This window comes from Nostoc sp. UHCC 0870, from assembly GCF_022063185.1.
Lineage (GTDB): Bacteria > Cyanobacteriota > Cyanobacteriia > Cyanobacteriales > Nostocaceae > Trichormus.
Map to the genome: position 1 here is coordinate 4,650,415 of NZ_CP091913.1, position 57,671 is coordinate 4,708,085.

Consider the following 57,671-nt stretch of genomic DNA (forward strand, 5'->3'; position numbering starts at 1 on the left):
CGTGGGCGCAAAGTCGCGGTGAGATTGGTATCGAGTGGGCGGTCACTCTCAAACGCAAAGGAAAAGACTGGATTCCTGTTCCTGACTTACTTTATGTTTCCTTCTCACGTCTCCCAAATGATGTCATTGAGGATGCACCCTGTCCCATACCACCAGACTTAGTGATTGAAATTATCTCTCCCGGTCAAAGTTTTGGAGAAATGAGTGCCAAAGCCACAGACTACCTAGATGCAGGCGTGATGAGAGTTTGGGTGTTAGATACCAAAGCCAAAACTGTAACCGTGTTCTATCCCGATGCCAGACCACAAACAAAAATCGGTGAAGATAGTCTAGCAGATGAACTATTAACAGACTTACAACTCACACCCCAACAAATTTTTCAACAAGCAGGAATACCTTAAATATTTGGTGCGATGGCGTAACTGCCCAGCGTAGCTGATCGCCTATCAAAAACCACAAAATCTAGAAAATACTTCGCGTTACTCCGCGATAACTTAGCGTACCTCTGCGTTGCAAATTCTTCTTATCAAAATACTAAAAAATGTTACTAGAGCTTGCAATTACACAGTGTGTATTAATTTTTGAGCGATAATAGAAGTATAAACCAGTCAAAAAACCAATACCTCAATCAAACTCTAAAATCTAGAGCCACACCAGGAGGTTTATTATGACACACGATTTTCCTTTATTTGACCCTACCACTTATCTGATTGTCAAAATCAGCCTGTTAATTATCTTATTGCTAGTATTTTTAGCAATTTCTGCTGCTCCCGTTGTTTAGAGATTAGCTAATTCATATCTCACATTGCTTAATTGTGGCAGTCTCCTAGATATTTGGAGATGAGATGATGCTGAGTTTCAATAATCTCGCACAACCACTTGTGATGTTTGCAGCTTTGTTAATAAATTTCAATTTTAATCAGTCATTTCAAAAACAAAATACAAATTTGTGGGTTGCAGTTCCCAAAGTTAACATTGCCAATTTAGCAGATGGTAATTATCAATTTTGCAGTCAACCTGATCCACAAGACTGGCGGGTTGGTGTGGGTGTTTGTGCCAATTTTAAAAAAACTGTAAATCAATTTGATGGGTATTATGGCTATCCCCACTCCGATAACTTTATCTGTATTAGAGGTGATATGAAAAGCAATCTAATTACAGGTGAAGCTTTAGCTATATTGTGGAGTGGTCATCAACAGAATAATTTACCCAAATCTGCATTTAAATGGGATGTTGAAGGGCGATTGACACTAAGTCAAGGTAATTTGATGAGTAATGCTAATCATCATGAGGATGCTGTGCAGAGGATTATTTATCACCAAGCTTTGCTGAATCTTGAGGGGTTTTATCAATACAACCACCCTCGTATGACACCGCCATCTCAACTGTGTCAGTGGAATTGAAAACAATCAATTAACTAGCGTGTTCCCAATCGCTTAATAGTTCCGGTTCTTGTGTAATTTTTTTAGGTTTGCGTAATGGCACTTTAGGTGAACCAATATCCATACTAGGAAAAGACTGCTGTCGTTTTTTAGCAGATTTTTTATCGGGTTTAGTAGTAATTGTCTGTGTAAGTGTCATGATTAATAAAGTCTTAATGAAGAACTGCGCCTACAGTTTATAGCAACAATTTTCAAATGGCAAATTCCTGATGAAGGATATGAAAAATTTCCGCGATCGCACGGGTATAGAGCTAACATATCCTTCCTGTCTCTAAAAGTAGCTTTTCTCTATTATTCTCAGCTTTTGAAAGATTATCCGGTCAATGCAAATATTTACTATTGTAGGGAATTACACCTTAATATCTCACTATTGATAGAATTTGTTTTGTCGTTACTACTCATGCAACAGCAATCATAATTATCAATGTCATCCGTCCCTCAGACACTAGTGATTGATGGACTTGAGTAATTTCTGGCGTTGCTTCCATAGCGATCGCGCAACCCAATACATTCAATTAATTCGCAACTCGCGTTGTAACAGGGATTTAGACCCTCCAGCCTCCCTTGTATCGCCTCTTCCCCCAGCTTTTTCCAGTCAGGGTGTGCCAGGGTTTTATAGGACTTACGCAGTGATACGAAGAATCAAGGGTTTGGGCGAGGGTATAGGGGTATAGGGGTGTGGGGGTGTAGGTGTTCAAAACCCTTACACCCCTACACCCTCATACCCTTACACCCCTTCTTCACAAATAACCTCTGTGCGTAAGTCCTGTTTTAGTCTGACGCATTTCTGTTATCACTGCAATGGTAAAATTTTTCATATCAAACTGATAGGAAAATAGCGTGTCAATCACAGAGAATAAAATAACAGTAGATTCTTTAGAATGGTTTTATCGGGAAGCTGCACCAATTGGACAAACTGACTTATTACCTGTAGTGTTACTACATGGAATCCCATCACAAAGTTACAGTTGGCGTAATATTATGCCAGGTTTAGCCAGTCAAGGAACAAGAGCGATCGCACCAGATTGGATTGGTTCTGGCTTCTCGGCAAAACCCGAAAAATATGAGTTTCGTTACACTCATGATGCTTATATCAAAGCATTATCAGCTTTTATTGAAGCTTTAGAACTAGAACGATTTTCCTTAGTTGTGCAAGGCTTCTTAGGCTCTGTAGGTCTACAATATGCTTTAAGAAATCCCGAAAAAATTGCCAATATTGCTATTTTAAATACACCCATTTCTTTGGATGCTAAATTACCTTGGAAACTTCAACAAATGGGTTGGCCGTTTGTGGGTGATATGATGACTCAAGACCCTCTATTAGTTGACCGCACTTTAGAAGGTGGTAGTCGTTATCGCATCGAAGACAAAGATTTAGATGTATATCGTAAACCATATTTGAAAACTTCCGCCGTCGGACGTGCGCTGTTAACTACGATTCGTAATCTGGAACTACCAGCCGCTATGACAGAAATTACATCAGGCTTTCAACAATGGCAACAACCAATTTTAATTCAATGGGGAATGATTGACCCTTGGTTGCCTATAGATTTAGCAGAAAGTTTTGCCAAGTCCGTACCGGATGCGGAAGTGATCAAACTCAACAACGTCGGTCACTATCCCCAAGAACACTATCACACTACGATTCTAGAAGACCTATTACCCTTTGTGCGTCGGAGTAAGTAGTGAGTAGTGAGTAATGAGTAATGAGTAATGAGTAATGAGTAATGAGTAGTGAGTAGTGAGTAATGAGTAGTGAGTAATGAGTAGTGAGTAATGAGTAATGAGTAATGAGTAATGAGTGGGTATTGTATTTTTCTCCCCCTGCTCCCCCTGCTCCCCCTGCTTTCATTACCACTGTCCCCTGTCACCTATCCCCTGTCCCCTCCTTCTCCGGTACGGGATCATAACCACCGGGATGGAAGGGATGACAACGCAAAATCCGCCTGGTAGCCATCCAGCCACCGCGAAATATGCCAAATCTTTCTATGGCTTCGATAGCATACATGGAACAAGTCGGTTGAAAGCGACAGGTTGGTAGGAATAGGGGAGAGATAAATATTCTGTAGCCTTGAATTAACCAAATAAATAATTGCTTCATTACCGTGACCCAAATCTTATAAATTGGTAACAAGGATAAAACGTTTTCTATCTTGTAGCATCTTTGTTAACTCAATTTCCTGATTTCATCTTAACCCCACCTCTATGGCTGCAAATTACCATTGTTGCAGCTTGGGTATTTTTTATTCTAGCGATCGCGGGATTAGTAAGTCGTTTTGCTACTAGCGATCCAGAAATCATCCGTAAAATAGTTCATATTGGTGCTGGTCATGTTATTCTAATCGCTTGGTGGCTAAATATTCCTGCCAGCATAGGTATTGGGGCTTCAATTTTAGCTAGTATTGTCACTCTGCTATCTTACATTTTCCCTATTCTCCCCGGTATCAATAGTGTAGGAAGGCAAAGCCTAGGCACATTTTTTTACGCTGCTAGTGTGGGAATTTTAGTAGGTTGCTTCTGGTATGTACAACAACCCCAGTATGCCGCGATTGGGATGATGATTATGTGCTGGGGTGATGGACTCGCCGCTTTAGTTGGTCAACGCTTTGGTAAACACAAGTATAAACTTTTGGGAGCGCAAAAAAGCTGGGAAGGCTCTTTAACTATGGCTTTGCTTAGTTATTTGGTCTGTAGTTTAATTTTACTAGGCGTATTCGGCAATATTTGGCAAACTTGGGTAGTGTCACTGGTAGTTGCATTCGTCGCCACTAGTTTAGAAGCTTTTTCATTTTTAGGTATTGACAATTTGACCGTTCCTTTAGGTAGTGCAGCGTTGGCATTTATTTTAATGCAGCTATGGGTAGTTTAGAAGAGCAGGGGAAGCAGGGGGAGCAGGGGGAGAAAAATACAATCCCCAGTCCCCAGTCCCCAGTCCCCAATCCCCAATCCCCAGTCCCCAGTCCCCAATCCCCAATCCCCAGTCCCCAGTCCCCAGTCCCCAATCCCCAGTCCCCATGACGAAAATTTGCTTTAGAGGCTGAAGTGCTTGCGGCACAAAGATTAGCAGACTTTATTAATAAAGTAACTCTGTTGAGGCGTGTTTAGAATGAATATAGTTAGCAGCTGATTCTACACACAGAGCTACAGAGGAACGCAATGCTAATTTTTGAGGAACACTTTCAAGATAATCGTTGTAGTTGGGTGACACGAGATAGCTCAGAGTGCAGCCTTTACATGGAAGTGGGTCACTATGTATTTGACCACAAACGTGAAGGTGATGCTTATTGGCTATCGTGGAACTCGGCGGAGTTTTTTTATGACAGGACTGATTTTCATATTCATATGGTCTTAGAAAAAGCTGCTGGTGTAGATGATCATGGATATGGTTTCATTTGGGGACTGTTAGACGATCGCAATTTTTTTGAGTTTGTGATTTCTGGTAATGCTTGTTATCGCATTGCTGAGGTCAAAAATGGTAGTTTTGTCAATTATACAGATTGGAAACGGTGCGATCGCATTCAACGTGGTCATGCTGTAAATTTACTAGAGATTTGCCGTGTGGGGAACTTCGTTGAGTTCTACATCAACAGTACCCTTGTAGACAAATTCCCCGCCGAAAAGTTAATGGATGTCCCAGGGCGAAATTTTGGTTTTGTGATTCACGACAAAATTAAAATGAAAGTTCACAGCCTGATGGTGAGTGCGCCGGATACAGAAAAAGACCTTAGTGAAGTGAATCTAGAGGTTTATGATTCTAGATATGAAACCAAAGCTACTTTTGTGGAGCATGAACCACCTGATGATGATAGTTTAGAGCTAGTATTTGCAGACTTAAAAGCACTAGTTGGACATGAACGCACCAAGCATCAACTTTTCTCTCTAGCCAATTACCTCAAAGTCCAAACCGAACGACAAAAGCGAGGGCTGAAAACTGTAGATATTTCACTACACTTAATGTTATATGGCCCACCAGGGACAGGTAAAACCACTATTGCCCGTTTAGTAGGAAGATTATATAAACAATTGGGATTTCTGGAACGGGGACACGTTGTAGAAACCGATCGCGCCGGGATTGTCAGTGGGTATATTGGCCAAACTGCTCTCAGGGTGGAAAATGCTGTCCAGCAAGCCCTAGACGGTGTATTATTCATAGATGAAGCCCACGCCCTTGCACCTGAAGATAGCCCTAATGATTATGGCAAGGAAGCATTGCAGATATTAATTAAACGCATGGAAGATCACCGCGATCGCTTGGCGGTAGTTATCGCCGGCTACACTGAGGAAATGGATCGTTTACTAGAATCTAATCCAGGCTTTAAATCCCGTCTGCACCGTTTATTTTACCTCGATCACTACACTCCCCAAGAATTATTATTAATTTTCAAGAAATTCTGTCACGATAACGGCTACACCCTCGACCCCTCGGCAAATATTATCTTACAAGCTACTTTTGAATTAGCATATGTCAACCGAGACAAGAATTTTGGTAATGGACGTTTCGCCCGTGCTTTATTTGAAAGGAGTATTGAACAACAAGCTAATAGAATTGTCCATGATCTTCACAAGCTAGATAATTCTCAGCTAACTCTAATTACCGCAGAAGATTTATCCGTAAATCTCTAAATTCCAGATAAAAAATTAGAACTTCCGCAACGCCGCATATTTTTTATGTAGGGGAGGCAAAAAGCGGTGTGGATTTTCCTCCCGCTTTATTGCCGTTGTGTGACGCTGCAAAAGTATTTGAACGTAGTAATGAGACTTATAGCGTCACGCACCAATTAATTGTGACACTTGCGATAGTAATTCTAAAATTCCCGTCTATTGCGTTAAAATTGGTAAAGATGTTAAATTTCAAGATTTCTTTGTTTCCAGTAATTCAGTTTGCGCTTACCATGAGCTATTGCTATAACCCAAATCACTTCTTCAAGCTCCGTATAAAAAATTAGGTAGGGAAAACGTTGAATAGCATAGCGGCGTATTCCTGCAATTTTGTATGGAGTTCCTAAATTCGGGTTTTGCTGAATTTTGAGAATAACTTTTTCTACTTGAGATAGCAAATCTAGTCCCAAGCCTACTTTCTGCGTTTCATAGTAAGCTATTGCAGCATCAAGCTCTTTTCGAGCTTCGGTATGGATAACAATAAACTTCACGAATACTTTTCTCGTAACTCTTCAAAAACTTGATATATTGGCTCTCCAATAACTGTGTTGGAATTAATATCTTCCAACCTTTTGCTTAATTCCGTATCCCCAACAGTTTCTAGATCATCATCTAGATCATCATCTAGAGAATGAATTAAAAAGTAGGCAATTTCAGCACGTTCTTTTGCAGAAAGCTGAGAAAGTTCTAGTTTAAGTTTTTCGGCAGTTTCACTCATGCTTTGAAGTCTTCCCAACAATTCTCATTATAGGCTTAACTATCCGAGCATCACTGATTTAGGAAACTCTCAAAAATAAATTATTCCGTTTCAAGTTGTTGAGTGTTAACTGTAAAGAATGGTGACAGTGTTCCACCAACTTCCTCAACCTAAAAACAATTTATACGCCGGATTTTGGCTTTCATCCCAATAGCCGTAACCGAGGCTATCAAGAAATGCCTGCCATTCTGCCATTTCTTGGGGAGGTACTTGCATTCCTACAACAATCCGTCCGTAGTCTGAGCCATTATTGCGGTAGTGGAACATACTAATATTCCAGTTAGGACTCATGGAAGCGACAAATTTCATCAATGCGCCGGGACGTTCAGGAAACTCAAACCGATAGAGTAGTTCATTGTGGGCTAAGGGAGAATGTCCCCCAACCATGTGCCTTAAATGCAGTTTTGTCAGTTCATCATCAGTTAAATCGATAATGGGAAAACCACAATCTTCAAAGGTTTCTACCATCTTGATTCTATCGGCACGGTTTTGGATTTGCATCCCGACAAAAATATGGGCAATTTTCTCGTCAGCAATGCGATAGTTAAACTCTGTTAGGTTGCGTCTACCAATACATTCGCAAAACTTATGTAGACTTCCTGGTGCTTCGGGAATGGTAACTGCAAAGATGGCTTCGCGGCGTTCGCCAAATTCGGCGCGTTCGGCGACAAAACGCAACCGATCAAAGTTCATATTAGCACCGCAGGCGACGGCTATTAAAGTTTGTCCTTGAATTTGCTCCCGTTCGACATAGGCTTTTGCACCGGCGATCGCTAATGCCCCGGCAGGTTCTAAAATAGAGCGGGTATCTTCAAACACATCTTTAATTGCGGCACAGGTGGCATCTGTATCCACCAAAATGATTTCATCTACGTATTCTTGACACAGCCTAAAGGTTTCTTCCCCTACTTCCCGCACTGCTACCCCATCAGCAAATAAACCCACCTGAGACAACTGCACCCGTTTACCTGCTTTTAATGATTGGTGCATAGCATCAGCATCTACCGGTTCTACGCCAATAATTTTGATTTCGGGACGGAGACGTTTCACATAGGCTGCAATGCCAGAAATCAAGCCACCGCCACCAATCGCCACAAATATGGCATGAATGGGCTGTTGGTATTGCCTGAGAATTTCCATGCCAATAGTTCCCTGTCCAGCTATCACATGAGGATCATCAAAAGGATGAATAAAAGTTAAACCCTTTTCAGCCTCCAGTTGTCGAGCAAAGGCGTAAGCATCATCATAGGTATCCCCATACAATACCACCTCTCCACCCCGCGCCTTGACTGCATCAATCTTTACCTGGGGTGTAGTCACAGGCATGACGATAACAGCTTTCGTTCCTAAGCGACTTGCACCTAAAGCCACACCTTGGGCATGATTACCCGCAGAGGCAGCAATTACGCCCTGTGCTAGTAAATCCGGCGTGAGGTTAGCCATTTTGTTGTAAGCACCGCGTAGCTTAAAGGAAAATACAGACTGCATATCTTCCCGTTTCAACAAGAGTTGATTATTCAGTCTGGCAGAAAGATTCGGGGCATACTCCAGAGGAGATTCCTGAGCAACATCGTATACACGAGCAGTCAGAATTTGTACTAGGTAGTCGCAAAACATGGGGCAGATGGGATAAGCAAGAGGTAGATAAAGATTAATTCTACGGTAAGTTTGTCTCCATACTTTGGTAGTTATTAGCGATCGCTACTAATTCAATTATTTAGTCTGAAAAATATTTTGCACCATTTTTTTATCTGTACTGGCTGCTGCTTGATCTAACTCCGCAATTTCACCAGCATCTAATTGCCAACCCAAAGCCCCTATATTATTCTGCGCCTGGGTGACAGATTTTGCTCCAGGTATAGGCATAGTTCCCTTACAAATACACCAGTTAATAGCGACTTGGGACATGGTTTTATTTCTAGATTCTGCCACAGCTCGTAAACAGGCTAAGAGCGATCGCGCTCCGGGCAATAATTGTCTAAATAATAAACCTCTGATACCTTGAGGATAAGAGCTATTTTCAGAATATTTCCCTGTTAATATCCCCAAACCTAAAGGACTGTAAGCGATTAGTTGTATACCCAATTCATCACACACTTGTTTTAGTCCCAATTCGGTGACGGGATATGTAGATAACAGCGAGTATTGCACTTGCAGAGTTTTAATTGGTATTCCCCGCGCTGCAAACTTTTTATGTACACGTTGCAGGCGTTTAGTACCGTAATTAGATAATCCCACACCCTTGACTAAACCTTGCTCGTACAAATCAGCTAAACCATCCAAAAGTCCCTCCTCTTGCCAAGGCGCATAATTTGCTGTTGACCAGTGCATCTGAACTAAATCAACATTTCTACCCAAACGTTGTGCTGAAGCTTTACAAGCTTTAATCATTGACTGGCGTGTCCATCGCCAAGGGTATGCAGCCAACTTGGTAGCAATGCAGATATGGTCTTGGTTTATGCCTTGATATGAGCGAGAAAATTGTCCTAATAGTAATTCACTACGTCCTTGTAAGCGTCCAGTGCCGTAAGAATCGCCTGTATCAAATAGAGTTACACCATTACTTACACACAGGTTAAATACTGCTTGCAATTGGTCGTCCATACTTTCAGTGTATCCCCAAAGCAATTGGTTGCCCCATGCCCAAGTTCCGCAACCCATCTGTGGTAAAGATATTTCTTCTTGCATATATATTTATCCTAAAAATTCAGTGTTTATTTAATTACAATACTAGTAAGTTGGTAGTGAGGACTTTAGTCCTCAATCTAAGGACTAAAGTCCTCACTACCAACCTGAAAAATTTACTAAGCTAGGGTCATGTCATCTAAAAAAGTACAGCGTTAGTATGTCAGTAACCCAGCCCTAAAGGGACTGGGCTTGTAAGAGTAATCAAGCAAGCCGTACTGACCAGACCACTTGGTTAAACGAGTAGCCGTTATTTGAGTTACGACACCCTGGAATGCGTAGCTAGTTCCCTGCTCTGTCGCTTGTGATTAAACAGTTCTAAGGTCACTGGAACAGTATTGCAAGCCTAACAAGCTCTTATAACTGGTCGTTCGCGCAGCGTCTCCCCTTGGGAGAAGCTAACATTACCCCAGAAATGGGAGGCTCTTTAGAGCAAAACATTATGCGTACAGAGTTGGAAAATTTGAAACGGTAATTGTCCCGTTGAAAGTACATCACAAAAGTACACCTAATTTCCCAACTCCAAGGCGGTAATGAACAAAATATCCAATGCGGTTAAAACCGCTCGTACCGCTTCCCTCTCAGGGCTAAAGCCTCTGAGTTTCCCTCTTACCGCGTATTCTTATGACTACTGATATCAATTTGCCGGGAAATATCTTAAACAGCCTGAAAAACGAGCAACTACAAGCAGAAGAAGGGATATTCCAATGGACAAAGCAGTGGTATCCAATAGCGGTTGTGGAATTTTTAGATCCTTCTCGTCCCCATGCGATGCAGTTGTTAGGTAAGGATATTGTGTTATGGCGGGATGGTACGGGAAAATGGCGTTGCTTTGAAGATTTTTGTCCCCATCGACTCGCCCCGCTTTCCCAAGGACGGGTAGAATCTGATGGCACACTTTTATGTGCTTACCATGCTTGGCGGTTTGATGCTGAAGGTAAATGTGTCAACATTCCCCAGTCTGTAGATAAACAAACCGCCGCGAAAAACTGTGAAAACCCCAAATCCTGTGCTGTTGTCTATCCTACCCAAGAGAATCAAGGCTTATTGTGGGTGTGGGGGGAAACAGGGGAGGAAGCCCAAAAAGAAAGCCAATTGCGGACACCGCGCCTTGTTCCTGAATTAGAAGAGAACTCAGAACAAGTAGTGAAGTTTTTTTGGAACTTCCGGGATTTGCCCTATGGATGGGATTATTTCATGGAAAACGTTGCCGATCCTGCCCATGTACCAGTTTCTCATCATGGGATTGTAGGCGATCGCTACAAAGATGCTAAATATTATGACATGATTCCCACCCGCAAGATATCTACCCAGGATGGCTTTGCGTTTGAAATTCAACCCACAACGGGCAACATTGAGCAAGCAATTCACGACTTCCAGCCACCTTGTCACATGAGAATTTCCTCAACCCCGAAAGATGGCGGTAAATTCATTTTGGCGTTGTATGCTACTCCCACCCGTCCCGGATGGTGTCGCCACATTGGCTGTCAGGTGTTCGTTAAAAATTCCCAAGGTAAGACACCCCAAGGCTTATCAATTTTTGGTCTACCCTTACCCACTTGGTTAGGTCATGTGTTAGCGTCCTTGTTCCTGCACCAAGATATGGTATTTCTGCATTATCAAGAAAAAACTATTGCCCAGAGAAAACAGGGTAAATGGCTTGATGCTGTCTTTACACCTAATCCGCAAGACAAGATGGTGATTACATTTCGCCAATGGCTAGACCAACGTGCTGGCGGTGGTATCCCTTGGGCGGAAGGCTACAGCCATGATTTACCTTGGACAGAAACCGACCATCAAAAGCTATTTGATGTCTGGACAACCCACACTCAAAACTGTACAGTGTGCCAAAATGCCCTGGCTAATATCAATCGCCTCAAAGTTTCAGCCTATGTATTGGCGGCTGTATGTTTCTTGTTAGGAATTATTTTAGATGCACGCATGGTAGCGACACAAGCAGCATTAGAAAAATCTCTCACATTTCTGCCGCCGACACAATTTTGGTTAGCATTAGGAAGCGGAATTTTATTAGCAATAATTGGCTACTTGTTACAGAAATTCAGCCGACTATTTTATGTCTATGAATTTCAACACTTTCGCAATCCATAATTCAAAAAACCCCACTTGTAGAAAGGAGAGAGGCTTTAACTTTTCCCCCTTCCCTACTAGGGAAGGGGGTTAGGGGGTTAGGTTTCGCATTAGCTTTTCCACATAACGTAAAAAGTCAGAACTTGCTTCCGCGTAGCAGCATTACGAATTACGAATTAGCTAACTCTTTCATCACTTGCTCAACATTACGCCCATAAATTTGTTGACTATATTGCTGCCAATTATGTTCTGAAGAATGGGGATGACGGGTTAAAGTTGCTTCCTGAACATACGCCATCCACGGACGACGTAACTGTTCATATTTCTGGAAAGCTTCTGTTATAGCTTGTCTATTATTCCAGTTATTTTCTGCGGCAATTTGAGCAATTAATGCTACCACAGCTAAAGCATCTTCTAAACCTTGATTAGCACCTTGAGCCATAAATGGCGGCATCCCATGCGCCGCATCACCAACTAAAACCACCCTCCCTGCATTCCAAGTTGGTTGAATTGGTGTGGTGTCAGAATCAGCAATAATTGCCCGATGAATATAATAAGGACGCTGTTCTATATTTTCTGGAGGCGATAAACGGACTAATTGCTTGAGGACATCGGGAAATCCAGCTTGCTCAAAGACTTTTACAGCTAAATTAATTAAAGAACTGCCAGACTTACCTTGTAAAGCTGCCAAAGGTGAAGCGAAATGGATGAGATAGCCAAATTGATTAGTAATGCGACTGCGGAATAACATCATCCTTGTGTCTTCCATCTCACCAACCGCTTTTCTCGATACCTCATCATGACAAATAGTAGTAACCCGTGAATTTTGCAAAAATGTAGCTTCGATTTCTGCTTCCACTTCTGCGGGAATATCAGCAACTTCTCGACAAGATATAGCAGCAAACCCAGAATATTCTGGTTTGGCATAATCTTGATAAAAGCTATCTTTGTAAAGCACTCGGCGAATTGTAGAATTAATTCCGTCGGCGGCTACAATTAGCCTGGCTCGAAATGATTTATTAGTAACTGATGCGGGGGAATTAGTATCTAGATTTTCGGTTTTGTTGTCATTCCAATGAGCATAGGGATTGGCTTCTACTGTAGTATCAGAAACACAATCTATCCGCACACAATCATTTTCTGGTTCATCTACAACATTAATACAACGGTGATTCGCTCTGACAATTTCTTGGGGTAATTGTTGTCTTAAAGTTGTCTGCAAATCATACCAAGCAAGTGAAACTCGCCCTTCGCCATATTCTTGAAACCAATTATCAAAACTTACAGACATTGAGCGCATTATCTGCCCTTGCAAATTCCTGAAAGCCCATGTAGGTGAAGATTTGGGAGTATTTTGTTTTTGATTAGATGGTTGAGAATTAGATAAACCAAGGGCGGCGTTTTTAACTGCTTCGTAAGCATGAGGATCTAAATATCTCAGAGACTTTAAGCCATTGGGAAGCAGATCCAACACTTGACCAACTGGACGAAAAGCACGAGTTTGATCTAATACCAAAATATTTTCAATTCCCCGCTTGCGTAAACCGATCGCAGTTGCCAATCCAATCGGCCCAGCTCCAACTATCACAACATCGTAGATATCAGCTAACATAACTTCAAATTAAATATTCCACTCTGTCAGCATAGATTGAGATGTATGGAATTGATATCGGCCTTAATTAAGAATTTTGTTCGCGGTGTTATGAGCCGGTATAGCATGATAATTCAATGGTCTGAACCTATAACGCTTGACGTTGCTTGATATAGCGGTTCTCAGAAGAACCCCACCCCCCCTCCCCGCAAGCAAGGAGGGGGCTATTATACACATTATATAATTAGGAAACGCTATAGTTGGATCGCACTTTTTACTCAAACATCCATGTTCAGAGGTGGAATTATGGAGTTATGAGGGTGAGTGAGCGTGCTTTTTACTAAAATCTTGATATTGCAAAGTTTAAATGCGGCTCATGCAACTGTTTATACACGCTACATTATTATTTAAATTGATTTTACTGGTGCGATCGCTCCATTCCTATGACTAACGAAGAACTGCTGCGAATTATTGAACAAGCTGCTAAAGACCAAGCTACGGAACTAGACCTTTCTAGCAAAAAATTAACAAGCCTACCACCAGAAATTGGGAAACTTAGCAATCTGCGATCGCTCCACCTCAGCAGTAATCAACTGAGCAGTCTGCCACCGGAAATTGTCCAACTGGTCAACCTGCAAAAGCTCGACCTCTGGAGTAATCAACTGAGCAGTCTGCCACCGGAAATTGTCCAACTGGTCAACCTGCAAAAGCTCGACCTCTGGAGTAATCAACTGAGCAGTCTGCCACCGGAAATTGTCCAACTGATCAACCTGCAAAAGCTCTACCTCGGTAGTAATCAACTGAGTAGTCTGCCACCGGAAATTGGACAACTGGTCAACCTGCAATCGCTCAACCTCAACAGTAACCAACTGAGCAGTCTACCACCGGAAATTGGACAACTGGTCAACCTGCAATCGCTCGACCTCCACAGTAATCAACTGAGCAGTCTGCCACCGGAAATTGGACAACTGGTCAACCTGCAATCGCTCGACCTCCAAGATAATCCACTTGATTCACCTCCACCAGAAATAATCAAGGAGGGTCTAAGAGCAATTATGAACTTTTTCAGGCAACAGTTAGAACAAGAAACTGATCGCCTCTACGAAGCTAAATTACTTATAGTAGGAGAAGGTGGTGCAGGAAAAACTACCCTAGCTAGAAAAATTCAAGATAATAACTATGAACTAAAACAAGATGAAAAATCTACCGAGGGAATTGATATAGTTAAATGGAAATTTCTTCTAGAAAATGATAGAGAGTTCCAGATTAATATATGGGATTTTGGAGGGCAAGAAATTTACCATGCTACTCACCAATTTTTTCTCACTAAACGTTCACTTTATGTTTTAGTTGCAGATACTCGTAAAGAAGATACTGATTTTGACTATTGGTTGAATGTGGTAGAACTACTAAGCGATAACAGCCCTGTAATTGTGATAAAAAATGAAAAAGACGAGCGTAAGCCAGGAATAAACGAGCGAGGTTTACGGGCTAATTTTACCAATTTGAAAGAAACACTCTCTACTAACTTTGCTACAAATCGTGGTTTACCAGAAATCTTAAATAAAATCAAACACTATATTAGTAACCTGCCCCATATAGGCACAGAACTTCCTAAAAATTGGGTTGAAGTCCGAAAGGTTTTAGAAAGTGATAAACGTCAGTATATTACTTTAGAAGAATATTTGAATATTTGCCAAAAATATGGATTTACTGAACGAAAAGATAAACTACAACTAAGCGGTTATCTACATGATTTAGGTGTATATCTTCATTTTCAGGATGATGATTTACTAGTAAAAACCATAATTCTTAAACCTACTTGGGGTACAGATGCAGTCTACAAAGTATTAGATAACAGACAAGTTATTCAAAACTTAGGCAAATTTACCCGCAATGATTTAAACGATATTTGGAGTGAAAACAAATATGCTGATATGCGTCCAGAGCTATTACGTTTAATGATGAAGTTTAAGCTATGCTATGAAATTCCTAGTTGTCCTAATAATTATATTACTCCTCAATTACTCTCGGCAAATCAACCTGAATACAACTTGAATGAGTCTAATAATCATAATCTTATTCTGCGTTACAGGTATGACTTTATGCCCAAAGGTATGTTAAGTCGCTTTATTGTGGAAACACATAATTATATTGAACAGCAAACACTTGTTTGGAAAACTGGTGTTGTTCTCAATAAAGACAAAACACGCGCTGAAGTAATTGAACACTATCACCAACGTGAAATTAAAATTCGTGTCGTCGGAAGTCGGAAAAAAGAATTACTAGCGATAATTATCCATGAATTGGAAAAAATTCATAAATCTTATGAACGGCTAAAATATCGTCAACTTATTCCTTGTAATTGTGAAAAATGCCAAACTAGCCAAAATCCTTATGTGTATGAATATGAAAAACTTCAAAAATTTAAGGATAGAAAGCAATACAGTATTATGTGCTATGAAAGCGGAGTGAATGTAGATATTATAAGATTGATTGATGATGTTTTAATCGAAAATGTAAACCCGATTCTAGAACCAGTCATGAGAAATCAAGTTTTTATCAGCTATAGCCATTCAGATAAAGATTGGCTAACTCAACTGCAAACCCACCTAAAGCCAATGATTCGCAACCAAAAATTAGTCGTGTGGGATGATACGAAAATTGAACCTGGAACTGAGTGGTATAAAGAAATTGAAGATGCTTTGGCAGCAGCAAAAGTAGCAGTTTTAATGGTAAGTCCTAACTTTTTAGCATCAGATTTTATTGCTGATAATGAGTTACCCCCATTGTTAAATGCTGCCCAAGCTGAAGGATTGAAAATTATTTGGATACCTATAAGTTTTAGCGCATACGAAGAAACAGAAATTGCTAAATACCAAGCAGCACACGAACCCAAACATCCTTTAAAAAGCCTCACTGAAGCAGAACAGGATGCAGCATTAGTGCAAATCTGCAAAAAGATTAAAACGGCGTTTCAGTCTGCAAATAAATAGTTGCTTGGGTGTGGGGATGCTGAAAGCGGAGTTCTCTGGCGTGCAAGTGTAAACGAGTCGCCCCAGCATTGCAACCATACAGGCGATCGCCTAAAATCAAAAGCATGAACCCAATTGATATATTAAGTTTATAAGTAGGTAGAAGCAAAATAAATATATGCCAGTTGTTGCAGCTAAATCTTATGTAGAGTATCGAAACGATGCTTATTGGGTCGAAGGAACTCGAATTTCCCTGGATTCTGTTGTTTACGCCTTCCGGGGTGGATTATCACCTGAAAGCATTGTTCAATCTTTTCCATTACTAACATTAGAACAAGTTTATGGCGCGTAGGCGTAGCCCGTCGTAGACATCGCATTCTATCTAGCTAATAGACATCTCCAAAATAGTATTATTCTGTGATAAAAGAACATTAAAGCGTTATTTTGACACAGAAGCATGAGCAATATACTGAATTACATTGAAGAGAATCCTAAACAAACCCAAAGGTTAATAGGTCTGGAATATGAACAGTTACAACAATTAATCATAAATGGGGAAAGATTATATCATGAAAAAAAAGCTTTACTGGAATCTAAGAAAGTGAGAATTATTGCTGGTGGAGGAGGTCGGAAACCAAAATTATCTATTTCTGAACAAATCATTTTAACTTTAGTGTATCTCCGACATCTGACAACCTTTCAACTTCTAGGTATTCAGTTTGAAGTAAGTGAGTCTACAGCCAACGATACGTTTAACTATTGGTTGCCTAACTTGCGAGAATTACTGCCATCAAGTTTGCTTGAACAAGTAAAAAAAAACGCTTCTGACTATGAAGTAGTAAAAGAAATGCTCACAGAATATGAATTAATAGTAGATAGCTATGAACAAGTCAGAGAAAGACCTAGAGACAATGATGAACAAAAGAAATATTTTTCAGGTAAGAAGAGTAATCATACATTTAAAACTCAAATGATTATTTTACCTGATGCTAGTGATATCGTTGATGTTGTGGCAGGTGAACCTGGTCCAAAAAGCGATATAACTTTGTTCCGAGAATATCGTTCAGAGTTTGATGCCAAACAAAGATTTAAAGGAGATAAGGCATATCTTGGAGAAGATTTAATTACAACTCCAATTAAGAAACCAAGAAATCAAGAACTAACAACTGAACAGAAAGAACAGAACAAAATATTTTCATCTAAACGAATCTTTGTTGAACATCGAATACGGTCAGTCAAAATCTTTCGAGTTGTCCAAGAGAGATTTAGGTTAAATACCCGCAAATATAAGCAAGTAATTTTGACGATTTGTGGGCTAGTAAGGTTACGGATTCGAGGGCTAATATTACCATTAGAAATATCAGCTATATCATCAGGTTAAAATTATCGCATATAACTAGATATTTTTGCCTAATTATCAACAGCAAATATCTCAAAGTCTTATTTCATCGTACAGAATAGCTAATTTAAGATGATTGCATTTAGTGGCTACAGCCTAGCCAAACAAAGGCTTTGACTGTTTTCGGAGATGTCTAATCGTGTTGAGATAGATTCTTACCTAGCAGCAGAGGAAGCCGCTTTTGATGCTATGCCCCAACCCCTACAAACTACTGATCCTGCTTTGTACAATAAGCTGATGGCAGCTAAGTTAGCAAGTCAGAGAACTGTTGCTAATTTGGGCAGTATCGAGTGCAGAAGAGTGGGTTGATCGGATCGCAAAACTGCCCCTATGACGCTGCTTAAGAACTACAAAAAAATTAAAACGGCGTTTCAGTCTGCAAATGAATAGTTGCGTGCCTGTGGGGATGCTGAAAGCGGAGTTCTCTGGCGTGTAAGTGTAAGCGAGTGGCTTCAGCATTGCAACCATATAGGCGATCGCCTAAAATCACCACTCCCAATCCTACTAAAGCATGAACCCGCAACTGATGGGTGCGTCCTGTCAATGGTGCAAACTCAACGCGAGTATATTCTCTTTCCCTCGCCATCACCCGAAAGCGCGTGACGCTGGGTTTACCATGTTCCCAGTTAACTTGCTGATAAGGTCGATTTTGCGGATCTCCCCATAATGGTAATTCAATTAAACCTGTGTCTGTGGTGACAACACCCGCAAGTATGGCTTCATAAACCTTGTGGACTTGTCGCTGTTGGAATTGCTGGCTAAGTTGGCGATAGGTTTGGGAATCACGTGCTACTAAGAGAATCCCAGAGGTTTCTTGATCTAAGCGATGCACCGCCGCTAAATTATCGCCATCAGGTAACAAATTACGCAAGCGACTACTCACGCTGTCTTGAGTTTCCAGATAACGCCCTGGAACAGATAGCAGTCCCGCAGGTTTGTTGATAGCAATCAAATGTTCGTCTTCGTATACACAAGTTATCGAATCACTTTCTGTCCTCGAATTACCCCACCCTAACCCTCCCCTTGGAAAGGGGAGGGAACTAGATTTTCCGGTTTCCCCCCTTTCCAAGGGGGGATTAAGGGGGGTAAAACCTTGATCTAGAAAGAAAATCTGACTTGTGTATACACCGTAGCCCCTCCCCTTGTAGGGGCTTAAAACTCCCCCTTCCCTTGTAGGGAAGGGGGTAGGGGGGTTAGGTCTTAAACCTGCCAACAAAAACCCCATCAACGGCTGACAGCGTTCTGCACAAGCACCATAAAATTCCCCCTGGACTTTATCTTGATTAGATGTCCCATACCAAAATTCCGCCATTGCTAGGGGTTTGAGTCCGTGGGTGGCGGCGTAGTGGAGTAGCTTGGGGGCGCAACAGTCCCCTGTACCTGTGGGTAAACCATCGGGCATTAATTGCTGTAATGATAAAGATTGCCCTAAAAAATTCATCAGGGAGTAAGCGGCGTGCATTTGTGCTTGGAGTTGTCGAGATAGGGCTTTACGCTGTTGTTTGAGTGATTGAATGCGTGTATCTGCGATCGCGATCGCCTGTTTTAACGTTGCTAAAGTTACATCTCGTTGGTGTTTGAGTCGGCGGCGTTCAATTCCCTGCTGGCGGCTTTCTTCGTCTAATTCTTCCAACGCCAAACTTAAGACTTCACCTGTGGATGTGTCACCAAGTTGCTGGCGTTTTTGCTGTCGTTGCTGTTTGGAATTAGAATGGCGATCGCTCATTGCTTGCAACTGTTGGGCAAATTCCCGCGATAAGGTTTCATACTCTTGTCTGGCTGGTAATTGCTTCAGGGTAATGAGTTCTTGCTTAATTGCTTCTAACTCAGCCAAAGTTTTCGCTTCTTGTAAAGCTACTTGTTCTCTCCCAGGAATCGGTGCAACCCAGCCATTAACAACACTTTCACCATTCAATAAACCAGAAAAAGCTTTTAATATTCGTTGTTCACCGGTCGGTAATTCCACCAGTAATACACCATACATTTTACCCTCATGAGAATAACACTCATCTTTGGCTAATTGCTGCATTAAACCGCAGGCGATCGCTTCTACTAAAGGTGTGCGGGGTAGCCTGATTAAATCACCAGTTTGCAGACAACGCCCCTCGTACCAATAGCTAGGAGATTGGTTAACGTCAGTCCAATCATAGTCAAGAAAATCTGCAATCTGATGTAATATCATGCCAGCATCAAAATGTCGTCAACAATATGTCTGGAGAACGTTTCTATCACATTGGCTTTGGACAAAATGATTTAGGTTCTACACCTCCCACGATGACCCTATTATCTGGCGATCCTGAACGTGCGCGTTTGATTGCTTACACTTATTTACAGGATATACGGTTACTCTCAGAAAATCGGGGACTCAATAGCTATTTAGGATACTTACCCAATGGTCGCCCCATTTTATCTGCTACAAGTGGTATGGGTGCGCCTTCCTTAAGTATTGTTGTTAATGAGTTGGTGCAGGTAGGGATTAAACAAATTATTCGCATTGGGACTTGTGGCTCAATTCAACCCCATATCCCCGTCGGTAGTATTGTAATTAGTAGTGCAGCGTTGTGTCGTCAAGGTGCAGCTAATGATATTGCGCCTGTGGAATATCCAGCCGCCGCCGATCCGTTTCTGACGGTGGCTTTGGTGAAGGCTGCACAAGCATTACAGATTGAGCATTATCTGGGGATTACGGCTTCAGTCGATACCTTTTATGAAGGACAAGAACGCACCGATTCCGCCAACCCTTATTTAATGCGATCGCTAAATGGCATAACTGAAGAATATCGGCGGTTAAATATTTTGAACTACGAAATGGAATGCGGCACACTGTTTAAAATGGCGGGAGTATATGGATTTGCGGCTGCGGCTGTGTGTGGAGTCGTCGCACAACGCACCATAACAGAAGAGGTAATCTTATCTCAAAAGGATATGGCTGTGAACCAGGCGATCGCCACCGCTATATATAGCGTTTCCTAATCACATGAAGTATGTCATAGCCCCCTCCCCACTTGCTCTTAGGGGGTTGGGGGTGGGGTTCTTGTACCTCACTAAAGTGAGAACCGCTATATATACCGCCACCAACTGTGATTAACTCCAAGTATTTTTATTGAGTCTTCACTTAAACTTTAATTTACGGCTCAGTAAATATATGTAATATATAAAGTGACCATAATTCTAACCATAGTTAGACGAAAAAATAATTTAAGTTCGTAGTCAGGACTTGAGTACTCATAAAATCGCTAAAAGTAGGGTTTATTTAAAAATAATACAATGATTAATGCTAGCAAGCGGATGATTAAAACTATTAATTTAGCTTTAATTACAGTCCTGCCGACGCTGGTATTTTTAGCATTACACCATCGTGTAACTGCTGAAGATCCAGGCGAATGTTTTATGATTAACTCCTCTGGTAGAACAATTAAACTAGAAAAACTTTGTGGCGTTAACACTGAGAAGAAAATACCTCTTCAGCCAGAAAAAAGAATATTTCGTGTTCCCATCAAACGCCGTCTGGGTAGAACTCCTGTAATTGATGTCACCTTTAACAACAAAAAAACCGTTGAGATGATTCTGGACACAGGTGCAAACAACACCCTGATTACGATGGGAACAGCAAACGCACTGCAACTCAAAACTACGGGAGTCATGACAGCGCAAATTGCCGATGGTAGCCAAATCGAATTTCCCATTAGTACGGTGCAATTGATTGCAGCAGGAGGTGCTGGAGTCCAAAATATAGAAGTAGCGATCGCACCCAAAGCCCCAATCGGATTACTCGGTAATGATTTCTTTGGTCATTATGACATTAAAATTTTAGAAACAACTGTAGAATTCCATCCTCGGTAAAAATATTTCTCTGTGATGTATTAATTTAATTGCTTTCGTAAACCTTTGGGAAATCTGGAAATTCTACTCTATGACAAATCCGCAGCTTTCTATAATTATCCCCATGAGGGACGGTGTTGAAACTTCATGGCTACAAGAAATTTTAAAAGTTCACGGTAGCGTTGAGATTATTTTAGTTTATCCTCCTCATGTCCCCTTCATTCCTATTAATGATTCTCGCCTACGTCAAATTACAAGTCCTCTTCGAGGAGAACTCATTCAAAGAGTTACGGCTTTACTGAATGCGTCAGGAAAATATGTTCTCTCCATTAATTGTGATGAGTATATTCATCATAATATTATTGCCATTGCCGAAGATTATTTTAGTGAATTTCCTGATAGCTATTTCTTTAGATTAAACCAAGTTCAATTTCCCTTTGGTAAATTACCAATTGATAAACCTTGGGATTACCTACCAAATATTAAAAATATTGAAGTTAGAAATCCGATTAAAGAAAAAACTTATTCTGAAGAAGAAAAAAAATATACAATTCGGGAAATTCCCATTACTCCCTTCGATAATAAACTTGACTTTTTCGCGCTTTTTCGAGGACGTAGAGATCAAAGAGGACCTCATCAAGAAAACTTTGATAAAAAAGTTTGGAAAAACGAATTAGTTCAGGAAGCACTCAAGGGTGTTGTATCGACTCTAACTATATTTGGCCCGTTTAAATATATTCCTTTTTGGACAGCTGACCGATTGATGGGATTATCTGTACAGGCAAGATTTTTTGAGCCTGGAAAAATAGCAGGTCATTGGCTACCTTTACCAGAACAACTCCGCACTGAAGACAATCCCCCCAATCAGGCGCGCAAAAATCGCCGTTATGTTTTAGCTGAAATACCACTGTTAAAGCAATTTCCAGGTTTTGGCTATATCTGGAACTTAGCAATATTAGATAGAGGCGGTATTTTTATGGTTTGGTTTCCCAGAGATACACTCAAAAATATTGCCCAAAAATTAGGTTTGAAGAAGTCGAATGTTTCTTAAAAATAAAACATCATAAATACCAAAACTCATCTGATATGGCGAATTTAAAAATAGATGAAATACCAACATTTTTAGTTACAGGTGGAGTAGGCTTTATTGGAGCTAACTTTATTCTGCAAGCTCGACAATCAAAATGGGCTAATATCATTAACTTAGATAAATTAACTTACGCAAGTAATTTACAAAGTTTAGCAGAGTTACAAAATGACCCCAACTATTATTTTGTTCTAGGAGATATTAATAATTACGAATTAGTCCAGTATATACTACAGCAATATCGACCTGATGCAGTAATCAATTTTGCGGCAGAAACTCACGTTGACCGTTCAATTTTTAGTCCCCAAAGTTTTATCCAAACTAATGTAGTAGGAACATTTCAACTATTAGAAGCCAGTAAAGCTTATTGGCAAAAACTTACATCACCAAAACAAGAAAATTTTCGCTTTCTGCATATATCTACTGATGAAGTATATGGTTCTTTAAATCCCACAGATCCAGCTTTTCGAGAAGATACACCCTATGCACCCAATAGTCCCTATGCAGCTTCTAAAGCAAGTGCAGACCATCTCGTGCGCTCTTATTATCATACCTATGGTTTACCAACTTTAACAACCAATTGCTCTAATAATTATGGGCCTCTACAATTTCCAGAAAAACTCATACCTTTAACTATTCTCAATGCTTTAAATGGGAAAACTCTACCGATATATGGTGACGGTCAAAATATCCGAGACTGGCTTTATGTAGGCGATCACTGTGATGCCATTCATCTTGTTTTGAAAGAGGGTCTGATTGGTGAAAGCTACAATATTGGAGGGCTAAATGAACAAACAAATTTAGCAGTTGTGGAAAACATTTGTAGCATTCTGGATGATTTATCACCCAAAGATAATTTTAAACATTCATCTCTGATTACTTTTATTAAGGACCGTCCAGGTCACGACCGTCGCTATGCAATTGACTGTAGTAAAATTAGCCAAAATTTAAATTGGCAACCCAAAGAAAACTTTGATAGTGGTTTATTAAAAACAGTTCATTGGTATCTCAATAACTCAGCTTGGTTAGAATCTGTATGCACGGGTACATATCAAAACTGGATTCAACAAAATTATGAATCTCGATAATTAATTCTACTTTATAAGGATATCAAAATGAAGGGTATTATTCTGGCGGGTGGTTCTGGTACACGTCTTTATCCCTTAACTCAAGTTGTTAGTAAACAGCTTATGCCAGTTTACGACAAACCAATGATCTACTACCCATTATCTGTATTAATGCTGGCAGGGATTAGGGAAATTCTGATTATTTCAACTCCGACAGATTTACCTCTTTTTCGCCGTTTACTTAAGAATGGTAGCCAATGGGGACTTGAATTTAGTTATGTGGAACAGCCTCAACCAGAAGGTTTAGCTCAGGCTTTTATTCTAGGCAAAGACTTTATTAAAAATGACTCAGTATGCTTGATCTTAGGAGACAACATATTTTATGGACATGGTTTAACTGAAGTTCTCAATCGTGCGGCTAGACTCCAGGATGGAGGTTTAATTTTCGGCTATAAAGTAACAGAACCGAAAAACTACGGTGTAATTGAATTTGATCTCTATGGTAAAGCAATCAGTATTGAGGAAAAACCGAAACATCCTAAATCAAAATATGCTGTCCCTGGTATTTATTTTTATGATTCTCAAGTTACCGAAATTGCAGCTAGTCTCAAGCCTTCGGTGCGGAATGAACTAGAAATTACGGATGTGAATTTAGCTTATCTTCGTCAAGGTAACTTAAAAGTAGAAATATTAGGGCGTGGATATGCTTGGTTAGACACTGGGACACACGAATCATTACATCAAGCCTCTAACTTTATCCAAACATTAGAACAAAGGCAAGGCTTTAAAATAGCTTGCTTGGAAGAGATTGCATATAGTCAAGGATATATTGATGCCCGTCAGCTTTCTCAGTTAGCTGAATCAATGGGTAAAAGTAGTTATGGTATTTATCTGCGACAGATAATTGAAGATAATCTGATTACCTCTAGAGAAAATAGAGAATTAACAAGTAGCATCAGTGCCTTAAATGGCCTTTTAGTCCCATAATTTTTTTGAAACCCAGGATTAATTTATGAATGTATTACAGACAGATATTCCTGATGTACTGTTAATTGAGCCGCCAATTTTTGGGGATGAACGCGGTTTTTTTTATGAGAGTTATAACGAAAAAGTTTTTTTGGATAAGGTAGGAATATCATCTCATTTTGTCCAAGATAATCATTCCCGCTCTGTGAAAAATGTTTTACGTGGGTTACATTATCAGATTCATCAGCCGCAGGGAAAACTAGTCAGAGTTGTAGTAGGTTCAGTGTTTGATGTAGCTGTTGATTTAAGAAAAACTTCTGCAACTTTCGGTCAATGGGTAGGTGTGTATCTTTCTGCTGAAAATAAAAATCAACTGTGGATACCGCCAGGTTTTGCTCATGGTTTTTTAGTGTTGTCAGAATCGGCAGAATTCTTATACAAAACTACCGAATACTATGCACCGCAGTATGATCGTACTATTATTTGGAATGATCCTGATTTAGCGATCGCCTGGCCTATCCAAGAAGAACCTGTTGTCTCTGCTAAAGATAAAGTGGGTAAATTATTGCTAGAAGCAGAGGTTTATTCGTGAAAATCCTCTTAACAGGCGTGACTGGACAGGTTGGTTGGGAACTACAGCGCACCTTGATGACTTTAGGAGAAGTGATTCCTGTAGGACGTGAACAGATGAATCTAGCCCAACCAGATACAATTCGTCAGACAATTAGGGAAATCAAACCCAACTTGATTGTGAATGCTGCTGCTTATACCGCAGTAGATCAAGCAGAGTTAGAACCAGATTTAGCAATGGCTATTAATGGGATTGCGCCTGGTGTAATGGCGGAAGAAGCCAAGCATCTAGGTGCAGCGATCGTTCATTACTCCACTGATTACGTATTCGATGGTACAAAAAGTACAGGATATACTGAGAATGATCCAGCCAATCCTCAAAATATCTATGGCAAAACCAAATTAGCAGCTGAAGAAGCGATCGCATCTGTCGGTGTAGATCATTTAATTCTCCGCACTAGCTGGGTGTATGGGTTGCGAGGTAAAAACTTTTTACTAACAATGCAGAGACTAGCAAAGGAAAGAGAAGAAATTAGAGTAGTTGATGACCAAATTGGCGCACCAACTTGGAGTCGCCTAATTGCTGAAGTCACAGCCCAAATTTTATTGCCATCTCTCCAAAATACAGCCGATTTTTTTGCCCGTAAAGGTGGCTTATATCACTTAACATCTAATGGTAAAACTAGCTGGTATGGCTTTGCTCAAGAAATTTTTACATATGATTTGCAGCAGAATGAACGCAAATTGCAGAGATTAATTCCCATTACCTCAGAAGAATATCCCAGTGCCGCTACTAGACCAGCATATTCTCTATTAGACAACATAAAACTGTCCCATACTTTTAAAATAGTCATCCCAGATTGGCAAAAGATTTTAGATTTAGTTCTTGCTTCTAGTTAGTGCTTTTGCCAAGCCTTATAGCGTTTCCTAATCACATGAGGTATATCATAGCCCCCTCCTCGCTTGCGGGAGGGTTAATTAGGAAGATTCACGATTGATGGCGATCGCTAGCCTGCTTACTCGTTTTATATTTGGTTCTGTAAGTAACTTACAATAATTCCCTCATGCTGTTGTCAGGACAATGTGTGTATGATAGCTTAGGTGTTGAGAGTAAAATCTATCTACATTTAAGTTATGAGTCACTCGCCGGAGTCTAGAACCGAAAGGATTGACATCCGTACAAGTCCTAATGTCAAAAAACTATTGCAGCAAGCTGCGGCTGCAAGTCATAAAAATGTCAGTGAGTTTTTGTTAGAACACGGTTTAACTGCTGCTCAAGATGCTTTGACAAATCGTAAAGTATTTGCACTAGATGATGAGCAATGGCAAGCATTTCAAAATGCCCTAGATTCTCCAACAACAGACAAACCCCGTTTGCGTCGTCTATTAACTGAGCCAAGTGTATTTGAGTAATGTCTCTTGATAGTCTATATATAGAAAAATTATCAGCTTCCCAGAATATTCAAGACTTTGATTGTGGGAAACCTGCTTTAAATCATTTTTTAATTAATTACGCTTTACAAAATCAACAGTCTGATAGTTCAAAAACTTATGTAGCCTGTGTAGATAATCATGTAATTGGTTACTACACTCTCACTGTAGCCTCTGTTATTCATCAAGATGCGCCACCTCGCATCATTAAAGGATTACCAAAATATCCTATACCTGTTGCTCTGTTAGCTCGTTTAGCAGTCAGTAAAGATTTTCAAGGTAAGAGAATAGGCAGTGGTTTATTAAAGGACTGTCTCAAGCGTGTCAATGCAGCAGCAGATATTTTAGGTATTCGTGCTTTGCTAGTTCATGCTAAAGATAACCAAGCACGAGCATGGTATGAAAATTTTGATTTTGAACCTAGTCCTACTGACCCTTTACATTTATTTTTAATGTTAAAGGATATACGAAAAATGTTAGCAAGTTTGCATTCATAGCGATCGCTACCTATAATCCAAATCACTTGCACATTCCCCAATTCGTAATACCAATTCTCTAAAATTGACTTGAACCAATCTATTTTGGCAAGAACATAGTTTCTTCTATCTACAGATGGCAGTCGCAATAGGGTAAGCCAGTAAACATACAATGTACTCAATAGTAAGGGATGATTGACAGCTATTTTTTCTTATTCAAACTCCGATACTTCCAAGGATTAACAAATTTAGGATCGCCCCAAATACCAATCTTCTGCTGCTGTGCTTTGGCTTCAGCTTGTTGCACTAATTCTTTACTAGGACATTTATTTAAATAAGGACGATAAACCTTAGCTAATCCTTCCTGGATTAACACTTGTTGGACAAAAGTACCATCTCTTAATCGCACCTCAGCTACTTTGCGTCCATAACGATCGCTATCTGTAATATTCAAGGTAACGCGATCGCCGCTTTGTTTGACCAATTGCTCTAATCTTGCTTGTGCTTTCGCACCCCAACTAAATTGATTGCGATCGCTAACTCTTCTACTAGCCTGCTCTTTCCGGGAATGGGCTATTTCCGGCGCATCCATACAAGCAAAGCGCACCGTGAATTTATTCCCCTTGGCATCCTTAACTGCTAAGGTATCACCATCGCTCACACGTTCAACCAATTCACCAGAAGCACCAAACAAGCGATCGCAGCCCATCAAACCTAAAATGATGAATCCTGAACTCAACAAAATCAGTAACTTTTTGTTTAATTTAGTCATTAGTTCTTCTCCCTGTCACCTGTCACCTGTCCCCTCTCCCCTATCCCCTCTCCTCCTCCCATCAGTTGCTTATAATACTAATTAGTTATTTAATTATTTTGGCACTCACTATTGCATCTGCCTATGCCGAAAAGTAAGCTATCTCCGGGTGATTCAGATATATTTGCGGCGGTTGCTGACTATTTCAAGATGCTATCTGAAGGGAGTCGGTTGCAAATTTTGACTTGTCTGAAGTCAGGGCCGATGAATGTGATGGAACTAACAGAGGCTACAGGTTTAGGACAAGCGAATCTGTCCAAGCACCTCAAAGTGTTAACTCAAGCGGGGATTGTCTCTCGTCAACCAAAAGGTACTAGTGCTTTTTATGAGATTGCTGATCCCATGATTTTTGAGCTTTGTGAATTAGCGTGCGATCGCATTAGTGAACGAATCATACAACAAACCGAAAGTCTCAAAGCTTTGCAGAACATAAAAACAATTTTTTAACCCATAAAAAAACACCCTAAAGTTAGGGTGCAATTTTACTAAGCAGCATGAACGCAGAAACTAGATAGCGATTGAAGGCGCAGCAAGAGCAATTGGTTGAGCTTCACCAGATGCTAAATCTAGAGGGAAGTTATGAGCATTGCGCTCGTGCATAACTTCAATCCCTAAGTTCGCTCTATTTAGCGAATCTGCCCAGGTATCAATTGTGCGTCCTTGGCGATCCAAAATCGAGTTATTGAAGTTGAATCCATTCAAGTTAAACGCCATAGTGCTGATACCTAAAGAAGCAAACCAAATACCAACTACAGGCCAAGCAGCCAGGAGGAAGTGCAAAGAACGTGAGTTATTAAAACTGGCGTATTGGAAGATTAACCGACCAAAGTAACCGTGCGCCGCAACGATATTGTAAGTTTCTTCTTCTTGTCCAAACTTGTAACCAATATTAGCTGATTCTACTTCCGAGGTTTCCCGAACTAGCGTAGAAGTTACCAAAGAACCGTGCATTGCAGAGAACAAAGCCCCACCAAAAACTCCAACCACACCTAGCATATGAAACGGGTGCATGAGGATATTGTGTTCTGGTGAAAACACAATCATGAAGTTGAATGTACCGGAAATACCCAACATCATGCCATCAGAAAAACTACCTTGTCCAATGGGATAAATCAACAAAACCGCAGTTGCAGCCGCAACAGGAGCGGAAAAAGCGACAGGAATCCAAGGACGCATTCCTAAACGGTAGCTTAATTCCCACTGACGACCCATATAAGCATAGATGGCAGTCAGGAAGTGCAAAACAATCATTTGGTAAGGGCCACCGTTGTACAGCCATTCATCCAAAGAAGCTGCTTCCCATATCGGGTACAAGTGCAAACCAATTGCCGCAGAGGTGGGAACAACGGTAGCAGATATAATATTATTCCCGTAGAGCAATGAACCAGAAACAGGCTCGCGGATACCGTCTAAATCCACAGGAGGCGCAGCAATAAACGCCAGAATAAAGACAATCGTTGCAGTTAAAGCAGTAGGAATCAGGATTACGCCAAACCAGCCAATATACATCCGATTGTTTGTACTGGTGATCCAGTTACAAAATATATCCCATAAATTAGAGCTAATACGCTCTTTTACTAGTGTTGTCATATTTTTGAATAAGTGCGAATGGATGTGAAATTGATCGACAAAAAAGTAAAACCAATTCGTAACGATGCTCCCGCCCCGCTCCGCTAACGTAATTAAGAAAGTCAGATGCAGCCTGGGTTTTCAGGGAAAGCATCTGTAGCTTTCTTTCGGGAAATTGGTTTAGTGTGTCGCATGTAAACTATATAACTATATAGCAATAAACTTGTCAAGGGGTAAATTTAAATTTAAGTTTTTTGCTATAGAGCTTATATTTCCATGACCATTACCACTGAGATGATAAAATTACTCCTCAGTTATTTAGTTAATAAATGAGCAAGTCTATCATGACTCAGATCCTTCATCCCTACTTTAATGTTTTCTGGTACAAACGTCAGTCAGAATCAGCACCTCATCTCTGTGGCAGAACTGATGGCAGATTTGACAGCCAAGGTCTAGCACCGACAGCACGGCGAATTTCCCGCCAAATCTGCGTTGCAGCCAATGCACCATCACCCGCAGCAATCACCACTTGATTCAAACCTACCTTCAAATCTCCGATCGCAAAAATACGCGGGTGAGAAGTCCGACCCATTTGATCTGTCACCAAATATCCCCCTTTTCGCTCTAAATCAAATCCCTCCAGATAGGTATTGTGATAGTGCGAACCCATTGAAATTAAACCCGTTTCCAACTCAACCACCGCACCATCAACCAATTCCACACCTGTCATATGATGATTTTTACCCAAAAATTGCTTAACTGGTGTTTCCACTAAGCGATAACCATACTGCTGTAACTTAGAGCGCAATTCTGCACTCACAGTAAATAATCCATGAGTAAAGATAGTAATGTAAGGCGTAAACCAACTCAAATTAAACACCATTTCCTCAATACTGGCCTCACTCCCCGCAAAAAACCCGCATTGCTTATCAGCCATCTCATAGCCATCGCAGACCATACAAACGTGCAAATTATAGCCAGCGTATTCAAACACATTCTGCATATTTTCCAAAGGTGGGAGATTGTCAATAATCCCACTAGCCGCAATCAAATACTTAGAATGCAACACAGAATAAATACTATTTTGACGACCAACTTTCACCCGCACAGCAAAAGTATCACCCTCATCCACCACCTCCTCAACATAAGCATTTAAAAAATCCCCATCCAAAGAGTCATAATGCTTCTTACCCTGTTGCAGCAACACACGGCCAGGAGTATCTGGAGGTAAACCCAGATAATTATGTAACTCCTGCATCCAGAAAGAACGAGCCTTACCCTTATCAATAATCAGACTAGAAAGACGGTATCTTTGCAAATAAATACCAGCAGAAAGACCCCCAGCACCACCACCAACGATCATCGCATCATAAACATGATCAACACGTTCCGAAAAATTACTTTTTGATAACTGCATATTCTCACCAATTCCTCTTAAAAAACTCTCCGCGTAACTTTGCGTTAAACTCCGCGCTCCTCTGCGTTTAATATTTTTGATGTTGGGAAATTTGCGCTCCCATTGAGAACCTCCTTATTTACAAACTTCGAGGTTTAATCGCTGCCACTCCACCATACCGCCAGTAATGTTGTATACTTTTTTCCAGCCTACTTTCACCAGTTGAGATGCAGCAATAGGGCTGCGATGGGCTGTTAAACAAATTATTGCGATCGCTTGATCTGAAGATAATTCCCGAAACCACTCCGGTAACACCCAGGAACGAAACATGGGTATCCTCCCAAGTATAATTCGCGGTAAACTGAGGTTGAGCGCAGTAGGTGCATGACCAGTGGCATACTCAATACCACTACGCACATCAATCAGTAGCAGTGGGTCGCTTAGTTCGACAAATTCCTGCGGTGAAATGTTAGTTACAGAGTGGCTGACAATAGGTGTAGAAGTCACGTTGCTTTGCTCCGAATTCAAAATTCAAAATTGTGAGTTGGTAGGGTGCGTCAGTATGAATAATTTCTTTGTCTAGTTAGGTTTTACCCCACTGACGCACCCTACATTGTCTGATAACTGATAACGATAACTGATTTAAACCCACCAAGGTTTTTCTCCAGTACGGGGGTCTGTATCCTTCCACGGTGAAATCCAAATGTTATTATCTCTAACCTGGACATGAACTAACTTCAGAGGACGGTTAGCAGGCCCTCGTTCTACAGAACCTTGGGCATCATAGCGTGAACCATGACAAGGACATTGGAACTGTTCATCAACAGGATTCCACGGGAAAGTACAACCCAAATGGGTGCAATTATCAACAATACCCATCTCATCGAGAGTGCCATCTTCTTTAACTGTTAAATAGGTAGGCTCACTTGCCAATCCAGCGATTAAAGCCCGTGTTCCTGGTTGTTCAGCTAAAATTTGGCTGGCTGGGATAGGATGACCGATTTGGTCTTTAGCGAGGATGCTACCATCTGCATCAGTGCTTTCGGCTGGAGGTACGAAAAACTTAGTCGCTGGATATAAGGCAGCACTCGCTGTAACTGCAACAATAGTTCCAGTGAAGAAATTCAGCAGTTGCCGCCTAGACATGGAAGGGTTGGACAGAATCAAACTATCATCCATAAACTTTCTCACTCTTTACTAATCTTTCTTTATTATACTACTATATAGTTATATAAACTTTTTAGGAGATTTATTTTCCCCAACGCCCTTTTTTCTAGTCAGTATCTTAATTAAAAGTAATACAAGAGTTCTGATGGCTGACAAATAATAATAATAATAGGAATCAATCTATTGGTCTATCAGTTTAAGGACGGTTCGTAGTAAGGACTTTAGTCCTTACTACAAACTTGCTTATCCCTCAGTTCATCCCCAAATCAACAATCAAATATTCGGAGATTTCCTGCAATGGCTCACATTGTCATCGTCGGTGCAGGGTTGGGAGGTTTGCCCACAGCTTATGAATTACGGCATATCCTCCCCAAAGAACATCATGTCACCGTAATTTCAGAAACCCCTTACTTCACCTTTATTCCTTCATTGCCTTGGGTAGCGATGGGTTTAACTTCTTTGGAGTCAATTCAGGTTAGCTTACAAAAACGATTGCAACTGAAAGGGATTAACTGGATACTAGGGCGAATAGATCACTTAAATCCTCAAGATCAAAAGATATCATTCGGAGAGCAAAGCATTACTTACGATTACTTGATTATTGCTACAGGGGCAGAACTAGCATTAGATGCAGTAGCTGGACTAGGCCCCGATGGATATACACAATCAGTCTGTAATCCCCATCACGCTTTAATGGCACACAAAGCTTGGCAAAACTTTCTCCTTGCACCAGGGCCATTAGTAGTAGGAGCATTACCGAAAACGAGTTGTTTAGGCCCTGCCTACGAGTTTACGCTATTAGCAGACTACGTTTTGAGGAAACAGGGATTAAGAGAACAGGTATCAATTACCTTTGTGACTCCAGAACCCTACGCCGGACACTTGGGTATTGGTGGAATGGCTAATTCTGCCCACTTAGTGAAGGAAATTATGGCACAACGAGGGGTAGAAGTTATTGAAAATGTGGAAGTCACAGCAATTGAGCCAAATCAGATTCATCTAGGAAATGGCAGAGTCTTACCCTTTGCTTATTCAATGCTACTCCCACCCTTCCGGGGGCCGCGTTTTGTGCGCCAAGTACCAGGATTAAGCAATCAGGATGGCTTTATTCCCGTATTACCTACATACAGACATCCTGAATATGCCTCAATTTATGCCATAGGTGTGGTTGTAGAGATAAAACCACCAGAGGAGACACCTATACCCTTGGGTGTACCCAAAACTGGACAGATGACGGAAGCAATGGGAATGGCCGTGGCACATAATATTGCTATTGAATTGGGTGTCATTTCTGCCCAGCCTGTAACCTCAACACTTGATGCCATTTGCTTTGCTGACTTTGGTGACACAGGCATTTTATTTCTCGCTAATCCTGTGCTACCAGATGCAGTCACAGGTAAACGTCGGCGGGCTGTGGCTTTGAGTGGTGCTTGGGTAAGTTGGGCTAAAACTGCGTTTGAGAAGTATTTTTTAGCCAAAATGCGCTTTGGTGCAGCAGTACCTTGGTTTGAAAGACTAGGTTTGAAATTATTGGGTTTGTCTTTAGTTAAGCCTATCAAAGTAGAGATTAGTAGAGACATTAGTCAAGAGATTTCGTGAAGATAAAAAATGAGGAAGAAATTATGAATTGTCAAGGAAACCGCCACCGACGGCATCAAATATCTAGATTAGATCATGGAGATAAAAGAGGTATGTGTGGTGTAGCGATCGCCAATACTACCACTAACACCACTAGCCCAACCTCCGCTTATAATCCGAGTAGGGAATTAAATGCCGAAACCCAACAGGCAATGATTGATGCCATCAACGATGAATATTATGCCCGTGCTTTTTACACCGCAGTAATCAACAAATTTGGTGAAGTGCGTCCTTTTAGCAACATTGTTCACGCCGAAGATAGACACGTCTCTTTGTGGAATCACCTATTTACCAAATACGGATTACCGATTCCTCCTGATACCTTTATGGGAAATATCCCCGCCCCCGATACTCTCCAAGCTGCCTGTCAAACAGGAGTAGAATCAGAAATAGCCAACGTCCAGATGTATGACCGCTTTTTAGAATTTGTACAACAAGCAGATTTACGGGCTGCTTTTATCCAACTTCGCCATGTCTCACAAAATAACCATCTTCCCGCTTTTCAACGTTGTGTTGGTCGTTCTTAGGGAATGGGGACACATCAATTCAAAATTCAAAATTAAGAACTTCTGGGAAATATGGATTTAGATCAGATTCTCAAACAATATGCGGCTGGAGAACGGAATTTTCAGCGCGTCAATCTACAAGAAGCAGAATTAACAAACGCTAACCTCACAGGCGCAGATTTTAGTTATGCTGATTTACGTCAAACTCGACTTGGCAAAACTAATCTGAGCCAAGCTTGTTTACAAGCCGCAGACTTGAGTGAATCCATTCTTTGGGGCGTAGATTTGAGTGAAGCTGATTTATATCGTGCTGTTCTCCGAGAAGCTGATTTAACAGGTGCAAAACTAGTCAAGACACGTTTAGAAGAAACAAACTTAATTAAAGTAAGTTTGTGTGGGGCTAATTTACATCGTGCAAACTTATCTCGTTCTCTGCTATTTCAAGCAGACTTTCGCCCTAGTTCTAACCAGCATACAGATTTGGGATATGCGGTTTTAAGTGGGTCAGATTTGAGTTACGCTGACCTCAGAGCCGCTTCTTTGCATCATGCCAACTTAGATAAAGCCAAATTATGTCGCGCGAATCTGGGTAAGACAATCCAGTGGGGTAACTTGGCGGCTGATTTAACTGAGGCTAGTTTGCAAAATGCAGACTTGAGTTATGCCAATCTTGATAGTGCGATTCTGCGAAAAGCAAATTTGCAAGGTGCAGACCTAACAGGGGCAATTCTCACAAATGCCGATTTAGAGGGAGCAATCATGCCTGATGGTACAGTCTATGATTGAATATTAAGCGATCGCTTCAAAGACGCGTTAAGATTTTGTTTTTTAGAAAAGCTTTGGGCGAATATAATTCGCTACTACACAGGCTAAGTCTAGGGTGTTGATTCGTGTAGCCGCGATTTATATTCGCCAGCGTGGGTATTTTTCAAACTCCGTTACATTGACATACACTCAGCACTCACACGTGCTTTATCTAAGCAATCGCTCAATTTTTCAGCTAGAACCTGCACTTGGGGTTCTTTAAACAGAGTATGATGATATCCAGGAAGCTCCAAATTCTCTGAGCCAGCAGCAGCGAAACTAGCTAGTTTAGGTGAGTTTCTCAATTTCCATTCAGTGGAAGTAAATAAAGTTATCTTACCTGGATAGACTTGCGGTCTATAGGTATTTCTAGATTCTTGAAAGGCTTTTAGTAAATTAATGTCGTCTACATGGCGAGGTGATATTTGCCCTTTTTTATTGAGCAACTTCCCCTTAATCTGTTCTATGCTTAAACTCAATTTATGCTTGGTAAATCTCAACTTATCCTTAGCTTTTTCAAGAACATAGTCCAATCCAAATTGACCTATATTGTGCCAATAAAGAGAAAGACCTAAATCAACAGGTTCCCAAATCGAATCAATAAAAGCCAACATAGCTACTTGTTGACCTTTTGCTTGTAGCTGTTGAGCAATTTCAAAAGTCACAAACGAGTCACCACAATAGGTACTCAAGAAATAAGGACCATGAGGCTGGATGATTTGCATATCTTCAATGAACTTTGCCGCAACATCTTTAATTTGGATATCGGAAAGTTGATGTTTAAAAAAATCAGTTAGTCCAAATATATTCAGGGCATAAAATGGTTGGTCAGATCCCAAATAAGGCGCAAAAGTTCGGGCATAACTTATAGAGTTGACAAAAAATAAAGGAGGTTTATTGCCTGTGGTTTGAATTGGAACTATGGAAGTTTCAGGTGTTTTATTGCATCCTTCATCACGGATGAGACTAGCTAGCTCTTCAATTGTTGACATTTCAAATATGACCGCAGAGTGCAGATTTGTCTTAAAGGTTTTACCGATTTCTGCAAACAACTGCACTGCTAGCAAGGATGTTCCTCCTAAGTCAAAAAAGTCGTCCTGTCTACCAACTGATTTAACACCCAAAACATTCTTCCAAATCTTAGCTAGATAGATTTCTAATTCGTCTTGGAAAAGTAACAAGTTTTCTGTTGATTCTTCGGGAAAGTTGTTATTTGTAAACTGAGATGATTTCATATCTCTATTAATGTTGAGCATTTTGATGAGGTTATATTCATTCTGACTAGTTAACTAAAACCTTTTGGCTGTCCTAAGTCTTAAACAGGGGGGAAACTTCAATTACACTGCTTTGCGGGTGTTAGACCCGTTGTTGCAAGTAGTGTGGATTTAGAGTGATCTAAAAGTATTTACTAGATCACCAAGGACTTTTCAAACACCCTCTTAGCAGAAGTGCAGAGCGTTTTGTGTTGGGGGAAAATCCCGATTACAGAACGTAAACTAAGCATTGGGAGTTTTTTTAAGTGTTAATACTTAAGTGCTAATACTGAACAGTTTCATAGTAGAATGTTAATAAGAAGTTGTCAAGAGTTTAAGTAAGTATGCAGATATAAGTCAAATTAAATGGAACTATTAAGCAATCAAAAGGGGTAAAGCCTGTTTTGTAGGAATGAAGTTTCCTCTTTGTTCGCAGAGTGTCTGTCTAGGACACGCTCCGCGAACAGTATATAAAAGCCCTTAATTTTTTACACCCAAATACTTAAGCCCGCATTGTTATAATGCTCAAGACCCAGAACCCAGTATTGTTAAAATATACGACCTATGAGAAGAGAAATTATGAGTTTACAAACTTCCCTGGGATGCTTTTTCAACTTGCTGAGTAAAGTATTTTTCCTGATGTTGGAGTTGCCTTGCTAACTCTAAGCCGTCTTTAAAAGCTGTTAGTGCTTGCGGATAGTCTTTGCTTTCTAAATATAATTGTCCCATTTGATCGTAAGCTTGCATCATCCCATAATAATTAGCGGCTCTTGCTTCTGTTTCTAAGAGAATTTTGCTAGTTTCTAAAGCCTCATTAATTTGTCCTTGAGAACGATATAAGGGGATTAACTTCTGCAATGCTTCAGCCGCACGCGCATACTGTTGTAATTCCCAAGCTGTGACATAAGCGGCTTGATAGTTTTTAAAGGCTTCGGGGAGTAAAGCCGGATTTTCTTTAGCGAGGGTTTCGTAATTGGCTGCGATCGCTAGTTGCAAATTTGGCACAAGTGCCTGATTATCATTTTGGGAGTAAATTTCTTTGAGCTTACTCAAGACATCAATAGATTTTTGCGGCTGCTTCGCCTGTTGATAGATATAAGCTAGCTGTTGCAGGTATGTTAATTCATCCTGGCGTTCTCCCCGGTTGGTAGCTAAATTTAGCAACTCCTCGTAGTTGGTGGCGGCTTGGGGATAATTAAACCAACTCAGATTTAAGTTCCCCAGGGTTTTGAGGGTATCGATTTCCGCAGAGGTATCTTTTTGTTGTCGCACCTCTAGCAAAATTTGATTATATAGTTCTATGGCAGGTTTAGGCGATCGCACTTTCTGATAAGCTGAACCTAATGCGCGTAATAGCTCTAAGTCAATACTGGCTTGAGTTTTAGCTTTTTTAGGTTGTGCCTGCTTTTGAATTGCCTGCAAGCGTTGCGTAATATATTGTAGCTGTTGGCGATCGCTCCTATTCCAAGCAATCTCACCAACTCTTGACAATGCTTGTACCTCAGCCACAGCACCCAAATAGCGACGTAAGCGCAACTCCCGATTCCAAATCTCAAAAGCTGCTTCTTTATCTCCCGCTTGCAGTTTTACCACCGCCTCTTGATTTAACTCATCTAACGCCGCCTGAAGTTTTAGTTTTTCTAAAAGGCTTAAAGGCTGTTTATCACGCAAATTTGGTAAAAGTGGGTCTGGTGTGCTGATTTCTAGCGGACTAGGCGGAAATTTATCCGCCTGTAGAGGATTTCGACTCTGCGCCAGCGTCAAATCACTGCTAAATTGCCAGAGTATAGCGGCTGTAATAATTACACTGAAGCGTTTTAGCATAAGTATTTTATATGAGTCTGGAGAATTAGCCATCTATGTCTAACAACTGTAACTGCAAATTAGTTTGACGCATAAACCATCGATAATTATCCCCAGTCTCCACTTTTTTCGTCGGGTGAGGAATAAGGCTGGTTAGAGAATATTTACTTTGACCATCTATCCGCCCAGTCTTTACCTAATACGCGTAACAACGCTTTTAATCCCAAAATATAAGGAGGCTCAAAACGAATATTTTCTGATGAACCTTTAATTTTTAACAGAGAATCTGTTAATGCGCGGTTGGTATCTCGCCATAGTTTTTCGTTTTCTTGTAGGTCTAGACTTCTTTTATACCCCTGTAAAGGTTTAATACCTTCAATTTCTAGTTCTCTAAGTGCTACATGAAAATCATAAATGAATTTGGGTAACTGCACTAGTTGAGGAATCGTAAATTGCGTAATTTCTTCTTCATCTTCTTCTAATTGCAAGCGGGAGTTCCAATTAATTTGTCTACCATTGATTACACATTGCTCACCTGCGATTAACGGGTCTTTGGTTTTGCGTTTTAATCCTTTAAGTTTCGTATCTTTTAAGACTAAGCCACAAGCTAGGGTGTTGACTTTGTAGGAAAAGCATTAAAAAAAGTTCATACAAATTCTGCGTCGTTATCTAAGGTCGAAAATACGATTTTTCTTTTCGAGAGCATGGACTGACCAAAAACTTGAGATGACCAATCCTTAAGGTCTATATAGCGAACATTTTCTAATGCCTGTTTAACCACAGATGTGGTCAAATTCATCGTACATAAACAAATGCTTAAAATCATCTGACCTATCTGTTTGAGAGGGCATCTAGAGGAAAAATGTTTGTATTTACCAAAAATAGATTCAATGATATCAGAAGCTGCCAAAAAAGTTTTATCCTTGGGAATCTGTTCGATTTCAGTTTTTATATATAACCAAATATTTTGTGGGAAAGTTATATCCAGAAATGTTGAATTGTTTTTTAACTGGAATTCAGCTAGAGATTCTTGATTAATACCGTTTTGTTTAAGTTGAATTTCTAAGGCTCTGGTCATCATCACCATTTGACTCCAAATCCGGATGTCTTCTTGATAATCTTTTAACCATCCAAACTTCATAATTAATTTTTGATTGAAAATGTCCGGGTCAGAAGTTTCTGCTAATTTTAATAAAGTCTCAATTGGACATTTCAACAGTTTCTCTGCCCAATTAATCAACTTCTCTACATTGAAATAACGACATTGAGAGCGTTGCGATGGTGGAGATATAAAGGCTAATTCGGTTTGTTGAAGTTGATGCCGACACTGATTACATTTTTGAATAAAAGATTGATATTTTTCGGAATTAGCTAGCTCATGTTTGAGTAATAAAGCCATTGCATGAGTTACATCATACGTATAAACTACATCTGGATATTTTTGTATGTAAAGCTTAATTCCTTTTTCAATGTCACTACCATGATCTGCTATTATTTGTACTGGGCAGCCCACTTTAGTAGTTAGTTCACAAAGCTTTTGTTCAATCAATTCTCCTCTGGTCGAATCCATGATTTCCAGTGCTAATACTTGAACATCATGGTGTTTTAATCCTCTTTTTGATGGGAAAACTTCCGATTCTAAGTATTGTTGAGATACTCCCAAAACCACCAAACACTTTTGCTTTCCTAATTCTACTGTTAGGTCTATAATAAAAACCCAATCACTTCGGTATTCTTTGGCTCGTTGTAGTTCATATAAACCAATTCTTCCTAACCAACTTCTCACACTACTGAAGCAGGGAGTTTTTACTTCCTCCGCCGATGCTTCCCACTTCAAGTTATTCTCAACTCCTCGTAAGCTACTTCCAGAATCAATGCTTTGTTGTATGGCTTTTTGTACTGTTTGAACGCTATATTGATGCCCGAACGCTGCCACCATCTCTATTTTTTCGGAATTTTCTTCCCCTTTTTTTGTCCATCAACCAAATTGGTATGAAGGATACGTAGTTCTTTTTCTGCTTTCATCGCCCGTGTTTTCCAATTCTCTCTTGAGAGCAATAAATCCCTAACTTTTACTTCTAATGCTCTGAGCTTTTTTTGTCTCTCAAGGGCTATCTCTTTCCAATTCTCTCTACTTTGTTTAAACAGACGAATTAATCGGCTGGAGGAACTTTTTAATTTATTCATTAACCACCCAACCTCAATTTGATATTTTTAGGTGTCTATCCTGTATGAAGAAATATCATCATAAGATACCCAAAGTCAACACCCTAGCCACAAGCTACTTCATCTTTAAGATTCTGACTTAAACGTGTAGTTACTTCAATGTCTTCAAAACCAGAACCTTTACTCAACATCCGGCTAAATAGCAGATTAATTTCTGAGTTACGGTCAAATTGTCCAGTTTCAGAAAGCCAATGTAAAAAGCGTCCGCCATTTCCACCCATATAAACAGGTGTGATTTCTGGACGCTTATATTTCTCTTCTTGGTGCAAAGTTTTGAGAATAATGCCTACATAGTAATACAATCCAGCCGTACCAATAGCTGTGAGTTGTATTAGTCCTTGAAAATCGGCTTGATCTGCAATAAAGGCTTTTTTGTTATTCAGCCAGTTGTCTCCTTCCAAGCGTAGCCACACGTCTAATTTAGGATTAAATGCTGTACCTTTGAGTCCTTTGATCTCAGATGGTTCTATCCCAAATCTCTTTTCTAAAAATTTAGGATTTAATTCTAAAAATTGTGAGAACAAATCCCGACCTGCCAACAAAACTGAACATTGGTGAACGAGGTTTTCTTCCTCCCAAATTGATATGTCTGAAGTACCACCACCAACATCAATACAGGTGGTGTTAACTAAGTCATGATCTTCATGATCTGCAAAATATTGAGCTAGGGCTAGACTTTCAGAACGGAAATAATCTAAGTTATCTATGTCTGGAGAATTGTGTCCAACACCTGTTTTTTCTTCTAGTTCTCTTGTGATATCTTTCCAACTTTTGGCGTAGCGGTTTTTATCACCGCGAGAAAAAGCTGAAGGATAGGATAAAGACCATTGAATTTGTCCAACTCCCTGGCTTGCAGCTATAGCTGTAATGTGTAGTGCTAAGTGCTTGAGGAAAAGTTGATTGAAGACTAAATTTTGTGGTTCTTCCCATTTTAAGTTGGTTTTAATCCAGTCTTCTTGAATTTTAAATCTGTAACTGTTGGGTACGTAAATTCGACCGTCAAAAATTGGTTTTCTTTGGTCATTATTTGCAGCTTGGCTACCTCTAGTTGTTAATACACTAGATAAAGGTAGGGGTTTATGTAAGGGAATAAAGTCTTCGGGAATAAAGTATTCATACAGCAATGGTAAGCGAGTTTCTTGGTTAAACTCGGTGATTTTGAGATGGAGATTAATTAACTCTAATGGCTCGGCTGTACCAATTCTATTGACATAAATGTTAGTAAAAGATGTTCCAAAATCTACACCTATTTGCCATGAACTTCTGGTAGTAACTTCTGGTGGAGACTCTAGTAGAATTAAACCTAAGAGATTTTTATTTTGCGTTTGACATTCAAGATAAGAGGGAAATTGTTCCAAGTAAGCCATTTGATAAGCACCCCGACCATCTTTAAAAATTTGGGGTTGTTTCGCTTCAGGAAAATTTACTTGGAAGGTATCATCTGAATGTTCACCATCGTAATAAAAAGCATAGTAATATTTCCAGCTTGGACTGCGGAAGTTCGGCCATACTTCTAAGACGGGTACTTCTGGTAAGGCGTTTTCTTCTTTGAGGACATAATCCTTTTGCAGACGATAGTTTTGGGATGAATTACCTTCTTCCATCCCAGCTAGGGGTAGGTCTAATGTGACTCGGATTTGTGGGCCTTCATTGCCATTTAGAGGTTGTAGTTTCAGTCTAGAAATTAACTCTTCTGGGGTGAGATAATCTAGTAGGATGGGGTTTAGGGGTATGAGTGGGGTAATGCGATCGCCTTCAAAGGTTAAGGGTACAACTTCTTTTGGTAAGAATGCTCCTGGTAAGGCATCTTCTTGATTAATAAATTTAAATTCTGGCAAAAATAAATCTTTCGGTTCAACCCATTTGACATCTTGCCAAATAATTCTTCTTTGCCGTAAATCTTCCACATTTAATGATGCTAAAGTTTTACCTCCATGCACCCAAATATTTTGTAATGGCACATTCCAGACTTTAGCAATTTCTGGATCAATAACTAACAAATCTGACTTAGGAGTTTTACTGCTACTAGCTATTAATCTGATATTAGAAGGCTTTTCTGGTGCTTTAACAGGAAAGTTTAAGGTATTTAATATTCCTCTATTGAGCGGTACGCCAAAAAATTGTGGTTCTTCAGTTAAGCTTAATGGTTGACTGGTATCGGCGTTTAAATCAGCGCGAAATTCATCTATTAATCCACCAATCGTATTGATAGCCTGCTTTTTACCTTGATATTCTGGTTTACCGATTTCTCGGCGTAGATTTTCTAGCCAACGCCACAACAAAGATTTTTCACTAGCATTTAAATGAGGAATAGGAGAGTGCAGTTGACCTTTTACCCACCATTGTAAGCCTCTCCATTCTCCTTCTTCAGCAGGACAAACTAGGGTACTAGGAGAAGTCATCCCGACTGCTTTACCTTGCCATAAAAAGACGTAAATATCTTCCCAGGAATGCTTATTTGCTATTGTGTAAAGAGTCCTAGATTCACTTGGTAAAAGTTCATGCAAACAACGAGCAAATTCTTCATATCGCAATTGACGTAGTTCTATGAGTTGCGCCTTCAGGGGAAACCCGCGCACTTCAGCAAGGGCTAAAGCTGCTAGCATCCCCCGCCATTGTTCAATCATTTGGTCGCGGATGGGATACTGATTATTATGCAGAGCCATCTCTACTGATAGGGGTCGCGCCCACATGGTGGGTACGGAACTAATGCTTTTAACTTCCCTTGGTGCTTGATAATTGAGACTGGTGGCTACCTTTTCAAAGGCGTTATTTTCTTGCTCTTCCCATTTACCTGCTTCATCAATGGGTTTAACATCAGCCTCCTGATTTAATGCAGGTAGAAAAAAGCATAAATTGTTATTGATTGGTGTAGCGGTCATAATCAATTTTTCCCTGATTTTGGCTCTTCCAGGCGAGAATTAATATAGAGGGCTTTCGCTAATCCTGCTGCTCCTTGATTTGGTGCTGGGAGATTTCGCGGTTCAGAAATTAGCTTGACGTTTAATTCTTGTATGGTGTCTTGGGTTTGTTTACCTCTGTCTCGACTATCATTAATAACTAAGCGGGGAAATCCCTCTGGTGTTGGTCGCAACAACGAACGAGATTCAAAAAGTTGAATGTCCTCACCTTCTCCTTGATGAATGTTGTATAGCCAACGCAAGTATGTTTGACACCAACGTGTTACAACCTCAATGGTGTCTTGTTCTCGCGCTTCACCAAATTCAGGTAAATTTCCATAATTCCCAAGGAAGCTTTTGGGGCGGAAAAATCTACTAAACCAGGGTATATTCTTTTGTCCCCAGACGACTCCTTGTTCTTTCGCACTGTATAATTCTGGTCGGGTATTGGCTAGCCAAGCATAGGCGAAACGGGTGGCGTTAGCTAGTTCCTGTTTAACTATGTTGGGTTCTGGGATATCGTTCCACGTGACTTTGCCTAAATCTTGACGTGCAATTAATGTCACAGGACGCTGCTTGTTACATGGTTGCAAGAAAAACTTGCGAGCAGCTAGGGCAGCATATAATTCCAAAAAATGGGGGTCGTTGCGTTGAGTATTTTTACCAATACTAAACTCAACTTTCTTGGCATTTTGATTACCCAGTAAGTAGACGTTGCTAAAGATTTTTTGTGCTTGGTTCACGTAGTAACGCAATGCGGCTTCGGTGTTTAATAAAAATAAATCAGATTGGGCGTAAACACCATCGGGGTCTTCGCCTACAGGTGGCGCAAAGCAAAAATAGGGGAGCATGAATATACAACCCATATTGATGCGATCGCTCTCAATCAATGCTCGCAATTTATTGTTGAGTAACTGACCGATGGTAGGTAATCCCGAAGCACCAGTCCCGCCAAACATCGAACCGCACAGTAAAACCTTAGTTGGGCTTCCTCCACCGACATCGGCTTGAATTTGACCAATTAGCGATCGCCACGGTTCTTGATCTAATGTCTCCAAATTTACTTGGCTCATCACGGCTGAACCAATTGCCGGTCGTCCACGAAAACCCACGTCTAAATTAACTGTTCGTTCTTCTTTAGTATAAAGAACATCAAATAAGTTACCTAATTCTTGATAATTCTGCTTCAGGTTATTGTAATTAAAAAACGACCCCAGATTTTTGTTAACATTTACCTCTGCAAACGGCGACCATAAATCATAAGACTCGATGGGAGTCTTCATCCAAGCACACTGTTCTTTCTCTCCGGCGATGATTTGAGAACATCTTTGATAAAGTTTTAGTGTACTTTGAGCGCGTTCTAAATTACCGTTACTTTCATCTGGGTCTATAAATAAAACTTTGATAGGCGTGTTACTAAAAAGTCCCGCACTTGCTAAATGAATAACCGCCTCAATACACTTAGCACCAGTCCCACCAATCCCAATTAAATACAGTGCCATTATCTAGTTCCTAAATAGAGGAAGACGACGCAGTGTAAATGCTCCTCGAGGAGTATACATTAAGTCTCTTGGCGAACTGGTAGCCGTGGTAAACCAGTAAAGAAATGCCGCATCAAATATATACAGAGTTGTTAGAGACAAAATAGCTTCTGGCTTATAACTCAAGAAAAATAAAGTCGCAATAATACTTGAAACTGGGATGAATAAAATTACACACCAAACCAATAACCAACTTTGTCTATCATGGGCTGTTCTGGGTTGCGCTCTGGATGCCAAAACATACCACAGCAATGTTGCACAAAAGCAATTAAAACAATTGTTGCTCCTGGGATGTAGTTACTAATCCAAGCATCAAGTTTGTCTACACTAGGCAGTACAAAAAAAGGTAGTGAAATGCGATAAAAAAATGGCTGTACCCAAAACATTAACAGCCAGCCAAATACACTAAACCCAACAATGCGAACCAGCTCACTTTGCTTCATTTGGATTCCTGTAGTAGTGACTAATGGTAGTTTGTAAAAATATACCAAATAATGGTTTATTATAGCTCTGGTGATGAGTACAAAATTTTACATTGTTAGCAAAATCTGTTTTTCTTGATTATCGTATTACAATAATGTAATATTAAGTACAAAGCTAGCCATTTTGTAAATCAAAATACAGGTTTACATATTTTTATATTTATTAAATATTCACAAACAATATTTAAAGACATGATGCGAGTGCAACGGCAAGTATTGACTTTCTTGATATTCTGAATAACTTTGGGACTGACAGGTTGTCCTATATCTCCTACATCAGCACCAGAATTAACTTGTAAATTACCGGAACTGCCTAGCCCAGTTTCACTATCATCACCATTGACAGTTTCTATATACGTAGATGGCACACCATCAATGCAGGGATATGTCATCCATCCTAGGGATGAAAAAACTCGCTATAGTCAAACCATAGAATCATTACAAAATATCCTATTCCTAGGAACTTCTAGACAGATTACGGAAGAGTATTATCGTTTGGGAGAAACACCCCAAAAAATTAATCGTCAGCAATATAGAGACGCTAGACAGCCAAAATTTTATAGTGGTACAGACTATCCACTTCTAAAAACAGTCAAGATAGAAAATGCTATTGAAGCAGCTCAGGAAAATAAGCTAAGTGTGATTATCACAGATTTATATCAGGCGAGTGAAGATGTTAATCAGATAAATCGCCGCATCGAGCAAAATTATCTAAATGTAAATAATATTGAAGCTGATTATGCTGTGGGCATTGTCGCAATAAAAAGTGAATTTAATGGAGAGGTATATCGTGAAGATGATAGTGGGAGTAAATTTCGCTATACAACCCATAATACACAAGGTAATAAAATTAAGGAATTTAGACCTTTTTATCTGATCTTTTTGGGAAAATATAGCGACATCGCCTTTTATTTTAACAAAATAAGTAAGGAAAATAAAATACCAACAGATAGCCAACTAAATATTTTCTCTGCAAATCATTTGATTGAAGAAGTATCTTATCTTGACGGCGAAGCAGTACCACAAAAAAAATCTGTGCAGAAGATAGCAGCAGTGGGTAGTCCGAGAATAGAAGTGAATGAAGAAAAAATTCACCTTTTTCGAGTCAATGCAAACCCAGATAAAGAGATACCAATTAATTACAGTGTACCGTTAAGATTATATAGTCATACATTACTGCCTTTTAGTAATATTGAGACTGAAACTACAGTTCAGATATTCGATAATTTAGAAAAAAAATTACTAGAATCTAACGATTCAGGATTAAAACAAGCTCTGCAACTAAATCAATGGGAAAAAGATGGTGAGGGAAACTTGAAATTTGTAACTACAATTAAACCAAATAGGTTACAAGATTCTGGGTTTTACTACTTTACTATCGATGCTAAAGCTAAAGGGGTAGCTGCCGAAAAATGGTGGAGTGAGTGGAGTTCTAGTAACAATAATTCTCAAGATTGGAAGACTTTCAATTTAGAGCCTTTTTTGCAGGGATTACAAGTTAGTACAAATACATTAATGGCGAAAAGCCCACCTGTAATTGGTCGCTTTTGTTATGGAATTGAGGCCAAGTAATGGGTGCATCCCAGTTTTGTAAATGTCATTCTGAACGTAGCGATAGCGAAGTGTAAAGCCTGCGGCATAGCTGCGCTTAACGCGAAGCGTTCCGTAGGAAAGAATCCCGATCTCGTGTTAGAACTGAGATCCTTCGCTACACTCAGGATGACAAAAGTGGGATGCACCCAAGTAATTGGATGTAGAGGAGTAGGTGAGACCAGGAAGACCCCAATAACCTTTAGAATACTTACAGATATTTTTTTAGCACCTCAATTTATTTATGGGGAATGTTAATTTTGAATTTTGAATTTTGAATTTTGAATTCGGAGCGAAGCGACGTGACTCATTCTACAGATATTGCCACCTTAGCGCGTTGGATGGCTGGTGATTTTAGCAATCAAGCACAGGCTTTTGCAAATCCACCTTTTTATGCTCATATACGCGTGTGTATGCGTCCTCTGCCTTGGGATGTCTTATCGGGGGTAGCATTGTTTTTAGAACAGGCTTATGACTTTATGCTGAGTCAGCCTTATCGCTTGCGGGTGTTAAAGTTATATGTTGTAGGCGATCGCATCCGCTTGGAAAACTATACTGTCAAGCAAGAGGAAAATTTCTATGGTGCATCCCGCAATGTGGAACGCCTCCAGCATCTCAAAAGTGAACACTTAGAAAAAATGCCCGGCTGTGACATGATTGTGGAGTGGACGGGCAATACCTTCAAAGGTAAAGTCGAACCAGGTAAAGCCTGTATTGTGGTTCGCAAAGACCAAAAAAGTTATTTAGATAATGAATTTGAGGTGAACGACGAAATATTCTTGAGTCTTGATAGAGGACGGGATTTAGAAACCGATCAACTTCTTTGGGGTTCTGTTGCTGGGCCATTCCAATTCGTGCGATCGCAGAGTTTTGCTGATGAAGTCGTAATCAATTTCTGATTCAATATTATCAGTTGGGTAGGGTGCGTCAGTATGAATAATTTCTCAGTATAGTTAGTTTCTATCGCACTGACGCACCCTACAGTTTGGATATTTTTTATCTGGAAGTCCCTTATCGCTTGTGAGTAGGTGATTCTTACCTACTCCCTATCTTCAATTCAAACTGTTGCGGCTGACTTGAGTGAAGAAGGATAAGGAACTCGCTCAACTCTATTTTCCCATGTGCCATCAGGGTACAGTTTCAACAGACGGAATCCAGGGAAGTCTTGATTAATGGCAAAAGTGGGACTTTCTGAATGGAATTGAAAGCAAGTTGAGGGAGTACCTAGGTATTCAACGTGATGATGCTGGTGTTGAAACTCCTGGTGAATGTGACCGAATAAGACTAACTTAACTTGGGGATAGCGATCTAGGACAGCAAATAAATCTTCAGGATTTTTCAGCTTACTTGCATCTAACCAAGCAGAGTTGACTGAAAAAGGAGGATGATGTAATGCTACCAAAGTGGGGTTATTGCCTAGAATTTGTAACTCAGATTCCAGCCACGCTAAAGTTGTAGACGACAGATAACCATGCCAATTATCAGGTAAAGAAGAGTCCAGCAAGATAAAATTCCAACCACCCCGTTGAAAAGACTTGCGTCGAGAAAGCATTCCTAGATTTAAAATTTTATCCATTGCGATCGCACAGTCATGATTTCCTGGTAGCCAATAAGTTGGTATCTTCAGTAAATTCAGGTGGTATTGCAGATTTTCATAAGATTGAGGCGTACCATCATCAGACAAATTTCCAGTCAGTAGCAGTAAATCAAGTTCATCGCGTAGTTCTTGCAAGCGTTTTATCACTGCTTGGAAAGATTCTGTAGTATGTATCCCTTGGAGTTGGTGATTTTCAGCCGCCAACAAATGTATATCCGTTACTTGCGCCACTGATATTGGAGAAGCTTGATTCATTTTTACGGTTAGGGATTTGTGCGTATTAATATTTGATTCTCCTTTTGGAACAATAGCATTATTTAGGAAAGTAATAAAATTAGCTTGCTAGTAAATACATCATTAAGAGCATCAATAACATGATTTACTTTTTATTTCCATACTTTTAAAGTAAAATACTTTTTATTTTAATTAAGCAATTATACGCAAAATACAGCAAAAAATTTGTATAAAATAGCTTAATTAAATAATATTTTATTTTTTCATCTATCCTAAGATAGAAGTTTTAGTTTTTTTGTATTTTACGACACTCATCTACAGAAGTGTAAATGTTAGTATTATCTAAATAAATCTATATTTCCTGGTGATACCAGCACCCATTTCCAGAATTGGTACAAATAAAGTCAAATTTTCCCAAACAAGGGATGTTAATTTAGAACAAAATCTGTTATTATAGGTAATTGTGAGTGCTGGCGACATAGCCAAGTGGTAAGGCAGAGGTCTGCAAAACCTCCATCCCCCGGTTCAAATCCGGGTGTCGCCTTCTAAGAAATATAAGCATTACAGGGCTTCCAAGCCCTTTTTTAATAGGAGTCATAGGTGTTGTTTCCAGAGCCTTCCAAGATTTTTGGTGTAATTTTGGGTAGTTTGGGTAAAGAACTGGGGTAAAAATGTAAGGTAGAGGTTTTTACCCATATATACGCTTAGTAACACCCTGGTACGGGCATTGTAGAATTTGTTGCAAAGCCATCGTCATCACAGACGTGGTGTTACCGGAACGCACATAATATTTGTTTTCTGGTTTTTCAACTAAATGGGCAAGTTGTGCCGATTTTTGCTCAGTGCGAAGGTCTAGACATGAGCAAAAAAACTCCGGTTCGATATGGAGATTAATGGACAGAGTCCTCTGACTTGCTAACCATTCATAAGATTCTTTTGGTGCAACACCGCTACCACAAATAGCTTACTGTCCAGCCAAAGCAGAGCTAGATTGATTTTTGTGACCACCAGATAGTCAGCAATTGTTAACTCCAGTCCTTCCCGCAAGTGAATATATAGGAGATTTCCTTGACCTAACTCCTGTGGATATGGGCAAATCGTCTCAAACTCATCTGCACACTGGTTTTGGATTTCTTCAGTTTCTGAAAAAAGTTCCCAGAAAGCTTGTTGCGAAATCGTGATTGGCATTATCTCTATCTGGTGTGTGGAAAATTAAGATACAAACACTATTTATTGCGAATTGCGAATTGCGAATTGCGAATTGCGAATTGGTTTTATAAAAAGTATTTAAACTAATCTTCAAGCACTAAATTCTCGGTGTTTGGATTATCTCCGAAAAACTCAAGGTGTGTCAATTAGATACTTAAATAAGTCATCAATAATCGCATTTGCCGCTAACATACCACTTCCAATCCAGTATTGTGGAACTAGATAAACTTTATTTTCTCGCACAGCTTTTAAATTTCTCCACAGTGGACTTGATTTAAGTTGCTCTAATTTATATTGTGCTGTTCGATTACCCTTGGCATCATTCTCAGCCGTCCAAATAAATATCACATCACCATCAGCTTGTTCGATTAATTCATTACCGATGGACATTTGAATCTGATTATTAAATAACTTTTTTGCTTCTGATGCAGTGAAATTTTGCGATTCTGGGCGAGATAAGCCGGCATCTTGTAAAACTGTTCCGCAGAAAGAATCAAGTAGATAAAGGTTAATGTTACTAGGATAGACTCGCACTACAGAAACTTTGATTTTTGATAACTTATTACCCATTTTCTGCTTAAAATCTGCGAGACGACGGTAATAATCTGCCATTACTTGTTGACCGACTTCTTTCTTTCCTAACGCCACACTAGTATTTTTAAATACCTCTTTCCATTGACCACTGTGTTCAAATTTCAACAAAACGGTTGGAGCAATTTTTGAAGTAATAGGATAAATATCTAGTTGATAGTCAGAACCCACAATCAAATCTGGTTTGAGTGCAAGGATACTTTCTAAATTAGGTTCGCCAGTTGTCCCGATGTTTTTTACTCCTGTTAGCTGATCTTGCCAAAATGATGAAAAATGGGAGATCACAGCACCAAGAGGTTTAATTCCTAGTGCGATCGCATTTTCAGCATCATCTAGAGTCACAAGTCGCTCAAATTTGTCTGGAATACAGGTAATTCCCGCAGCGTGTTCCACCTGACGACAAGCAGCGTTGGTACTTTGATAATTAACAGGTAGAGAACCACCACGATGACAAGCTACAGCCAGGAGTAGAGTAAAAAATATTACAATGCTAAATCGCAACCAGCGAGTAAAGCTTTTTATTCTGATATAACTGTCATTCATGATGGTATCTCAAATCCTACACCTGATTTTCGTCAGATTAAAATGTCACAGAAAAACTACCAACCACTGTTAACGGTGCGCCAGGTTCTATAGCAACTCTACCAAAATTTGCTCCGTGAAAATATTTTTCATTGAACAGATTTTGGATATTAATTCCAGCTCGCCAATTATCACGTTGATAGTAGATGGTTGCGTCTGTTCTCAGATAACCAGGGATGACATAAGTATTGTCGTCGTCACCTTGGCGATCGCCTATATAAAACAAACCAAAACCAAAACCTAAACCTTGTAAATTACCGCGTTGTAATTGATAAGTTGTCCATAAACTGGCTGTATTAAATGGGATATTCGCTGGACGATTCCCAGCCAAACCATCATTAAATTCTGTGTACTTAGGATCAACATAAGAATAAGATGCAATCACATTCCAACCAGGACTAATTTCTCCCCTAACATTGAGTTCAATACCTTGGCTGCGTTGTTTTCCTATGGGAATGCTAAAGTCTGGATTAGCTGGATCGGTTGTAGCCATATTTGATTTTGTAATGTCATAAGCTGCTAAGGTAGCAGCTAATTTGCCATCCAAAAATTCAGCTTTTACTCCTACTTCGTATTGAGTTCCTCGTTCAGGCTCTAAAATTGTTCCATCTACGCTTGTCGCAAAATTTGGTGAAAATGATTGACTGTAACTAGCATAAAGAGAAATAGCTTGAATAGGTTGATAAACTATACCCAGTCTGGGGGTGATAGCTGTATCGTATTGATTGGATTCAGAACCATTCAAGAAATTTTTGCTGTTTTGATCTACAAAATCCAACCTTCCACCCACAAGAAATTTTAAATTATCTGCAAAAGCTATTTGGTCTTGCAAGAAAATTCCTAAACCAGTGCTTCTATTCTGGTTATTACGCACAACGTTTGTTAATTCTTCTAAACCAGGTCTGGGTATGGCATTGTAAACTGGGTTGAATACATCAATACTTGGTGTAATTCCTCCTGGTAATCGCTTTTGAGTTCCCCCTGATGTGGCTCTAGCTAAGTCAACACCAAATAAGAGAGTATGGTTAATTGAACCTGTAGTAAACTTACCAACTAGATCAGTTTGTAAAGTATAATTTTCTTGATAGTCATCATTGGATCTAAAGTTGCGTGACAGAATGCCTGTTGTTTCATTTAATCTTACAGGTTCAGCACGATAATCAAAACTATCTGAACTCTGATATCGGAAAGCATTGCGGATTTTCCAATTATCGTTAAAATTATGCTCTAAGCGATAGCTAAAACCTATTTCTTCAACTTTCCTTACATCATCTGGTTCGCCTAAAATACGCTCCACAGGAATGTCCAGAATACCGTTACCAAAAGCTAAAAATCCCCGATCAAATGGACGTTCATCGTTGAGATAGTCAAATTGAAACGTTAAGTTAGTTGCTTTGCCAATTTCCCATTTTAAAATGGGTGAAATAAAGAATCGTTGAATATCTTGATCAAAATTGCGGAATCCTGCTGAAGATTCGTAAACAGAGTTGAGCCTATATAACAGAGTTTTATCAGAATTTAGTGGACCTGAGATATCAAGACTAGGACGAAATGTGGAGAAATTACCCACTGACAATTCAGCATTATAGTAAGGATCTCTGAGAGGTTGCTTTGTAACTAAGTTAATTACACCTCCAGGTTCAACGCCACCATATAAAACTGAAGCCGGTCCTTTCAAAACTTCTATGCGTTCAACGTTTGCAGTTTCCCTAATACCACCTCGTCCATCTTTGAAACCATCAACTAAAATACCACCACCAAAAAGACCACCGGTAAAAAATCCGCGATTAGCCAGTTGATCTACTCCCCCACCAAACCCACCATTTTGAACCACACCACCAACATTCAGCAGTGCATCTCTTAAGCGAGTAACTCTTTGATCTCTAATCACTTCTTCAGGAACTACTTGAATAGTCTGAGGAATATCTCTGATCAAAGTGTCAGTTCTAGTTCCAGTGGAAGCATTGGGTACACGATATCTATTTTGCTCACCTGTGACTATTAATTCAATCGGTGTTTCACTCTGTGCAGATGGTTCTTCTGGCTGGGTTTCAGTGCTGGGTTGTGTCTGTGGTGTTTGTGTAGTCGTCACAGTTGGTACAACCCCAAAAACCAAACCTTCATCACCATCAAATAACTCAACTTGTGGCGCACCAGTTTCACCCGTCACTGTCACGCGAACAGTGTTTGCATCTAAATTTGTGACTATAACTTCACTAATTCCCGCAGTCGGTTTTTCTTGGCGGAATATATCACCATTAGGTAGGCGTAATTGGGTGTTAGGTATATCTACAATGTAATTGTTGCCCTCACTTTTCACTACTGATTGGAGCTTATCACTTTGATTGGTTTCTAAAATTATATCAAGCCCCTTATCAGTAGATTGTAATCTTACTTGGGGAATCACAATAGGTGATTGAGCTAGCAATTGTTTGACTTTGCTTACAGGTTTCAGATTATCTTTTTTCTCCTGTATGCTGCTGCTTTTTATCTCCTCAGCAATTGCGGGCATAGTAACTAAAATTCCGCTCAAACTCGCTATCCAAATCAGTTGTTCTAGTTTTGACATTTTCCTCACACTCCAGTTAAATTAGTTGTGCAAAAATAAGTAAAAATCTTTCGCCAAATGTAATATGTTCAACAAGACTATGGCTAACTCAGATATTTAAAAAGGTCATCAAGTAGTTTATTAATTCCAAAAAAGCCGTATGTCCACCATCTATTTACTTGGACTTCATACACTTGATTATTTTTTGCTGCTTTTAGTGTAGTTAAAAGAGGATTTTGAAAAAAGCTTGTGTTAATTGCTTGGTATCGTTCATAACGAACAAAACATCAGCATCATACTTATTTAATATCTCAATACTGGATACTACAGTTTCTTCTTTTTGATTTGCCAGTACAGGTATTAGTCGTATGCCAATGTCTTGGAAAACTTGATTATAAGTTTCATTATCTGAATATGTAGAGATGAGACCTTCTCCAAAAATATAAATCACCGATACTTCTATCTCTTTGAGACGTTCACCCATTAAATTTTGCAACTTTTGAACTCGTTCATAGTATTGAGTGATGACTTGCTCTGCTTTTTCTGGCTCACCTAGTATTTGAGCAATAAAGCGGAGATTTTCTTTGAAAGAGTAATTTAAACCCGGCAAATCTACCATAACTGTAGGTGCGATCGCAGATAATTCTTTATACAAACTTTTTTGGTATTCACGCATCAAAATTAAATCGGGTTTGAGCTTGATAATTCTTTCTAAATTAGGCTGATTTCCAGTGCCAATTATCTCGATACCAGCCGCTTCATCATTAGTTACACCACGGAATAAAAAGTCGTACTCTGGAAAATAACTGACTGTACCAATTGGTTTGATACCCAAAGACAATACCGGGTCTAAAAGACCAATATCATTTAATACAATAATTCGCTTTGGTTTGATGGGAATTCTTGTTTCACCCAAAGCGTGTTTGACTAATTTTGTGGCGACCGGAAGAGGAGATGTAGATAAATTATTATTACCTTGAATTACATTTTGCGAAATATTACCATGACAAGCTAATAGCAAGACGATAGTAACAATCCCTAGCAACAATAATTTGAGGTAACCATACACTTTAATACTTTCTCCTCTTTCAATTTTGGTTAAAATTCAATTGCAAATGAACCCACCAATGTTAAAGGTTCACCATAGTAGACACCTAAACGACCACCATCAGAACCATTAAAATAGGTTTTATCAAACAAGTTACGAACATTTAAAGCAGCTCTCCAGTTGTTGCGCTTGTAAAATATCGACGCATCAGTACGGACATAACTGGGAAGAATATAACTGTTGTCTAAATCTCCGAAGCGATCTCCTACAAAAAATAATCCCAGTCCAAATCCTAACCCTTGCATACTTCCTGCTTGAAGTTCATAGGTTGTCCACAAACTTGCTGCGTGTTCTGGAATATTATCGCGTCGGCGACCTTCTAAACCACTAGTATCTTTGCTAACAAAGGCATCAATGTAAGAATAGGATGCGATTACTTTCCAACCTGGGGTAATTTCCCCAGCAATGTCAAATTCAATACCTCGACTTGTCTGTTCCCCAGTTTGAATTTGCTCGTTGGGGTCGGATGAATTGGGATCATCAACGGTAACATTTTGCTTACGGAGATCATACAATGCTAAAGTCGCGCTCAAATTGCGGGTAATATCAGCTTTCACGCCTACCTCAAATTGTCTACCTGTTTCCGGTTTAAATGGTTCACCATTACCATTGCGACTTGTGCCGAAACTGGGTTCAAAAGAGGTTGCATAAGATGCGTAAAGGGAGATATTTTCAGATGGTTGATAAACTATTCCTAATCGGGGACTAAAGTTGCTATCAGATTGGGAAAATTCTTCTTTTTCTTCGCCTAAACTGCGTGTTGTGCGAGTTTGCTCAAAAATATCAAATCGCCCTCCTACTAGTAATTTGAGTTGGGGATTAAGTTCGATTTGGTCTTGGATATAAAACCCATATTTATCGAGAGTATCATCACGGAAAAAATTTAAGATTCCTTGTTTTGGATACTCTAAACGAGCGTAGACTGGGTTAAATATATTAATAGATGGGTAAGTTTCAAAGTCTCCAAAAGTTCCATCTTCGGTGATTTTAGCATAGTCAAATCCAAACAATAATTGATGTTTAATCGAGCCAGTTGAGAATTTTCCTACTACATCCATTTGGGTAGAATAAGCATTATCTCGACGCTCGGAAAAATAACTCAATCTACTTAATTCACCCGTTTCTTGATCAAGAGAATCCCGTATAGGATAGTAACGGGCTAAATTTACAAATTGAGCGCGGAAAGAATTTCTGATTGACCATTGATCGTTAAACTTATGGTCAAGTGCATAACCAAAATTAGTCACATTTATTTCCACATTCTGGAACGGTTCACCTAAAAAACGTTCCCGTGGCAAATTTGCCGGACGATTACCTATTGCCACAGTACCATCATCGGCTGTCCGTGTTTCTTCAATCCAAGAACCATCTATAGTTAAATTTGTTTTATCACCAAGTGCAAACTTGAATCTAGGAGCAAGAAACACACGTTCTGAATTTACAAAGTCACGAAAACTTCCAGCATTTTCATAGGAAGTATTAAAGCGATAAAGAGCAGTTTTACTGTCATTTAATGGCCCAGATAAATCAATCCCACCCCGATAGGTGCTAAAACTGCCAACAGTTCCCTCAACAGAATAAAACGGTTGAGTTAGAGGTTGTTTAGTAACCAAATTCACTAAACCACCAGGGGGTGCATCTCCAAACAAAACTGATGCTGGGCCTTTCAGAACTTCTATACGTTCAATATCAGCTGTTTCAATCAAGCCACCATAATCCTGATAAGAACGAAGTCCATCCCGAAATAAGTTTGCACCAAAACCACGTAAAGAAAGATATTCACTAAAACCTTGGTAGTAACCCGCGCTAGTAGAACCACTTACATTTCGTAGTGCATCTTGAACGCGAATTGTTCCTTGGTCTTTGAGGACTTCGCGGGGTATTACCTGAATTGATTGCGGAATATCACGAATAGGTGTATCTGTCTTAGTTGCAGTAGATGCTTGTTCTACACGATAACCACCCTGTTCACCTGTAACTACCAGTTCAATAGGTGCTTCACCCTGTGCAGATGGTTCTTCTGGCTGAGTTTCAGTGCTGGTTTGCGGTTCTACTGGCGTGGGTTGTGTCTGTGGTGTTTGTGTAGTCGTCACAGTTGGTACAACCCCAAAAACCAAACCTTCATCACCATCAAATAACTCAACTTGTGGCGCACCAGTTTCACCCGTCACTGTCACGCGAACAGTGTTTGCATTTAAATTTGTGACTATAACTTCAGTTATTCCTGGAGTCGCTTTCTCTTGACGGAATGTATCACCGTTAGGTAGGCGTAATTGGGTATTGGGAATATCAACAATATAGCTATTCCCTTCACTCTTATTTACCAGTTGCAGTTTATCTGATTGATTAGTTTCTAAAGTTACCTCTATCCCTTTGTCTGTGGCTTGGGACTTAACACCTGTGATTTGAATTAGCGACTGAGCCAGCCATTGCTTAATACTGGTAGCAGGTTTTTCTACATCACCCAATTGAGAAATTTTAGAGATTGGTTTTTGGCTATCCTCTGCTAACACAGGGGGGTTAACCAGTACCAAAGCCACACCGATCATCCAAGTTAGTTTTTGTAACTGATTTGACATCACTCTACTCACCCACAAATAAGTGATTGGGGAATGGGGACTGGGTATTAAGAAATTCTATTACCTACTACCCCATGCCCAATCACCTTTACTCTCGTAATTAGTAATTAGTATCAAAAAGCTTACAGGAAAGCTCTTGCATATAGATGAGTGCTTTGAACGCTAGACGGAATTTTTTGAACGCTAGACGGAATTTTTGAATTTTTAAGTTGTTTAATCAGGTTATGATTACATGGAAATCTTTAAATTTATGGCTCTTATCCTTATCCTATCAACTGATTAAGTTCCATTGATAAACGCGAATTATCTATCAAAAATTCTTTGGGATTGATACCAAATTTTTTTCTAAAAGCGGTAGCAAAGTAACTGCGACTAGAAAAACCAACTCTACGCGCTGCTTGAGAAATGTTTATTTCTCCTGCTACTAACAATTTGCGTGCTTCTTCTAATCTATGATGATGTAAATAGCCAAATACTGTCGTATCAAATACTAGCCGGAAGCCACGTTTAAGAGTGCAGTCA

General features: G+C 39.8%; 56 protein-coding genes and 1 tRNA gene (2 of these 57 only partly in view). 27 read left to right on the plus strand and 30 right to left on the minus strand.

Annotation, left to right across the window (positions count from 1 at the left end; genetic code table 11):
• Both L6494_RS19570 and L6494_RS19575 read left to right on the plus strand, forming a co-directional pair.
• Window positions 1-401, plus strand: the 3' portion of a protein-coding gene (locus L6494_RS19570) for a Uma2 family endonuclease (RefSeq protein WP_237989406.1). The gene continues 157 nt to the left of window position 1, outside the view; the window shows 401 of its 558 coding nt (coding positions 158-558); the start codon falls outside the window, past its left edge; it ends in the stop codon at window positions 399-401.
• A 444-nt stretch (window positions 402-845) separates the two neighbouring features.
• Window positions 846-1,403 (plus strand): hypothetical protein, encoded by a 558-nt coding sequence (locus L6494_RS19575; protein WP_237989408.1) that lies wholly within the window; start codon window positions 846-848, stop codon window positions 1,401-1,403.
• A gap of 10 nt (window positions 1,404-1,413) precedes the next feature.
• Here L6494_RS19575 and L6494_RS19580 read toward each other — a convergent pair whose 3' ends face one another.
• Entirely contained in the window at window positions 1,414-1,581 is a 168-nt protein-coding gene (locus L6494_RS19580) for a hypothetical protein (protein WP_237989410.1), read from the minus strand.
• A 701-nt stretch (window positions 1,582-2,282) separates the two neighbouring features.
• On the opposite strand from L6494_RS19580, the gene L6494_RS19585 reads away from it, so the two are divergent.
• Entirely contained in the window at window positions 2,283-3,128 is an 846-nt protein-coding gene (locus tag L6494_RS19585; RefSeq protein ID WP_237989412.1) for an alpha/beta fold hydrolase, read from the plus strand.
• A gap of 181 nt (window positions 3,129-3,309) precedes the next feature.
• Here L6494_RS19585 and yidD read toward each other — a convergent pair whose 3' ends face one another.
• Entirely contained in the window at window positions 3,310-3,543 is a 234-nt protein-coding gene (gene yidD / locus L6494_RS19590) for a membrane protein insertion efficiency factor YidD (RefSeq protein WP_237989414.1), read from the minus strand.
• A 63-nt stretch (window positions 3,544-3,606) separates the two neighbouring features.
• Here yidD and L6494_RS19595 point away from each other — a divergent pair, with 63 nt between their 5' ends.
• The 3 genes from L6494_RS19595 to L6494_RS19605 all read left to right on the plus strand — a co-directional run bounded on the left by L6494_RS19595 (window position 3,607) and on the right by L6494_RS19605 (window position 6,065).
• Entirely contained in the window at window positions 3,607-4,311 is a 705-nt protein-coding gene (locus L6494_RS19595; RefSeq protein ID WP_237989415.1) for a diacylglycerol/polyprenol kinase family protein, read from the plus strand.
• Window positions 4,299-4,460 (plus strand): hypothetical protein, encoded by a 162-nt coding sequence (locus L6494_RS19600; RefSeq protein ID WP_237989416.1) that lies wholly within the window; start codon window positions 4,299-4,301, stop codon window positions 4,458-4,460. The genes L6494_RS19595 and L6494_RS19600 overlap by 13 nt, the downstream gene beginning before the upstream one ends.
• A gap of 138 nt (window positions 4,461-4,598) precedes the next feature.
• A complete protein-coding gene (locus L6494_RS19605; protein ID WP_237989417.1) occupies window positions 4,599-6,065 on the plus strand; it encodes an AAA family ATPase in 1,467 nt (488 codons plus the stop codon).
• Window positions 6,066-6,286: 221 nt separating this feature from the next.
• Here the strand turns inward: L6494_RS19605 and L6494_RS19610 are convergent, their stop codons facing one another.
• The 4 genes from L6494_RS19610 to L6494_RS19625 all read right to left on the minus strand — a co-directional run bounded on the left by L6494_RS19610 (window position 6,287) and on the right by L6494_RS19625 (window position 9,546).
• Window positions 6,287-6,592, minus strand: coding sequence for a type II toxin-antitoxin system RelE/ParE family toxin (locus L6494_RS19610; RefSeq protein WP_237989419.1), 306 nt, complete (start codon window positions 6,590-6,592; stop codon window positions 6,287-6,289).
• Entirely contained in the window at window positions 6,589-6,819 is a 231-nt protein-coding gene (locus tag L6494_RS19615; protein WP_237989420.1) for an addiction module protein, read from the minus strand. Before L6494_RS19615 ends, L6494_RS19610 begins: the two co-directional genes overlap by 4 nt.
• A 144-nt stretch (window positions 6,820-6,963) precedes the next feature.
• The gene (ilvA, locus tag L6494_RS19620) at window positions 6,964-8,475 is read right to left on the minus strand and encodes a threonine ammonia-lyase, biosynthetic (protein ID WP_237989421.1); all 1,512 of its coding nucleotides are present in this window, start codon (window positions 8,473-8,475) and stop codon (window positions 6,964-6,966) included.
• Window positions 8,476-8,571: 96 nt separating this feature from the next.
• Window positions 8,572-9,546 (minus strand): aldo/keto reductase, encoded by a 975-nt coding sequence (locus L6494_RS19625; protein ID WP_442946965.1) that lies wholly within the window; start codon window positions 9,544-9,546, stop codon window positions 8,572-8,574.
• 621 nt (window positions 9,547-10,167) lie between these two features.
• On the opposite strand from L6494_RS19625, the gene L6494_RS19630 reads away from it, so the two are divergent.
• The gene (locus tag L6494_RS19630; protein ID WP_237989422.1) at window positions 10,168-11,652 is read left to right on the plus strand and encodes an aromatic ring-hydroxylating dioxygenase subunit alpha; all 1,485 of its coding nucleotides are present in this window, start codon (window positions 10,168-10,170) and stop codon (window positions 11,650-11,652) included.
• 148 nt (window positions 11,653-11,800) lie between these two features.
• Here the strand turns inward: L6494_RS19630 and L6494_RS19635 are convergent, their stop codons facing one another.
• Entirely contained in the window at window positions 11,801-13,243 is a 1,443-nt protein-coding gene (locus tag L6494_RS19635) for an FAD-dependent oxidoreductase (protein WP_237989423.1), read from the minus strand.
• Window positions 13,244-13,665: 422 nt separating this feature from the next.
• Here L6494_RS19635 and L6494_RS19640 point away from each other — a divergent pair, with 422 nt between their 5' ends.
• Window positions 13,666-16,218, plus strand: coding sequence for a COR domain-containing protein (locus L6494_RS19640; protein WP_237989424.1), 2,553 nt, complete (start codon window positions 13,666-13,668; stop codon window positions 16,216-16,218).
• Here the strand turns inward: L6494_RS19640 and L6494_RS19645 are convergent.
• Window positions 16,187-16,324, minus strand: a complete 138-nt coding sequence (locus tag L6494_RS19645; RefSeq protein ID WP_237989425.1) for a hypothetical protein — start codon at window positions 16,322-16,324, stop codon at window positions 16,187-16,189. The genes L6494_RS19640 and L6494_RS19645 overlap by 32 nt on opposite strands.
• Before the next feature lie 51 nt (window positions 16,325-16,375).
• On the opposite strand from L6494_RS19645, the gene L6494_RS19650 reads away from it, so the two are divergent.
• From L6494_RS19650 to L6494_RS19660, 3 genes are all read left to right on the plus strand, one after another.
• The gene (locus L6494_RS19650; RefSeq protein ID WP_237989427.1) at window positions 16,376-16,549 is read left to right on the plus strand and encodes a DUF433 domain-containing protein; all 174 of its coding nucleotides are present in this window, start codon (window positions 16,376-16,378) and stop codon (window positions 16,547-16,549) included.
• 105 nt (window positions 16,550-16,654) lie between these two features.
• Window positions 16,655-17,578 (plus strand): transposase, encoded by a 924-nt coding sequence (locus L6494_RS19655; RefSeq protein WP_237988802.1) that lies wholly within the window; start codon window positions 16,655-16,657, stop codon window positions 17,576-17,578.
• A gap of 147 nt (window positions 17,579-17,725) precedes the next feature.
• Window positions 17,726-17,905, plus strand: a complete 180-nt coding sequence (locus L6494_RS19660; RefSeq protein WP_237989429.1) for a hypothetical protein — start codon at window positions 17,726-17,728, stop codon at window positions 17,903-17,905.
• A 49-nt stretch (window positions 17,906-17,954) separates the two neighbouring features.
• Here L6494_RS19660 and L6494_RS19665 read toward each other — a convergent pair whose 3' ends face one another.
• A complete protein-coding gene (locus L6494_RS19665) occupies window positions 17,955-19,778 on the minus strand; it encodes an RluA family pseudouridine synthase (RefSeq protein ID WP_237989431.1) in 1,824 nt (607 codons plus the stop codon).
• Window positions 19,779-19,804: 26 nt separating this feature from the next.
• Here L6494_RS19665 and L6494_RS19670 point away from each other — a divergent pair, with 26 nt between their 5' ends.
• The 9 genes from L6494_RS19670 to L6494_RS19710 all read left to right on the plus strand — a co-directional run bounded on the left by L6494_RS19670 (window position 19,805) and on the right by L6494_RS19710 (window position 27,036).
• Window positions 19,805-20,569, plus strand: a complete 765-nt coding sequence (locus L6494_RS19670; RefSeq protein ID WP_237989432.1) for a nucleoside phosphorylase — start codon at window positions 19,805-19,807, stop codon at window positions 20,567-20,569.
• Between the two features lie 294 nt (window positions 20,570-20,863).
• Window positions 20,864-21,439, plus strand: coding sequence for a retropepsin-like aspartic protease family protein (locus tag L6494_RS19675; RefSeq protein ID WP_237989433.1), 576 nt, complete (start codon window positions 20,864-20,866; stop codon window positions 21,437-21,439).
• 70 nt (window positions 21,440-21,509) lie between these two features.
• On the plus strand, window positions 21,510-22,469 hold the full coding sequence (locus L6494_RS19680; protein WP_237989434.1) for a glycosyltransferase family 2 protein: 960 nt from the start codon (window positions 21,510-21,512) through the stop codon (window positions 22,467-22,469).
• A gap of 35 nt (window positions 22,470-22,504) precedes the next feature.
• Window positions 22,505-23,593 carry a dTDP-glucose 4,6-dehydratase gene (gene rfbB / locus L6494_RS19685; protein ID WP_237989435.1) on the plus strand — a complete coding sequence of 363 codons (1,089 nt, stop codon included), beginning with the start codon at window positions 22,505-22,507 and terminating at the stop codon, window positions 23,591-23,593.
• Window positions 23,594-23,620: 27 nt separating this feature from the next.
• A complete protein-coding gene (rfbA, locus tag L6494_RS19690; protein ID WP_237989436.1) occupies window positions 23,621-24,559 on the plus strand; it encodes a glucose-1-phosphate thymidylyltransferase RfbA in 939 nt (312 codons plus the stop codon).
• 25 nt (window positions 24,560-24,584) lie between these two features.
• Window positions 24,585-25,130, plus strand: a complete 546-nt coding sequence (gene rfbC / locus L6494_RS19695; protein WP_237989437.1) for a dTDP-4-dehydrorhamnose 3,5-epimerase — start codon at window positions 24,585-24,587, stop codon at window positions 25,128-25,130.
• Window positions 25,127-26,008, plus strand: coding sequence for a dTDP-4-dehydrorhamnose reductase (gene rfbD, locus L6494_RS19700; protein WP_237989438.1), 882 nt, complete (start codon window positions 25,127-25,129; stop codon window positions 26,006-26,008). Before rfbC ends, rfbD begins: the two co-directional genes overlap by 4 nt.
• A 234-nt stretch (window positions 26,009-26,242) precedes the next feature.
• Window positions 26,243-26,521, plus strand: coding sequence for a type II toxin-antitoxin system TacA family antitoxin (locus L6494_RS19705; RefSeq protein WP_237989440.1), 279 nt, complete (start codon window positions 26,243-26,245; stop codon window positions 26,519-26,521).
• The gene (locus tag L6494_RS19710; RefSeq protein ID WP_237989442.1) at window positions 26,521-27,036 is read left to right on the plus strand and encodes a GNAT family N-acetyltransferase; all 516 of its coding nucleotides are present in this window, start codon (window positions 26,521-26,523) and stop codon (window positions 27,034-27,036) included. The genes L6494_RS19705 and L6494_RS19710 overlap by 1 nt, the downstream gene beginning before the upstream one ends.
• 181 nt (window positions 27,037-27,217) lie before the next feature.
• Here L6494_RS19710 and L6494_RS19715 read toward each other — a convergent pair whose 3' ends face one another.
• A complete protein-coding gene (locus L6494_RS19715; RefSeq protein WP_237989443.1) occupies window positions 27,218-27,787 on the minus strand; it encodes a thermonuclease family protein in 570 nt (189 codons plus the stop codon).
• A 123-nt stretch (window positions 27,788-27,910) separates the two neighbouring features.
• Between L6494_RS19715 and L6494_RS19720 the strand changes: the two genes are divergently transcribed.
• The gene (locus L6494_RS19720; RefSeq protein ID WP_237989444.1) at window positions 27,911-28,273 is read left to right on the plus strand and encodes an ArsR/SmtB family transcription factor; all 363 of its coding nucleotides are present in this window, start codon (window positions 27,911-27,913) and stop codon (window positions 28,271-28,273) included.
• 60 nt (window positions 28,274-28,333) lie between these two features.
• Here the strand turns inward: L6494_RS19720 and psbA are convergent, their stop codons facing one another.
• From psbA to petC, 4 genes are all read right to left on the minus strand, one after another.
• On the minus strand, window positions 28,334-29,416 hold the full coding sequence (gene psbA, locus L6494_RS19725; RefSeq protein ID WP_237989445.1) for a photosystem II q(b) protein: 1,083 nt from the start codon (window positions 29,414-29,416) through the stop codon (window positions 28,334-28,336).
• A gap of 388 nt (window positions 29,417-29,804) precedes the next feature.
• The gene (locus L6494_RS19730; RefSeq protein WP_237989446.1) at window positions 29,805-30,812 is read right to left on the minus strand and encodes an NAD(P)/FAD-dependent oxidoreductase; all 1,008 of its coding nucleotides are present in this window, start codon (window positions 30,810-30,812) and stop codon (window positions 29,805-29,807) included.
• A 114-nt stretch (window positions 30,813-30,926) separates the two neighbouring features.
• Window positions 30,927-31,298 carry a rhodanese-like domain-containing protein gene (locus tag L6494_RS19735; protein WP_237989447.1) on the minus strand — a complete coding sequence of 124 codons (372 nt, stop codon included), beginning with the start codon at window positions 31,296-31,298 and terminating at the stop codon, window positions 30,927-30,929.
• Window positions 31,299-31,433: 135 nt separating this feature from the next.
• Window positions 31,434-31,970, minus strand: coding sequence for a cytochrome b6-f complex iron-sulfur subunit (gene petC / locus L6494_RS19740; RefSeq protein WP_237989449.1), 537 nt, complete (start codon window positions 31,968-31,970; stop codon window positions 31,434-31,436).
• Between the two features lie 285 nt (window positions 31,971-32,255).
• Between petC and L6494_RS19745 the strand changes: the two genes are divergently transcribed.
• From L6494_RS19745 to hetL, 3 genes are read left to right on the plus strand one after another with little or no spacing between them, the layout of a single operon-like run.
• Complete coding sequence (locus L6494_RS19745; RefSeq protein ID WP_237989451.1) at window positions 32,256-33,557, plus strand: NAD(P)/FAD-dependent oxidoreductase; 1,302 nt, start codon at window positions 32,256-32,258, stop codon at window positions 33,555-33,557.
• A gap of 23 nt (window positions 33,558-33,580) precedes the next feature.
• Window positions 33,581-34,123: a ferritin-like domain-containing protein gene (locus L6494_RS19750; RefSeq protein ID WP_237989453.1), complete on the plus strand. Its 543-nt coding sequence runs from the start codon at window positions 33,581-33,583 to the stop codon at window positions 34,121-34,123.
• 51 nt (window positions 34,124-34,174) lie between these two features.
• Entirely contained in the window at window positions 34,175-34,888 is a 714-nt protein-coding gene (hetL, locus tag L6494_RS19755) for a heterocyst differentiation pentapeptide repeat protein HetL (RefSeq protein WP_237989454.1), read from the plus strand.
• A 152-nt stretch (window positions 34,889-35,040) separates the two neighbouring features.
• Here the strand turns inward: hetL and L6494_RS19760 are convergent, their stop codons facing one another.
• The 9 genes from L6494_RS19760 to L6494_RS19800 form a co-directional block, all read right to left on the minus strand.
• The gene (locus L6494_RS19760; protein WP_237989455.1) at window positions 35,041-36,141 is read right to left on the minus strand and encodes a thioesterase domain-containing protein; all 1,101 of its coding nucleotides are present in this window, start codon (window positions 36,139-36,141) and stop codon (window positions 35,041-35,043) included.
• Between the two features lie 603 nt (window positions 36,142-36,744).
• Window positions 36,745-37,983: a tetratricopeptide repeat protein gene (locus L6494_RS19765; protein WP_237989456.1), complete on the minus strand. Its 1,239-nt coding sequence runs from the start codon at window positions 37,981-37,983 to the stop codon at window positions 36,745-36,747.
• Window positions 37,984-38,126: 143 nt separating this feature from the next.
• A complete protein-coding gene (locus L6494_RS19770) occupies window positions 38,127-38,450 on the minus strand; it encodes a hypothetical protein (RefSeq protein WP_237989457.1) in 324 nt (107 codons plus the stop codon).
• A gap of 158 nt (window positions 38,451-38,608) precedes the next feature.
• Entirely contained in the window at window positions 38,609-39,901 is a 1,293-nt protein-coding gene (locus L6494_RS19775; protein ID WP_237989459.1) for a hypothetical protein, read from the minus strand.
• 2 nt (window positions 39,902-39,903) lie between these two features.
• Window positions 39,904-40,149 (minus strand): hypothetical protein, encoded by a 246-nt coding sequence (locus tag L6494_RS19780; RefSeq protein WP_237988609.1) that lies wholly within the window; start codon window positions 40,147-40,149, stop codon window positions 39,904-39,906.
• Window positions 40,150-40,232: 83 nt separating this feature from the next.
• Window positions 40,233-43,070, minus strand: coding sequence for a hypothetical protein (locus tag L6494_RS19785; protein ID WP_237989460.1), 2,838 nt, complete (start codon window positions 43,068-43,070; stop codon window positions 40,233-40,235).
• Window positions 43,071-43,072: 2 nt separating this feature from the next.
• Window positions 43,073-44,590 carry a hypothetical protein gene (locus tag L6494_RS19790; RefSeq protein ID WP_237989462.1) on the minus strand — a complete coding sequence of 506 codons (1,518 nt, stop codon included), beginning with the start codon at window positions 44,588-44,590 and terminating at the stop codon, window positions 43,073-43,075.
• Between the two features lie 209 nt (window positions 44,591-44,799).
• The gene (locus tag L6494_RS19795; protein WP_237989464.1) at window positions 44,800-45,072 is read right to left on the minus strand and encodes a hypothetical protein; all 273 of its coding nucleotides are present in this window, start codon (window positions 45,070-45,072) and stop codon (window positions 44,800-44,802) included.
• A gap of 170 nt (window positions 45,073-45,242) precedes the next feature.
• Window positions 45,243-45,503, minus strand: a complete 261-nt coding sequence (locus L6494_RS19800; protein WP_237989466.1) for a hypothetical protein — start codon at window positions 45,501-45,503, stop codon at window positions 45,243-45,245.
• Window positions 45,504-45,606: 103 nt separating this feature from the next.
• Here L6494_RS19800 and L6494_RS19805 point away from each other — a divergent pair, with 103 nt between their 5' ends.
• The gene (locus L6494_RS19805; RefSeq protein WP_237989467.1) at window positions 45,607-46,683 is read left to right on the plus strand and encodes a hypothetical protein; all 1,077 of its coding nucleotides are present in this window, start codon (window positions 45,607-45,609) and stop codon (window positions 46,681-46,683) included.
• Between the two features lie 320 nt (window positions 46,684-47,003).
• The gene (locus tag L6494_RS19810; RefSeq protein WP_237989468.1) at window positions 47,004-47,600 is read left to right on the plus strand and encodes a chromophore lyase CpcT/CpeT; all 597 of its coding nucleotides are present in this window, start codon (window positions 47,004-47,006) and stop codon (window positions 47,598-47,600) included.
• A gap of 158 nt (window positions 47,601-47,758) precedes the next feature.
• On the opposite strand, the gene cpdA is transcribed toward L6494_RS19810, so the two are convergent.
• Entirely contained in the window at window positions 47,759-48,553 is a 795-nt protein-coding gene (cpdA, locus tag L6494_RS19815; RefSeq protein WP_237989469.1) for a 3',5'-cyclic-AMP phosphodiesterase, read from the minus strand.
• Window positions 48,554-49,004: 451 nt separating this feature from the next.
• On the opposite strand from cpdA, the gene L6494_RS19820 reads away from it, so the two are divergent.
• Window positions 49,005-49,076, plus strand: a tRNA-Cys gene (locus L6494_RS19820).
• Between the two features lie 371 nt (window positions 49,077-49,447).
• Here the strand turns inward: L6494_RS19820 and L6494_RS19825 are convergent.
• From L6494_RS19825 to L6494_RS19850, 6 genes are all read right to left on the minus strand, one after another.
• A complete protein-coding gene (locus L6494_RS19825; RefSeq protein WP_237989470.1) occupies window positions 49,448-49,720 on the minus strand; it encodes a hypothetical protein in 273 nt (90 codons plus the stop codon).
• 153 nt (window positions 49,721-49,873) lie between these two features.
• Window positions 49,874-50,875: an iron-siderophore ABC transporter substrate-binding protein gene (locus tag L6494_RS19830; RefSeq protein ID WP_237989471.1), complete on the minus strand. Its 1,002-nt coding sequence runs from the start codon at window positions 50,873-50,875 to the stop codon at window positions 49,874-49,876.
• A gap of 37 nt (window positions 50,876-50,912) precedes the next feature.
• On the minus strand, window positions 50,913-53,483 hold the full coding sequence (locus L6494_RS19835) for a TonB-dependent receptor (RefSeq protein WP_237989472.1): 2,571 nt from the start codon (window positions 53,481-53,483) through the stop codon (window positions 50,913-50,915).
• Between the two features lie 202 nt (window positions 53,484-53,685).
• The gene (locus tag L6494_RS19840) at window positions 53,686-54,531 is read right to left on the minus strand and encodes an iron-siderophore ABC transporter substrate-binding protein (RefSeq protein ID WP_237989473.1); all 846 of its coding nucleotides are present in this window, start codon (window positions 54,529-54,531) and stop codon (window positions 53,686-53,688) included.
• 29 nt (window positions 54,532-54,560) lie between these two features.
• Window positions 54,561-57,149 (minus strand): TonB-dependent siderophore receptor, encoded by a 2,589-nt coding sequence (locus tag L6494_RS19845; RefSeq protein WP_237989474.1) that lies wholly within the window; start codon window positions 57,147-57,149, stop codon window positions 54,561-54,563.
• A gap of 263 nt (window positions 57,150-57,412) precedes the next feature.
• Window positions 57,413-57,671, minus strand: partial view of a helix-turn-helix transcriptional regulator gene (locus L6494_RS19850; protein ID WP_237989475.1) — the 3' portion only. It continues 785 nt past the right edge of the window; the window shows 259 of its 1,044 coding nt (coding positions 786-1,044); its start codon lies off the right edge, out of view; its stop codon occupies window positions 57,413-57,415.

Coding starts and splice junctions, on each gene's coding strand:
- L6494_RS19710 (WP_237989442.1), top strand. CDS start 26,521: ATGTCTCTTGATAGTCTATATATAGAAAAATTATCAGCTTCCCAGAAT.
- L6494_RS19630 (WP_237989422.1), top strand. CDS start 10,168: ATGACTACTGATATCAATTTGCCGGGAAATATCTTAAACAGCCTGAAA.
- L6494_RS19760 (WP_237989455.1), bottom strand. CDS start 36,141: ATGAAATCATCTCAGTTTACAAATAACAACTTTCCCGAAGAATCAACA.
- L6494_RS19730 (WP_237989446.1), bottom strand. CDS start 30,812: ATGCAGTTATCAAAAAGTAATTTTTCGGAACGTGTTGATCATGTTTAT.
- L6494_RS19600 (WP_237989416.1), top strand. CDS start 4,299: ATGGGTAGTTTAGAAGAGCAGGGGAAGCAGGGGGAGCAGGGGGAGAAA.
- L6494_RS19615 (WP_237989420.1), bottom strand. CDS start 6,819: ATGAGTGAAACTGCCGAAAAACTTAAACTAGAACTTTCTCAGCTTTCT.
- L6494_RS19675 (WP_237989433.1), top strand. CDS start 20,864: ATGATTAATGCTAGCAAGCGGATGATTAAAACTATTAATTTAGCTTTA.
- L6494_RS19625 (WP_442946965.1), bottom strand. CDS start 9,546: ATGCAAGAAGAAATATCTTTACCACAGATGGGTTGCGGAACTTGGGCA.
- L6494_RS19765 (WP_237989456.1), bottom strand. CDS start 37,983: ATGCTAAAACGCTTCAGTGTAATTATTACAGCCGCTATACTCTGGCAA.
- L6494_RS19795 (WP_237989464.1), bottom strand. CDS start 45,072: ATGAAGCAAAGTGAGCTGGTTCGCATTGTTGGGTTTAGTGTATTTGGC.
- L6494_RS19640 (WP_237989424.1), top strand. CDS start 13,666: ATGACTAACGAAGAACTGCTGCGAATTATTGAACAAGCTGCTAAAGAC.
- L6494_RS19800 (WP_237989466.1), bottom strand. CDS start 45,503: ATGACATATCCCTGCATTGATGGTGTGCCATCTACGTATATAGAAACT.
- cpdA (WP_237989469.1), bottom strand. CDS start 48,553: ATGAATCAAGCTTCTCCAATATCAGTGGCGCAAGTAACGGATATACAT.
- L6494_RS19780 (WP_237988609.1), bottom strand. CDS start 40,149: ATGAATAAATTAAAAAGTTCCTCCAGCCGATTAATTCGTCTGTTTAAA.
- L6494_RS19645 (WP_237989425.1), bottom strand. CDS start 16,324: ATGCTTTTGATTTTAGGCGATCGCCTGTATGGTTGCAATGCTGGGGCG.
- L6494_RS19830 (WP_237989471.1), bottom strand. CDS start 50,875: ATGAATGACAGTTATATCAGAATAAAAAGCTTTACTCGCTGGTTGCGA.
- L6494_RS19785 (WP_237989460.1), bottom strand. CDS start 43,070: ATGACCGCTACACCAATCAATAACAATTTATGCTTTTTTCTACCTGCA.
- L6494_RS19790 (WP_237989462.1), bottom strand. CDS start 44,590: ATGGCACTGTATTTAATTGGGATTGGTGGGACTGGTGCTAAGTGTATT.
- L6494_RS19745 (WP_237989451.1), top strand. CDS start 32,256: ATGGCTCACATTGTCATCGTCGGTGCAGGGTTGGGAGGTTTGCCCACA.
- L6494_RS19575 (WP_237989408.1), top strand. CDS start 846: ATGATGCTGAGTTTCAATAATCTCGCACAACCACTTGTGATGTTTGCA.
- L6494_RS19705 (WP_237989440.1), top strand. CDS start 26,243: ATGAGTCACTCGCCGGAGTCTAGAACCGAAAGGATTGACATCCGTACA.
- L6494_RS19835 (WP_237989472.1), bottom strand. CDS start 53,483: ATGTCAAAACTAGAACAACTGATTTGGATAGCGAGTTTGAGCGGAATT.
- L6494_RS19825 (WP_237989470.1), bottom strand. CDS start 49,720: ATGCCAATCACGATTTCGCAACAAGCTTTCTGGGAACTTTTTTCAGAA.
- L6494_RS19845 (WP_237989474.1), bottom strand. CDS start 57,149: ATGTCAAATCAGTTACAAAAACTAACTTGGATGATCGGTGTGGCTTTG.
- L6494_RS19655 (WP_237988802.1), top strand. CDS start 16,655: ATGAGCAATATACTGAATTACATTGAAGAGAATCCTAAACAAACCCAA.
- L6494_RS19715 (WP_237989443.1), bottom strand. CDS start 27,787: ATGACTAAATTAAACAAAAAGTTACTGATTTTGTTGAGTTCAGGATTC.
- L6494_RS19680 (WP_237989434.1), top strand. CDS start 21,510: ATGACAAATCCGCAGCTTTCTATAATTATCCCCATGAGGGACGGTGTT.
- L6494_RS19750 (WP_237989453.1), top strand. CDS start 33,581: ATGAATTGTCAAGGAAACCGCCACCGACGGCATCAAATATCTAGATTA.
- L6494_RS19650 (WP_237989427.1), top strand. CDS start 16,376: ATGCCAGTTGTTGCAGCTAAATCTTATGTAGAGTATCGAAACGATGCT.
- L6494_RS19775 (WP_237989459.1), bottom strand. CDS start 39,901: ATGGTGGCAGCGTTCGGGCATCAATATAGCGTTCAAACAGTACAAAAA.
- ilvA (WP_237989421.1), bottom strand. CDS start 8,475: ATGTTTTGCGACTACCTAGTACAAATTCTGACTGCTCGTGTATACGAT.
- psbA (WP_237989445.1), bottom strand. CDS start 29,416: ATGACAACACTAGTAAAAGAGCGTATTAGCTCTAATTTATGGGATATA.
- rfbA (WP_237989436.1), top strand. CDS start 23,621: ATGAAGGGTATTATTCTGGCGGGTGGTTCTGGTACACGTCTTTATCCC.
- L6494_RS19605 (WP_237989417.1), top strand. CDS start 4,599: ATGCTAATTTTTGAGGAACACTTTCAAGATAATCGTTGTAGTTGGGTG.
- L6494_RS19720 (WP_237989444.1), top strand. CDS start 27,911: ATGCCGAAAAGTAAGCTATCTCCGGGTGATTCAGATATATTTGCGGCG.
- L6494_RS19670 (WP_237989432.1), top strand. CDS start 19,805: ATGTCTGGAGAACGTTTCTATCACATTGGCTTTGGACAAAATGATTTA.
- L6494_RS19660 (WP_237989429.1), top strand. CDS start 17,726: ATGTCTAATCGTGTTGAGATAGATTCTTACCTAGCAGCAGAGGAAGCC.
- L6494_RS19580 (WP_237989410.1), bottom strand. CDS start 1,581: ATGACACTTACACAGACAATTACTACTAAACCCGATAAAAAATCTGCT.
- L6494_RS19635 (WP_237989423.1), bottom strand. CDS start 13,243: ATGTTAGCTGATATCTACGATGTTGTGATAGTTGGAGCTGGGCCGATT.
- rfbC (WP_237989437.1), top strand. CDS start 24,585: ATGAATGTATTACAGACAGATATTCCTGATGTACTGTTAATTGAGCCG.
- yidD (WP_237989414.1), bottom strand. CDS start 3,543: ATGAAGCAATTATTTATTTGGTTAATTCAAGGCTACAGAATATTTATC.
- L6494_RS19665 (WP_237989431.1), bottom strand. CDS start 19,778: ATGATATTACATCAGATTGCAGATTTTCTTGACTATGATTGGACTGAC.
- petC (WP_237989449.1), bottom strand. CDS start 31,970: ATGGATGATAGTTTGATTCTGTCCAACCCTTCCATGTCTAGGCGGCAA.
- hetL (WP_237989454.1), top strand. CDS start 34,175: ATGGATTTAGATCAGATTCTCAAACAATATGCGGCTGGAGAACGGAAT.
- rfbB (WP_237989435.1), top strand. CDS start 22,505: ATGGCGAATTTAAAAATAGATGAAATACCAACATTTTTAGTTACAGGT.